Annotated in this window: 53 protein-coding genes (1 of these 53 running past the window's edge); 22 read left to right on the top strand and 31 right to left on the bottom strand. The window is 71.8% G+C overall.

Annotation, left to right across the window (positions count from 1 at the left end; genetic code table 11):
• From ACZ49B_RS06025 to ACZ49B_RS06015, 3 genes are all read right to left on the bottom strand, one after another.
• Window positions 1-213 carry the 5' end (the start) of an ABC transporter substrate-binding protein gene (locus ACZ49B_RS06025; RefSeq protein WP_468300867.1) on the bottom strand. It extends 1,071 nt beyond the left edge of the window, so 213 of the gene's 1,284 nt are visible here — the first part of the coding sequence; it begins with the start codon at window positions 211-213; its stop codon lies beyond the left edge, outside the window.
• Window positions 214-509: 296 nt separating this feature from the next.
• Window positions 510-1,127 (bottom strand): SMI1/KNR4 family protein, encoded by a 618-nt coding sequence (locus ACZ49B_RS06020; RefSeq protein WP_468300865.1) that lies wholly within the window; start codon window positions 1,125-1,127, stop codon window positions 510-512.
• Window positions 1,128-1,163: 36 nt separating this feature from the next.
• On the bottom strand, window positions 1,164-1,556 hold the full coding sequence (locus ACZ49B_RS06015; protein WP_468300863.1) for a DUF192 domain-containing protein: 393 nt from the start codon (window positions 1,554-1,556) through the stop codon (window positions 1,164-1,166).
• 62 nt (window positions 1,557-1,618) lie between these two features.
• Between ACZ49B_RS06015 and ACZ49B_RS06010 the strand changes: the two genes are divergently transcribed.
• A complete protein-coding gene (locus tag ACZ49B_RS06010; protein WP_468300861.1) occupies window positions 1,619-2,482 on the top strand; it encodes a prepilin peptidase in 864 nt (287 codons plus the stop codon).
• Between the two features lie 131 nt (window positions 2,483-2,613).
• On the opposite strand, the gene mgrA is transcribed toward ACZ49B_RS06010, so the two are convergent.
• A complete protein-coding gene (gene mgrA, locus ACZ49B_RS06005; RefSeq protein WP_468300859.1) occupies window positions 2,614-3,651 on the bottom strand; it encodes an L-glyceraldehyde 3-phosphate reductase in 1,038 nt (345 codons plus the stop codon).
• Between the two features lie 129 nt (window positions 3,652-3,780).
• On the opposite strand from mgrA, the gene ACZ49B_RS06000 reads away from it, so the two are divergent.
• From ACZ49B_RS06000 to ACZ49B_RS05980, 5 genes are all read left to right on the top strand, one after another.
• Window positions 3,781-4,542 (top strand): isoprenyl transferase, encoded by a 762-nt coding sequence (locus ACZ49B_RS06000; protein ID WP_468300857.1) that lies wholly within the window; start codon window positions 3,781-3,783, stop codon window positions 4,540-4,542.
• 384 nt (window positions 4,543-4,926) lie between these two features.
• Window positions 4,927-6,243: a PhoH family protein gene (locus ACZ49B_RS05995; RefSeq protein ID WP_468300855.1), complete on the top strand. Its 1,317-nt coding sequence runs from the start codon at window positions 4,927-4,929 to the stop codon at window positions 6,241-6,243.
• A gap of 424 nt (window positions 6,244-6,667) precedes the next feature.
• The gene (locus tag ACZ49B_RS05990; RefSeq protein WP_468300853.1) at window positions 6,668-7,366 is read left to right on the top strand and encodes an aggregation-promoting factor C-terminal-like domain-containing protein; all 699 of its coding nucleotides are present in this window, start codon (window positions 6,668-6,670) and stop codon (window positions 7,364-7,366) included.
• A 108-nt stretch (window positions 7,367-7,474) separates the two neighbouring features.
• Window positions 7,475-8,866, top strand: a complete 1,392-nt coding sequence (locus tag ACZ49B_RS05985) for an AI-2E family transporter (RefSeq protein WP_468300851.1) — start codon at window positions 7,475-7,477, stop codon at window positions 8,864-8,866.
• A 154-nt stretch (window positions 8,867-9,020) separates the two neighbouring features.
• A complete protein-coding gene (locus ACZ49B_RS05980; protein WP_468300849.1) occupies window positions 9,021-9,539 on the top strand; it encodes a hypothetical protein in 519 nt (172 codons plus the stop codon).
• Window positions 9,540-9,616: 77 nt separating this feature from the next.
• Here the strand turns inward: ACZ49B_RS05980 and ACZ49B_RS05975 are convergent, their stop codons facing one another.
• Together ACZ49B_RS05975 and ACZ49B_RS05970 are read right to left on the bottom strand one after the other, a co-directional pair.
• Window positions 9,617-10,156, bottom strand: a complete 540-nt coding sequence (locus ACZ49B_RS05975) for an alkyl hydroperoxide reductase (protein WP_468300847.1) — start codon at window positions 10,154-10,156, stop codon at window positions 9,617-9,619.
• A 3-nt stretch (window positions 10,157-10,159) separates the two neighbouring features.
• Window positions 10,160-10,714, bottom strand: a complete 555-nt coding sequence (locus ACZ49B_RS05970; RefSeq protein WP_468300846.1) for a peroxiredoxin — start codon at window positions 10,712-10,714, stop codon at window positions 10,160-10,162.
• A gap of 136 nt (window positions 10,715-10,850) precedes the next feature.
• Here ACZ49B_RS05970 and ACZ49B_RS05965 point away from each other — a divergent pair, with 136 nt between their 5' ends.
• Complete coding sequence (locus ACZ49B_RS05965; protein WP_468300844.1) at window positions 10,851-11,798, top strand: hydrogen peroxide-inducible genes activator; 948 nt, start codon at window positions 10,851-10,853, stop codon at window positions 11,796-11,798.
• A 47-nt stretch (window positions 11,799-11,845) separates the two neighbouring features.
• Here ACZ49B_RS05965 and ACZ49B_RS05960 read toward each other — a convergent pair whose 3' ends face one another.
• From ACZ49B_RS05960 to ACZ49B_RS05935, 6 genes are all read right to left on the bottom strand, one after another.
• Entirely contained in the window at window positions 11,846-14,188 is a 2,343-nt protein-coding gene (locus ACZ49B_RS05960; RefSeq protein WP_468300842.1) for an ABC transporter permease, read from the bottom strand.
• Window positions 14,185-14,871, bottom strand: a complete 687-nt coding sequence (locus ACZ49B_RS05955; protein WP_468300840.1) for an ABC transporter ATP-binding protein — start codon at window positions 14,869-14,871, stop codon at window positions 14,185-14,187. Before ACZ49B_RS05955 ends, ACZ49B_RS05960 begins: the two co-directional genes overlap by 4 nt.
• On the bottom strand, window positions 14,868-15,392 hold the full coding sequence (locus ACZ49B_RS05950; RefSeq protein WP_468300838.1) for a PadR family transcriptional regulator: 525 nt from the start codon (window positions 15,390-15,392) through the stop codon (window positions 14,868-14,870). The genes ACZ49B_RS05955 and ACZ49B_RS05950 overlap by 4 nt, the downstream gene beginning before the upstream one ends.
• 97 nt (window positions 15,393-15,489) lie before the next feature.
• Window positions 15,490-16,809 carry a serine hydrolase domain-containing protein gene (locus ACZ49B_RS05945; protein WP_468300836.1) on the bottom strand — a complete coding sequence of 440 codons (1,320 nt, stop codon included), beginning with the start codon at window positions 16,807-16,809 and terminating at the stop codon, window positions 15,490-15,492.
• Between the two features lie 145 nt (window positions 16,810-16,954).
• Window positions 16,955-17,245, bottom strand: coding sequence for a type II toxin-antitoxin system antitoxin (locus ACZ49B_RS05940; RefSeq protein ID WP_468300834.1), 291 nt, complete (start codon window positions 17,243-17,245; stop codon window positions 16,955-16,957).
• On the bottom strand, window positions 17,242-18,153 hold the full coding sequence (locus tag ACZ49B_RS05935; protein WP_468300832.1) for an SPFH domain-containing protein: 912 nt from the start codon (window positions 18,151-18,153) through the stop codon (window positions 17,242-17,244). The genes ACZ49B_RS05940 and ACZ49B_RS05935 overlap by 4 nt, the downstream gene beginning before the upstream one ends.
• Before the next feature lie 230 nt (window positions 18,154-18,383).
• On the opposite strand from ACZ49B_RS05935, the gene ACZ49B_RS05930 reads away from it, so the two are divergent.
• Window positions 18,384-20,630, top strand: a complete 2,247-nt coding sequence (locus ACZ49B_RS05930) for a transglycosylase domain-containing protein (protein WP_468300830.1) — start codon at window positions 18,384-18,386, stop codon at window positions 20,628-20,630.
• A 69-nt stretch (window positions 20,631-20,699) separates the two neighbouring features.
• Here ACZ49B_RS05930 and ACZ49B_RS05925 read toward each other — a convergent pair whose 3' ends face one another.
• The 4 genes from ACZ49B_RS05925 to ACZ49B_RS05910 form a co-directional block, all read right to left on the bottom strand.
• A complete protein-coding gene (locus ACZ49B_RS05925) occupies window positions 20,700-22,160 on the bottom strand; it encodes a catalase (RefSeq protein WP_468300828.1) in 1,461 nt (486 codons plus the stop codon).
• Between the two features lie 60 nt (window positions 22,161-22,220).
• A complete protein-coding gene (locus ACZ49B_RS05920) occupies window positions 22,221-24,281 on the bottom strand; it encodes a SpoIIE family protein phosphatase (protein WP_468301544.1) in 2,061 nt (686 codons plus the stop codon).
• Window positions 24,282-25,079: 798 nt separating this feature from the next.
• Entirely contained in the window at window positions 25,080-25,775 is a 696-nt protein-coding gene (gene fomD, locus ACZ49B_RS05915; protein WP_468300827.1) for a cytidylyl-2-hydroxypropylphosphonate hydrolase, read from the bottom strand.
• A 103-nt stretch (window positions 25,776-25,878) separates the two neighbouring features.
• Window positions 25,879-27,282 carry a class II fumarate hydratase gene (locus ACZ49B_RS05910; RefSeq protein ID WP_468300825.1) on the bottom strand — a complete coding sequence of 468 codons (1,404 nt, stop codon included), beginning with the start codon at window positions 27,280-27,282 and terminating at the stop codon, window positions 25,879-25,881.
• Between the two features lie 105 nt (window positions 27,283-27,387).
• On the opposite strand from ACZ49B_RS05910, the gene ACZ49B_RS05905 reads away from it, so the two are divergent.
• Window positions 27,388-28,917: a ricin-type beta-trefoil lectin domain protein gene (locus ACZ49B_RS05905; protein ID WP_468300823.1), complete on the top strand. Its 1,530-nt coding sequence runs from the start codon at window positions 27,388-27,390 to the stop codon at window positions 28,915-28,917.
• A gap of 77 nt (window positions 28,918-28,994) precedes the next feature.
• Here ACZ49B_RS05905 and ACZ49B_RS05900 read toward each other — a convergent pair whose 3' ends face one another.
• Entirely contained in the window at window positions 28,995-29,768 is a 774-nt protein-coding gene (locus tag ACZ49B_RS05900) for a glycerophosphodiester phosphodiesterase (protein WP_468300821.1), read from the bottom strand.
• Window positions 29,769-29,821: 53 nt separating this feature from the next.
• On the opposite strand from ACZ49B_RS05900, the gene ACZ49B_RS05895 reads away from it, so the two are divergent.
• Window positions 29,822-30,211 (top strand): hypothetical protein, encoded by a 390-nt coding sequence (locus ACZ49B_RS05895; protein ID WP_468300819.1) that lies wholly within the window; start codon window positions 29,822-29,824, stop codon window positions 30,209-30,211.
• Here ACZ49B_RS05895 and ACZ49B_RS05890 read toward each other — a convergent pair.
• Window positions 30,174-30,800, bottom strand: coding sequence for a hypothetical protein (locus ACZ49B_RS05890; RefSeq protein ID WP_468300818.1), 627 nt, complete (start codon window positions 30,798-30,800; stop codon window positions 30,174-30,176). The genes ACZ49B_RS05895 and ACZ49B_RS05890 overlap by 38 nt on opposite strands.
• 137 nt (window positions 30,801-30,937) lie before the next feature.
• The gene (locus ACZ49B_RS05885) at window positions 30,938-32,602 is read right to left on the bottom strand and encodes a fumarate hydratase (protein WP_468300816.1); all 1,665 of its coding nucleotides are present in this window, start codon (window positions 32,600-32,602) and stop codon (window positions 30,938-30,940) included.
• Between the two features lie 150 nt (window positions 32,603-32,752).
• On the opposite strand from ACZ49B_RS05885, the gene ACZ49B_RS05880 reads away from it, so the two are divergent.
• A complete protein-coding gene (locus tag ACZ49B_RS05880; RefSeq protein WP_468300815.1) occupies window positions 32,753-33,448 on the top strand; it encodes a DUF1707 SHOCT-like domain-containing protein in 696 nt (231 codons plus the stop codon).
• Window positions 33,449-33,474: 26 nt separating this feature from the next.
• On the opposite strand, the gene ACZ49B_RS05875 is transcribed toward ACZ49B_RS05880, so the two are convergent.
• Window positions 33,475-33,912, bottom strand: coding sequence for a hypothetical protein (locus ACZ49B_RS05875; protein WP_468300813.1), 438 nt, complete (start codon window positions 33,910-33,912; stop codon window positions 33,475-33,477).
• 273 nt (window positions 33,913-34,185) lie between these two features.
• On the opposite strand from ACZ49B_RS05875, the gene ACZ49B_RS05870 reads away from it, so the two are divergent.
• Window positions 34,186-34,584 carry a WhiB family transcriptional regulator gene (locus ACZ49B_RS05870; protein WP_376192998.1) on the top strand — a complete coding sequence of 133 codons (399 nt, stop codon included), beginning with the start codon at window positions 34,186-34,188 and terminating at the stop codon, window positions 34,582-34,584.
• Between the two features lie 104 nt (window positions 34,585-34,688).
• Here ACZ49B_RS05870 and glpX read toward each other — a convergent pair whose 3' ends face one another.
• Complete coding sequence (glpX, locus tag ACZ49B_RS05865) at window positions 34,689-35,720, bottom strand: class II fructose-bisphosphatase (protein ID WP_383505050.1); 1,032 nt, start codon at window positions 35,718-35,720, stop codon at window positions 34,689-34,691.
• A gap of 211 nt (window positions 35,721-35,931) precedes the next feature.
• Here glpX and ACZ49B_RS05860 point away from each other — a divergent pair, with 211 nt between their 5' ends.
• Window positions 35,932-36,456 carry a DUF4245 domain-containing protein gene (locus ACZ49B_RS05860; RefSeq protein ID WP_468301541.1) on the top strand — a complete coding sequence of 175 codons (525 nt, stop codon included), beginning with the start codon at window positions 35,932-35,934 and terminating at the stop codon, window positions 36,454-36,456.
• 122 nt (window positions 36,457-36,578) lie between these two features.
• Here ACZ49B_RS05860 and ACZ49B_RS05855 read toward each other — a convergent pair whose 3' ends face one another.
• The 4 genes from ACZ49B_RS05855 to ACZ49B_RS05840 all read right to left on the bottom strand — a co-directional run bounded on the left by ACZ49B_RS05855 (window position 36,579) and on the right by ACZ49B_RS05840 (window position 40,353).
• Entirely contained in the window at window positions 36,579-37,169 is a 591-nt protein-coding gene (locus ACZ49B_RS05855) for a malonic semialdehyde reductase (protein WP_266625946.1), read from the bottom strand.
• Between the two features lie 125 nt (window positions 37,170-37,294).
• Window positions 37,295-37,540, bottom strand: a complete 246-nt coding sequence (locus ACZ49B_RS05850) for an exodeoxyribonuclease VII small subunit (protein ID WP_030291008.1) — start codon at window positions 37,538-37,540, stop codon at window positions 37,295-37,297.
• Window positions 37,541-37,595: 55 nt separating this feature from the next.
• Window positions 37,596-38,879 carry an exodeoxyribonuclease VII large subunit gene (gene xseA / locus ACZ49B_RS05845; protein ID WP_468300810.1) on the bottom strand — a complete coding sequence of 428 codons (1,284 nt, stop codon included), beginning with the start codon at window positions 38,877-38,879 and terminating at the stop codon, window positions 37,596-37,598.
• Between the two features lie 97 nt (window positions 38,880-38,976).
• On the bottom strand, window positions 38,977-40,353 hold the full coding sequence (locus tag ACZ49B_RS05840; RefSeq protein ID WP_468301538.1) for an APC family permease: 1,377 nt from the start codon (window positions 40,351-40,353) through the stop codon (window positions 38,977-38,979).
• 86 nt (window positions 40,354-40,439) lie between these two features.
• Here ACZ49B_RS05840 and ACZ49B_RS05835 point away from each other — a divergent pair, with 86 nt between their 5' ends.
• Window positions 40,440-41,444 carry a 4-hydroxy-3-methylbut-2-enyl diphosphate reductase gene (locus ACZ49B_RS05835; RefSeq protein WP_468300808.1) on the top strand — a complete coding sequence of 335 codons (1,005 nt, stop codon included), beginning with the start codon at window positions 40,440-40,442 and terminating at the stop codon, window positions 41,442-41,444.
• A gap of 26 nt (window positions 41,445-41,470) precedes the next feature.
• Entirely contained in the window at window positions 41,471-42,217 is a 747-nt protein-coding gene (gene ppgK, locus ACZ49B_RS05830; RefSeq protein WP_468300806.1) for a polyphosphate--glucose phosphotransferase, read from the top strand.
• Window positions 42,218-42,226: 9 nt separating this feature from the next.
• Here ppgK and ACZ49B_RS05825 read toward each other — a convergent pair whose 3' ends face one another.
• Window positions 42,227-42,736, bottom strand: a complete 510-nt coding sequence (locus tag ACZ49B_RS05825) for a DUF6542 domain-containing protein (RefSeq protein WP_468300804.1) — start codon at window positions 42,734-42,736, stop codon at window positions 42,227-42,229.
• Window positions 42,737-42,895: 159 nt separating this feature from the next.
• Here ACZ49B_RS05825 and ychF point away from each other — a divergent pair, with 159 nt between their 5' ends.
• Window positions 42,896-43,984 carry a redox-regulated ATPase YchF gene (ychF, locus tag ACZ49B_RS05820; RefSeq protein WP_468300802.1) on the top strand — a complete coding sequence of 363 codons (1,089 nt, stop codon included), beginning with the start codon at window positions 42,896-42,898 and terminating at the stop codon, window positions 43,982-43,984.
• Between the two features lie 30 nt (window positions 43,985-44,014).
• On the opposite strand, the gene ACZ49B_RS05815 is transcribed toward ychF, so the two are convergent.
• Window positions 44,015-44,269 (bottom strand): type II toxin-antitoxin system RelE family toxin, encoded by a 255-nt coding sequence (locus ACZ49B_RS05815; protein WP_468301535.1) that lies wholly within the window; start codon window positions 44,267-44,269, stop codon window positions 44,015-44,017.
• Between the two features lie 165 nt (window positions 44,270-44,434).
• On the opposite strand from ACZ49B_RS05815, the gene ACZ49B_RS05810 reads away from it, so the two are divergent.
• Together ACZ49B_RS05810 and ACZ49B_RS05805 are read left to right on the top strand one after the other, a co-directional pair.
• Window positions 44,435-47,677 carry a M36 family metallopeptidase gene (locus tag ACZ49B_RS05810; RefSeq protein ID WP_468300801.1) on the top strand — a complete coding sequence of 1,081 codons (3,243 nt, stop codon included), beginning with the start codon at window positions 44,435-44,437 and terminating at the stop codon, window positions 47,675-47,677.
• Window positions 47,670-48,074: a hypothetical protein gene (locus ACZ49B_RS05805; RefSeq protein WP_468300799.1), complete on the top strand. Its 405-nt coding sequence runs from the start codon at window positions 47,670-47,672 to the stop codon at window positions 48,072-48,074. Before ACZ49B_RS05810 ends, ACZ49B_RS05805 begins: the two co-directional genes overlap by 8 nt.
• A 66-nt stretch (window positions 48,075-48,140) precedes the next feature.
• Here the strand turns inward: ACZ49B_RS05805 and ACZ49B_RS05800 are convergent, their stop codons facing one another.
• The 3 genes from ACZ49B_RS05800 to ACZ49B_RS05790 all read right to left on the bottom strand — a co-directional run bounded on the left by ACZ49B_RS05800 (window position 48,141) and on the right by ACZ49B_RS05790 (window position 49,701).
• Window positions 48,141-48,323, bottom strand: coding sequence for a hypothetical protein (locus ACZ49B_RS05800; RefSeq protein WP_468300797.1), 183 nt, complete (start codon window positions 48,321-48,323; stop codon window positions 48,141-48,143).
• 107 nt (window positions 48,324-48,430) lie between these two features.
• On the bottom strand, window positions 48,431-49,135 hold the full coding sequence (locus tag ACZ49B_RS05795) for a zf-HC2 domain-containing protein (protein WP_468300796.1): 705 nt from the start codon (window positions 49,133-49,135) through the stop codon (window positions 48,431-48,433).
• Window positions 49,132-49,701: an RNA polymerase sigma factor gene (locus ACZ49B_RS05790; RefSeq protein ID WP_468300794.1), complete on the bottom strand. Its 570-nt coding sequence runs from the start codon at window positions 49,699-49,701 to the stop codon at window positions 49,132-49,134. Before ACZ49B_RS05790 ends, ACZ49B_RS05795 begins: the two co-directional genes overlap by 4 nt.
• Window positions 49,702-49,841: 140 nt before the next feature.
• Between ACZ49B_RS05790 and ACZ49B_RS05785 the strand changes: the two genes are divergently transcribed.
• Window positions 49,842-50,288, top strand: coding sequence for a cupredoxin domain-containing protein (locus ACZ49B_RS05785; RefSeq protein ID WP_468300792.1), 447 nt, complete (start codon window positions 49,842-49,844; stop codon window positions 50,286-50,288).
• 73 nt (window positions 50,289-50,361) lie between these two features.
• A complete protein-coding gene (locus tag ACZ49B_RS05780; protein WP_468300790.1) occupies window positions 50,362-52,548 on the top strand; it encodes a DEAD/DEAH box helicase in 2,187 nt (728 codons plus the stop codon).
• A gap of 110 nt (window positions 52,549-52,658) precedes the next feature.
• Here ACZ49B_RS05780 and ACZ49B_RS05775 read toward each other — a convergent pair whose 3' ends face one another.
• Window positions 52,659-53,666, bottom strand: coding sequence for an SMP-30/gluconolactonase/LRE family protein (locus tag ACZ49B_RS05775; protein ID WP_468300788.1), 1,008 nt, complete (start codon window positions 53,664-53,666; stop codon window positions 52,659-52,661).
• Window positions 53,667-53,745: 79 nt separating this feature from the next.
• Here ACZ49B_RS05775 and ACZ49B_RS05770 point away from each other — a divergent pair, with 79 nt between their 5' ends.
• Both ACZ49B_RS05770 and ACZ49B_RS05765 read left to right on the top strand, forming a co-directional pair.
• The gene (locus tag ACZ49B_RS05770) at window positions 53,746-54,183 is read left to right on the top strand and encodes a MarR family winged helix-turn-helix transcriptional regulator (protein ID WP_468300786.1); all 438 of its coding nucleotides are present in this window, start codon (window positions 53,746-53,748) and stop codon (window positions 54,181-54,183) included.
• A gap of 205 nt (window positions 54,184-54,388) precedes the next feature.
• Entirely contained in the window at window positions 54,389-55,420 is a 1,032-nt protein-coding gene (locus tag ACZ49B_RS05765) for an alpha/beta hydrolase (RefSeq protein ID WP_468300784.1), read from the top strand.
• Window positions 55,421-55,580 lie beyond the last annotated feature (160 nt).

Raw genomic sequence — 55,580 nt, 5'->3', positions numbered from 1 at the left:
CTTGATGCCGGGGTTGGCGTCGGTGAAATCGGCCGTGACCTTGTCCCAGAAGGCCTTGGAACTGGTGGCCGGGTTGTCGCCGTATTCCGCGGCGACCAGGCGCAGCGTGCCGCTGTCACCTGCATCGTTGCCTGAACCGCCGCATCCGGCCAGCGGGATCAGCAGACCGAGCACGACCGCGGTCGCGCCCGTGCCGAAGATTCTTCGTCGCACGGGTGTATTCCCCTGAATTTCTTTTGAGTCCCGTTACTACTTATGAGTTGCTCCGGGCCGGGGTGTCCGTCCGTGGCCCGTTGGCCGGAATTCTCTCCTGCGGAAGGGCGGTTGATTCCATTGGGTCGGAACTTGTGGTCAATGCTCCAAGTGCGGGTTTTCCGACTGGTGTTTTCCGATATGTGATCAACAAATCGGACGCGCGTAGACATGCCGAAAGGCCCGATTCCGGCCCATTGGGGCCGTGGAGCGGGTCGGGGGTGCGGATCAGGTCAGCGGGCCGGCGTGGCCGGGGCTCAGTCGGCGAACTCGCCCGCGTACGGGTCGGGCTCGCCCGTCTCCGGGTTGCGGCCCTCCTGCCAGCGGCGCTGGGCCTTGCGCCAGTGCACGAAGCTGAGGTGCCCGCCGTCCCAGAAGGTGATGCTGACCGGGCTCACGTCGAACTCGTCGGAGCAGAGCCGGTACAGGAACTCGGCCATGCCGTACGGATGGACGGCGAAGGCGTCGGCGGTGTGCCGGCCGACCACCAGGACGGGCCAGCGGTCCGGATCGGGGTCGGTGGTGAGCCAGCAGAGGATGTCGGAGCCGCCGGTGACGCCCCACGCGATGATCGCCTCGGGGTCCACGTCGAAGGCGGCCCGGCCGCCCTCCGCCTCCCACAGCTGGCGGGCGTTGTCGGTCTCCTCGGCCATCTCGGCGGGGTCCCACTGGAGCCCGGGCTTGGGGAGGGGGAGGAGGATGCTGGCCTCGCCGTTGATGGAGCCGGCGCCGAAGCGGCCCATGAAGGCGATGAAATCGGCCGGGAACCGGGTGCGCCAGACCGCCTCGGCGGCCGGCCAGTCGATGTCCTCGTCGGCGCCGTGCGTCGCCGGCATGATCTGCTCCAGCGCCTTGATCCGCGCGTTCTCCGTCATGCCGCTCCCCTGAGACCCCAGCTCAACCGCCCCAACCTACCGCCGGGGCCGCGCGGGGCCTAGCGGCGGTTGAGACGGATCCGGTCCCTCGACGTGGAGCTGGGAGCCGACCCGCAGGCCCCAGGCGGCCATCGCGCCGGCCTCGGCCTCCAGTACGTGCCGGGAGCGGAGCCGGGGGAGCCCGAGCCGGCCGGGGGGCATGGTGGTCAGGGCGATGACGCGCAGGCGGCGGTCGAGGTACGCCACGTCGATCGCGAACCGCATCCGGAACGTGTGCACGCTCCCGGCCGGGGTGAGGAGCAGGGCGGCGCCGGGTATGCCGTCGCGGCCGAGGAGGCCGCGGGTGCGGGCCCGGTAGGACGCCGCGATCTCCAGGGGCACCGGGTCCCGGTCCGGCCCGAGGCGGAGCAGGCCGTTGCTGGTGGTCATGGCGGTCAGGGTAGGGCCCCCGGGCCCATGCAGGTGCGGGCGTCTGCGCCTACCGTCGGCGGATGGGCCTGTTCGTGATCACCTTCGCCGCAGCGGCCTACGGCGTGGCTACGGGGCTGCTGCTGCCGCGGGCCGCGTACCGCCTGGCGGTCGAGCCGGACGAGCCTTGGCGGGATCGCTGCCCCGAGGGGCACCCGCTCCGGGGTTGGCTGGGCCTGCCTCGCTGCCGGGGGCGCCGCCCCCGGGCCCCTGCGCCTCGAACGCCGGCGGGGCCGGAGCGTGCCGGCGAAGCGAAGCCCGGGTGCGGCGCCGTTGCCGGGTGCCGGACCCCGGACCCCCGCGCCTCGCAGGCCGGCGGGGCCGGACGTGCGCCGTCGCACCGGTACGGGGTTTCCGTCGCGTGGAGCGGCGGCTTGGCCGGAGTGGTGTGCGGGGTGGTGGGTGGAGCCGTCGGGGGGCGGCCCGAAGGGATGGTGTTCGTCGGGGTGGTGCCCCTGCTGATCCTGCTCGGGATCGTGGATCTGGCGGTGCAGCGGCTGCCCGACGTGCTCACCCTGCCCCTGGCCGGCGCCACCGCCCTCGGACTCGGGGGAGCCGCGCTGCTGCCCGGCGCCGGGGGGGCCTGGAGCGGGGCCCTGCTCGGTGGCGCCGCGCTCGCAGGGGCGTACCTCGTGCTGTTCCTGATCAACCCCGCCGGCATGGGCTTCGGCGACGTCAAGCTGGCGCTCGCGCTCGGGGTCATCCTTGGGTGGTACGGCTGGGGGGTATGGGCCGCCGGGGCGTTCCTCGGGTTCCTCTACGGCGCCCTGTACGGGCTGGCCCTTGTGCTGCGGGGCCCCGGAGGCCGCCGGACGGCGTTCCCCTTCGGCCCCTTCATGGCCGCCGGAGCACTCACCGGAGTGCTGCTGGGCGGTTTCGGAGCGTAATCATCTTGCGCCAATGCACGCATCACGCTTTACGAAGGGTTATGGTGGAACCCCCCCCTCGGGCCGGTCCGTATCCCCCCCACGGACCGGCCCGTTTTTTGTTTCCCGCGCGGTCCCACTAAAAGCGCAGGTCAGCCGCGCTGCGCCCAGATGTTGGTGCCGGGGGTGGACACGGCGAAGGAGTCGATCTCCTTCAGCTCCTGCTCCGAGAGCGGCGCAGCGCCCAGAGCCGCCACGTTCTGCTCCAGCTGGGACACGCTCGAAGCGCCGATCAGCGCCGAGGTCATCCGCTCGTCCCGGAGCACCCAGTTCAGCGCCAGCTGCGCCAGCGACTGCCCGCGGCGGGCCGCGATCTCGTTCAGGCCCGCCAGGCGGCGGACCACGTCCTGCGACAGCAGGTCCGGGTTCAGGGACTTGCCCGCGGCGGCACGCGAGTCCTCCGGGATGCCCTTCAGGTACTTGCCGGTCAGCAGCCCCTGCGCGAGCGGCGCGAAGGAGATGCAGCCCATGCCGGCCTCCTCCAGGGTGTCCAGCAGGCCGTCCTCCTCCGTCCAGCGGTTGATCATGGAGTACGAGGGCTGGTGGATGAGGGGGCGCACGCCCATGTCGCGGAGGATCCGCGCCGCCTCGGCCGTCTGCTCGGCCGTGTACGAGGACACGCCCACGTACAGCGCCTTGCCCTGCTGGACCGCGGACGCGAGCGCGCCCATGGTCTCCTCCAGCGGGGTCTCCGGGTCGAAGCGGTGCGAGTAGAAGATGTCGACGTAGTCCACGCCCATCCGCTTCAGCGACGCGTCGAGCGAGCTCATCAGGTACTTCCGGCTGCCCCACTCCCCGTACGGGCCCTCGTGCATGAAGTAGCCGGCCTTGGTGGAGAGGATCAGCTGGTCGCGGTAGGACGCGAAGTCCTGCGCGAAGATCTTGCCGAAGTTGAGCTCGGCCGAGCCGGGGGGCGGGCCGTAGTTGTTCGCCAGGTCGAAGTGGGTGACGCCGAGGTCGAAGGCCCGGCGCAGGATCGCCCGCTGGGACTCGAGGGACTTGTCGTCACCGAAGTTGTGCCAGAGGCCGAGGGAGATGGCGGGAAGCTTGAGGCCGCTGTGGCCGGTGCGCCGGTACTCCATGGAGTCGTAGCGCGAGGGCTCTGCCCGATAGGGATTGTTATCAGTCACGTTGTCCTCCCTATCACGGACTTGTGACAGACCGAGTTGGGACCCCGGTCCCGCCGCGCAGTAATGTGGCGGCCTCGGGGGAAGGACCGCATTTCGCACGGGGGCATTGCACGGAGGGGCTGGAAGATCGTGAAGCTGCGCGACCTGGTGTACAGGCTCTACGCACGCCGGGTGGAAGGTCGCCTCGACCATGACGCGTCGCCCAAGCACATCGGCGTGATCCTGGACGGGAACCGGCGCTGGGCGAAGGCGTCCGGAGGCACGACGGAGCAGGGCCACCAGGCGGGGGCCGACAAGATCTCCGAGATGCTGGGCTGGTGCACCGAGACCGACGTCGAGGTCGTCACCCTGTGGATGCTGTCCACGGACAACCTGGACCGGCCGGAGGTCGAGCTCCGCCCGCTGCTCAACATCATCGAGAACACGGTCCGGGGACTGGCCGGGGACGGCCGCTGGCGCGTCCACCACGTCGGCAACCTCGACATCCTGCCCTCGCAGACGCAGTCGGTGCTGAAGGAGGCCGAGCAGGCCACCCACGACGTCGACGGGATACTCGTCAACGTCGCCGTCGGCTACGGCGGCCGCCAGGAGATCGCCGACGCGGTCCGCTCCCTGCTGCTCGAGCACGCGGAGAAGGGCACCTCGTTCGAGGAGCTCGCCGAGATCCTCGACATCGACCACATCGCCGAGCACCTCTACACGCGCGGCCAGCCCGACCCCGACCTGGTCATCCGCACCAGCGGCGAGCAGCGGCTGTCCGGATTCATGCTGTGGCAGAGCGCGCACTCCGAGTACTACTTCTGCGAAGTGTTCTGGCCGGCCTTCCGCAAGGTCGACTTCCTGCGGGCGCTGCGCGACTACGCCGCCCGCCACCGGCGCTACGGCGCCTGACACCCCCTCGGCACGGCACTTTTCGGCACCTCTCGCGGCGCGCCCCGGACCTCCGGTGGCGCGCCGTCGCCGTACTCCCGGGGGTCCCCCCGGCCCCCGCCGTCCTCCCTGCAAGGCCTTCACCAGGGATTCACCGAGCGTCCGTCATATGCCATGGCATGGCCGGGCCTGATCGGGGAATATCCCTTTCAGGTCGATGCCCGATCCACGGGTGTCGAGTCTCAGCGGACGGCATGGGGTCGTCCGCCCGGGAGGCCCTTTGCGCCAGGACGCACGTGCGGTTCGCACGGACGAATGGGAGGGCCGGAAATCGGCCCCGGCATGGGTGCCGATGACCGGTCCGGTCTTCATGGCCCGACCTCTTCCGAGGGGGTACGTCCTTCCGTGGTGACCAGCACAAAGCGCCGCCTGCCCGACAGGCGGACCTACGTCCTCGACACCAGCGTCCTGCTGGCAGACCCCAACGCGATCACCCGCTTCGACGAGCACGAGGTCGTGCTCCCGATCGTGGTGATCACCGAGCTGGAGGCAAAGAGGCACCATCCCGAACTCGGCTACTTCGCCCGTCAGGCCCTGCGCCTGCTCGACGACTTCCGGGTTCGCTACGGTCGCCTCGACGCACCCATCCCGCTGGGCGATCTGGGCGGCAGCCTGCGTGTCGAGCTCAACCACTCCGACCCCGGTGTCCTGCCGGCCGGCTTCCGGTTGGGGGACAACGACTCGCGGATCCTCGCGGTCGCCCGCAATCTCCAGGCCGAGGGCTACGACGTCACGGTCGTCTCGAAGGATCTCCCGCTGCGCATCAAAGCCTCCTCCGTGGGGCTGCTCGCCGAGGAGTACCGGGCGGAGCTCGCGATCACCGACGCCGGCTGGACCGGCATGAGTGAGCTCGCGCTGTCCGGGGAGCAGGTGGACCTGCTCTACTCCGAGGAGCGGCTGTACGTACCGGAGGCCGCCGAACTGCCCGTGCACACCGGGCTGGTCCTGCAGTCCGAGCGCGGCAAGGCCCTGGGCCGGGTCACCCCGGACGGCAACGTACGGCTCGTACGGGGCGACCGCGAGGCCTTCGGGCTGCACGGCCGCAGCGCCGAGCAGCGCATCGCCCTGGACCTGCTGCTCGACCCGGAGATCGGGATCCTCTCCATGGGCGGCCGGGCCGGCACCGGAAAGTCGGCGCTGGCGCTCTGCGCGGGCCTGGAGGCCGTGCTGGAGCGGAGGCAGCATCAGAAGGTGATGGTCTTCCGGCCGCTGTACGCGGTGGGCGGCCAGGACCTCGGGTACCTGCCCGGGGACGCCTCCGAGAAGATGAGCCCCTGGGCGCAGGCGGTCTTCGACACCCTCTCGGCGGTGGCCGGGCGCGAGGTCATCGAGGAGGTGCTGAACCGGGGGATGCTGGAGGTCCTGCCGCTCACGCACATCCGCGGGCGCTCGCTGCACGACGCCTTCGTGATCGTGGACGAGGCGCAGTCGCTCGAGCGGAACGTCCTGCTGACCGTTCTGTCCCGGATCGGCGCGAATTCGAGGGTTGTTCTGACCCACGACGTCGCCCAGCGGGACAACCTGCGGGTGGGCCGGTACGACGGCGTGGTGGCGGTCGTTGAGAAGCTGAAGGGGCATCCCCTCTTCGCGCACGTCACGCTCACCCGCTCCGAGCGCTCCCCGATCGCCGCACTGGTCACCGAGATGCTCGAGTCCCTGTAGGAGCGAAGGGGGTAAAACCCCCATAGCGGGAAAGAGAGTTGGCGCCGCCCGGCAAAGGCCCGAGAGCCTAGCCGGGCGGCGTCGTGCTGCACAGCCCTTTGAGGAAACCGACGGCAACATGCCAGGTGTGACCTTTCCCACGCAACGGAGAATTGCCTTGCGGTGTCGGGGTCCGGCAGAGTCTGTTTTCCGTCAGGCCCCGCATACGGCACACCTGTATCTCCCGTTACTTCGACGGGAGGTGCAAGCAGCACCACAACTCCACAGTCGTTCGCCGTATGCCGCCCGAGCACCACGCGGCAACCCCCGTAAGGGAGTTGCCCACGGGCCCGCGCCTCCAGTGATCGCAGCACCACGGAGGCCAGTGTCGAGGGGCACTATTGCGCCCGCCCGGTCACTGCGGACGCTGCTGGAAGGACACCGTGTGAGCCGGATCTCGGTCCGGGGGTTCGCTGTGGCTTCGGCCACCGCAGTCACCACCGTCGGCGCAGTCGTGGGCGTTGCCGCTGGCGACCCCGCCTCGAACGATCTCGAGACCACCGCGTCCGGGGCGACCCTCCTCGCCGACATCCCGGTCGGCGATCAGGCACAGGTCCAGAACGCGTCCCTGACGCAGCAGGCCGATGCCATCGCCCAGGGCGCCGACACCGATGCCAAGCGCGTCGCCGAGGAAGCCGCCCGCATCCAGGCCGCCGAGGACGCCAAGTCCAAGAAGGCCGAGGCGCAGAAGGCCGCCGACGAGAAGGCGAAGAAGGAACGCGACGAGAAGGAGCAGGTCGCCAGCCGCTCCGCGAGCCGCAGCGCCGGAGACTTCGCCGTCCAGAGCTCCTACACGGTCGCCCAGGTCAAGGAAATCGCCCGCCAGATCGTCCCGGCCGGGCAGTTCCAGTGCTTCTCGAACATCATCAACCAGGAATCGACCTGGAACTACAAGGCCGTGAACTCGTCCTCGGGCGCGTACGGTCTGGTCCAGGCGCTCCCGGGTTCGAAGATGTCCTCGGTCGCCGACGACTGGCGCACCAACCCGGCCACCCAGATCCAGTGGGGCCTGAACTACATGAACGAGCGCTACCACAGCCCGTGCAGCGCCTGGAGCTTCCACCAGGCCAACGGCTGGTACTAGTACCGGCCACCCGCTCAACCTCGAGGAGCCCCGCACCGTCCTACGGTGCGGGGCTCCTCGCGTGTACGGTCTTTCGAGGTGTGTCCACGGGCGGGGGAAGGGAAGATCATGGCGAAGAGGGCAGGCTGGCTCGGCCGGCTCGGGAACAGGCTGAGCCGCATGGAGGCGCGGCTCCAGGAGCGGCGTGCCGAGGTCGAGGCGGAGACCATCGGCACCGCTCAGGTTCCGGCCGCCGTTCCGGGCGCCGCCCGTACGGGCGCGAGCGCGGGGGCTCCGGCAGCCCCCGCGCCCACCCCGGAGCCCGGCTCTCCCGTCGAGCAGCCCGGCCACCCGCACCCGGCCGCCCTGCGCGGGCGTCCCGACCCGGTGAGCGTGGTCCCGTGGGGCATGCGCGTCGCCGCCGAGGTCAGCTGGCGGCTGCTGCTGCTCGCCGGGATGCTCTGGGTCGTGATGAAGGTGATCAGCGAAGTCCGCCTGGTCGTCCTCGCCTTCGCCGCCGCCCTGCTCGTCACCGCGCTGCTCCAGCCCTTCGTGGTCCGGCTGCGGCGCCTCGGCCTGCCGCGCGGGCTGGCCACCGCCGTCACCGCGATCCTCGGGTTCGTGGTCATCGGGCTGGTCGGCTGGTTCGTGGTCTGGCAGGTCATGGAGAACCTCGACGACCTCTCCGCCCGCGTCCGCGACGGCATCAACGAGCTCAAACTCTGGGCACTGGACAGTCCGTTCCACGTGACCGAGAAGCAGATCAACGACATCGCGAAGAACCTCAGCGAGACCATCGGCACCAACACCGAGCAGATCACCTCCGCCGGCCTCCAGGGCGTGACGGTGCTCGTCGAGGTGCTCACGGGCATCCTGCTCGCGATGTTCTCGACGCTGTTCCTGCTCTACGACGGCAAGCGCATCTGGACCTGGGTGCAGGGCCTGGTCCCGGCCGCCGCCCGCCCCGGTGTCGCGGGCGCCGGTCCGCGCGCCTGGCGCACGCTGACGGCGTACGTCCGCGGCACGGTGCTCGTCGCGCTCATCGACGCCATCTTCATCGGCCTCGGCATCTACTTCCTCAAGGTGCCGATGGCGGTGCCGCTGGCCGTCTTCATCTTCCTGTTCGCCTTCATCCCGCTCGTCGGCGCGGTGGTCTCGGGCGCCCTCGCGGTGGTCGTCGCCCTGGTGACCCAGGGGCCCTGGACCGCGCTGATGGTGCTGGCCGTGGTGCTGGCCGTGCAGCAGATCGAGGGGCACGTGCTCCAGCCCTTCATCTTGGGCCGGGCGGTACGGGTGCACCCGCTCGCGGTGGTGCTGTCGGTGGCCGCGGGCGGCATGATCGCGGGCATCGGCGGAGCGGTGGTCGCGGTCCCGCTGGTCGCCGTCACCAACACGGTGGTCGTCTACCTGCGGGCCTACTCCCGCGACCAGCTCCTGCACGGCGCCGCGGCGATCGGCCCCGGTCCGCACGGCTCGACGGCGTTCGAGCAGGCCGCGCGGGAGGCCGGGCGTGATCAGTGAGCCCGAGCTCGAGGGGGAGTGGGACTCCGGCCGGCCGGCCACGCCGGCGCAGGAGCCCGACGCCCCGCGCGAGCGCGTACGGGGGGCTCGTACGGCCTGGTTATGGGCCCTCGGCGGGGCCGTACTGGCCTCGGCCGTCTGGGCGGGGGTCCTGGTGGCGCAGGATCGTTTCGCCAATACGCCGCGCATCTCGTACCGGCACGTCGAGGACCTGTGCGAGGCGGGGCGCCTGGCCGCGCTCGCCAAGACCGAGGTGGAGCCGGGCCGCGGCTTCCCGACCCACGGCGAGCATCCCGGGCTGGACTGGTCGTACTGCAGCTACAACGGGGACTACGTCGACGGTCAGGTCTCCTATCAGGTGCAGGCGATGACCGAGCTGCACAAGAAGACCGACCCCGAGGCGGAGTTCGGCACGGGACCCAGGGCCGGCTGGGGCATGTTCGACGGCGGCCCCGGCACGGTGGAGCAGGTCCCCGGGCTCGGCGAACGGGCGGAGTTCCACGACGGAGGCGGCGGCAGCGGACCCCGGCTCCAAGTGCTCGACGGCGGGACGGTGTTCACGCTGCAAGTCCAGTGGTTCGGGCCCGATGCCCGCTTCGAGCCGGACGGGGACGCGATCAAGTCGGCGATGATCGAGGACATGCGCGCCCTGATGACGGCCCTGCGCAAGTGAACGGCCGGCGCACGTGAACGACAGGGCCCCCGCTGCCGGGAACGGCTGCGGGGGCCCTGGGCCTCGTACGAGGAGAACTACTCGGCGGCGAGGGCGGCCTCGGCGTCGAGGGTGACCGCGACGGCCTGGATCACCGAGGCGATCTTGAAGGCCTCCTGGATCGTCTCGCGGTCGACGCCGGCCTTGCGCAGGACCTGCTCGTGCGAGTCCAGGCACTGGCCGCAGCCGTTGATCGCGGAGACGGCGAGCGACCACAGCTCGAAGTCGACCTTCTCCACGCCCGGGTTGCCGATGACGTTCATCCGCAGGCCCGCGCGCAGCGTGCCGTACTCCGGGTCGGAGAGCAGGTGCCGCGTGCGGTAGAAGACGTTGTTCATCGCCATGATCGCGGCGGCGGACTTGGCGGCGGTGTACGCCTCCGGCGACAGGGCCGCCTTCGCCTCCGGCTCCAGCTCACGCAGGACGCGCGGGGAGCGGGCGGCGATCGCGCAGGACAGGACCGTGCCCCACAGCTGCTGCTGCGAGAGGGTGTCCTGGTTGCCGATGACCGAGCCGAGGTTCAGCTTCAGGTCCTTGGCGAAGTCCGGTATGGCGGACTTGAGGGAGTCGAGGGACATCCGTCACTCACCGGCCAGCAGCGCGCCGGCGTCCAGGGTGCCCTCGCCCTTGTTCCAGTTGCAGGGGCAGAGCTCGTCGGTCTGCAGGGCGTCGAGGACCCGCAGGACCTCCTTGGGGTTACGGCCCACGGAACCGGCGGTCACCATGGTGAACTGGATCTCGTTGTTCTGGTCGACGATGAACACGGCGCGCTGCGCGAAGCCGTCCTCGCCCTGCACGCCGCAGGCCTGCATGAGCTCGTGCTTCGAGTCGGCCAGCATCGGGAAGGGCAGGTCACGCAGGTCGGCGTGGTCCTTGCGCCAGGCGTGGTGGACGAACTCGGAGTCGCCGGAGACGCCGAGGATCTGGGCGTCGCGGTCCTGGAACTCCTCGTTCAGCTTGCCGAACGCGGCGATCTCGGTCGGGCAGACGAAGGTGAAGTCCTTCGGCCAGAAGAACACCACGCGCCACTTGCCCTCGTAGGACTTGTGGTCGATCTGGGCGAACTCGCTGCCGGCCTCGAGCGAGACGCAAGCGGTCAGATCGTAGGTGGGGAACTTGTCACCGACAGTGAGCACGTGCTCTCCTTGCAGAAATGGAAATAGCCCTTTTTGGGGGTTTTCCGAGGGGGTTGGACGGATCTCACATGCTGGCACAGCAGGATTGATTACGGAAATAGCTAGACTCGAGCGTGGTGATCGGAGGTGCCTATCAGTGGCTGTAGGTAATAGGGGAGCGAAGCAGGCGACGCTCGCCCAGCTGCGCGCGTTCGCGGCCGTCGCCGAGCACCTGCACTTCCGGGACGCCGCCGCGGCCATCGGAATGAGCCAGCCGGCGCTCTCCGGCGCCGTGTCCGCGCTGGAGGAGGCCCTCGGCGTGCAGCTGCTGGAGCGCACCACCCGCAAGGTGCTGCTCTCCCCGGCGGGCGAGCGGATCGCGGCCCGGGCCCGGGCGGTCCTCGACGCCATGGGCGGGCTGCTGGAGGAGGCCGAGGCGGTACGGGCCCCCTTCACCGGGATCCTGCGGCTCGGGGTGATCCCGACGGTGGCCCCCTACCTGCTGCCGACCGTCCTCGGGCTGTTCCACCGGCGCTACCCGCGGATGGACCTCCAGGTGCACGAGGAGCAGACCTCCTCGCTGCTGGACGGACTGGCCGGCGGACGGCTCGACCTGCTGCTGCTCGCGGTCCCGCTCGGCGTCCCCGGGGTCACCGAACTGCCCGTCTTCGACGAGGACTTCGTCCTCCTCGCGCCCCGGGAGCACTCGCTCGCCGGGCGCAGGGACATCCCGCGCGAGGAACTGCGGGGCCTGCAGCTGCTGTTGCTCGACGAGGGGCACTGCCTGCGCGACCAGGCCCTGGACATCTGCCGCGAGGCGGGCCGGACCGACGGGGCGGACGTCACCACGACCGCCGCCGGGCTCTCCACCCTCGTACAACTGGTCGCCGGGGGACTGGGGGTGACGCTGTTGCCGCGTACCGCGCTGCGGCTGGAGACCGCCCGCAACGAGTACCTGGCCACCGGGTACTTCGCCGAGCCCGCGCCGTCGCGGCGGATCGCGCTCGCGATGCGCACGGGGACGGCCCGCCAGGAGGAGTTCCGGGCCGTCGCGAGCGCCCTGCGCGAAGCCGTACGCCCGCTCCCGGTGTGGCCCGCCGAGTAGGGCGGACCGGGCCGGGAGCGGGCGTACGGGCCTGCGCGCGCCCGGCGTCACTCCGTACGCAGGCCGTCCGGGCGCATCAGCCGCAGCAGCGGCGGCAGGCTGAGGAGGGTGACCGCCAGGGCCACCCCGGCGCCGATGCCGGCCATCGTCGCGACCGAGGACCAGTCGATCCGGACCGGCACGTTGCTCATCCGCATCAGCACCGCGCCGAGCGAAAGGCCGACGGCGGTGGCCAGGGCCAGGCCGAGGGCGATCGGCAGGGCCGTCTGCCACAGCACCGACAGGCTCAGCGTGGAGCGCTTGGTGCCGAAGGCGACCAGGGCGGACAGCACCTTCTTGCGCTCGCGCAGCTGCTCCAGCTGGGAGACCAGCAGGCTGGCGCCGATCAGCACCAGCACCAGGGTGGCGCCGATGAACAGGCCGGTGCGGATCGAGCTGAACTCGGTGGTCGTCCGGGCCGCCTGCAGGGTCATGGCGGTGGCCAGCGGGTCGGCCTTGTAGGCAGCGGTCCGGGCCCGCTCCAGCGCGTCCGGCACCTTCGGGTCCAGCTGGACGTACACCTCGGCCGTTCCGCGGCCGCTCAGGTTCTCGGGAGCGGCCGCCGGGGTGACCAGCAGGCCGGTGCGCAGGCTGCCGTTCGGGTCCTTGCGGGCCTGCGCCGTCCGCGCGCCGGCGGGCACCGTCCAGGTGCTCGGCTCGGGGCCCTCGCGGTCGTAGAGGTTCCCGGTGAACAGCTTTTCGCCCGGCGCGGGGGTCACGGGACGGGGCGCGGGGTCGGCGCCGGTCAGGACGAACGCGTCGCCGTCCGTGCAGGAGGGCAGCTGCCCGACCTCGCGCAGCGCCTCGCACGTCCCGATCGTGAGATCGATGGGATCGCCCTGCGCCTTCGGCGTTCGGGAGGCGGAAACGGACGTCAGCGCAACGGCCTTGAGGATGCCCTTGGTGCCGGTCACCGCCTTGCCGAGGGCGTCGACGTGATCCTCGGTTCCGGAGCGGGTGAGGATGGACATCGAGGCCCGGGAGGGGTCCTGGCCGGTGTCGCGGGTGTAGTCGCCCTCGACGCCCGCGAAGAGCATCTGCAGGGCGATGGCCCCGGCCACCGCGACCGCGATCCCGTTGACCAGCCGGGCGGCGCTCCCGCTGGTGAGCTGGAGCCGGCGCACGGCCAGCTGCCAGGAGACCCCTCCGGCGCCGCCGAGCCGGCCCACGACCCGCTCCAGCAGCCAGGGCAGCAGGGCGGTGATGCCGACCAGGAGCAGCACCACACCTCCGGAGACCTGCCATTGGTTGAACCGTCCGTGGGTGTTGCCGCGGCCCGCCATCGGGGTCAGCAGGCCGAGACCGGCCAGCGGCAGCAGCAGCCGCCACCAGATCCGGCGCCTGCGCGGGGTGGCCGTACGGACCACGCCGAGCGGCTCGATGACCACGCCGCGCAGGGCGAACAGGGTCACGGCGACGGCGGCGGCCGGGACGCACACCGCGACGAGCGCGGCCAGCGCCGGGCGCGGGTCGAGGTCGGCGGGGAAGACGCTGCGCCCCTGGAGGCTCAGTTGCGGCGCGAGCTGCCGGGCGAGCAGGAAGAAGCCGGTACCGAGCACGAGGCCGATCAGTGCACCGGCGAGCGCCTCGCCCGCAGCGATCCGGCGGACCGTCCGGCCGTCGGCTCCGACCAGGCGCAGGGCCGCGAGCCTGCGGTCGCGGCGGTCCCCGCCGAAGCGGACGGCGGCCGCGATGAACACGGCGACCGGCGTCAGCAGGGCGACGAACACCAGCACCACGAGGAGGGCGAGGACGGGGTCGAGCGGCGGGTCCTCGACGGCGTTCCCGAACGTGGTGATCCGCTCGACGTACGAGCCGTGCGCCTGCGCGGCGAGCCGGTCGGTGCCGGCGTAGTAGTAGAGGTCGCCGGGGCCGACCAGGCCCGCGTCGCCGATGATGGAGACGATCTTCCCGTCGAGGCGCTCGCGGAGCAGCTCGCCCCCGTCGGTCTTCATCAGCCGGTCGAGGGCCGGGGAGACGGCCAGTTCGCCCGGGCCGGGGTACTTCTCCAGACCGGGCGGCAGCGGGGCGTCCGGGCCCTCCGGCTGGACGAGGCGCCCGTCGATGTCGTCCGAGTGGTACGACATGTTCCCGCGGGCGATCAGCAGGGTGTCGCGCCCCGGCTGCTCGGCGGTCTGCGAGGTGATCGTCTCGCGCGCGGCGCCGCGCTGGTCGCGGGCGGCCAGGGCACTCGGCACGGCGGTGGTGACCAGCAGCAGCGCGACGCCGAGGCCCACGCCCATGCCGGTGAGGAGGGTGCGGGTCCAGCCCTCGCGGCCGCCGGTGAAGGCGAACCGGGCGCCCATGACGAGGTCCTCGACCCAGGAGCTGCGGGTGCCGGGCGCCCTCATACGATGCGCTCCATGTCGCGCGACCTGCCGTCGCGTACGACGATCTCGCGGTCGGAGTACGCGGCCACGCGGGCCTCGTGGGTGACGAGGACGACGGCGGTGTTCGCGGACCGGGCGGCCTCGGTCAGCAGCTGCATGACGAGCTCGCCGTTGAGGGAGTCGAGGGCGCCGGTGGGCTCGTCGGCGAAGATCACCCGGGGTCCGGTGACCAGGGCACGGGCCACGGCGATGCGCTGGCCCTGACCGCCGCTGACTTCGCCGGGGCGCTTGTGGCCGAGGTCCTCGACCTGGAGCCGCTCCATCCACTGCAGGGCGGTCCGCTCGGCCTCCTTCCGCTTGGCGCCGGCGAGGCGGAGCGGGAGGGCGACGTTCTCCACGCAGCTCAGTTCGGGGACGAGCTGGCCGAACTGGAACACGAAGCCGAACTCGCTGCGGCGCAGGGCGCTGCGCTCGGCGTCGTTCATGGCGGACAGCTCGCGCCCGGCGTACGTGATGGTGCCGGAGTCGGGTGTGACGATCCCGGCGAGGCAGTGCAGCAGGGTCGACTTGCCGGAGCCGGAGGGCCCCATGACGGCGACGATCTCGCCCGGGTGGATGGAGAACTCCGCGCCGTCGAGGGCCTTGGTGGGCCCGTAAGCCTTGCGCAGGTCCGTGGCGCAGAGCAGGGTGCCGGCCGGGGTCATCGGCGTACCTCCCGGGCGAGCTGGTCGAGGCGGGCGGCGGCGAGTTCCAGCCACCGCAGGTCGGCTTCCAGGTGGAACAGGGCGTGGTCGCAGACGAGCTGGTCGGCGAAGTCGCCCTTGCGCTTGCGCTGGGTCAGGATGCGCATGAGCCGCAGGTGCTCGGCCCGCTGCGTGTCCAGCAGGTCGGCGGCGCTGCGGCCGGTGAGCAGGGCGAGGACGATTTTGGTGTAGAGCGTCGACTGGAGGTAGGGCTCGGGCTTCTCCGGCTGGGCGAGCCAGCTGTCGACGTCGGTGATGCCGGCGTCGGTGATGGCGTACCGCTTGCGGTCGGGCCCGCCGCCGCTCTCTATCCCCTCGACCTCGACGAGGCCGTTCTTCAGGAGGCGGGACATGGTCGAGTAGACCTGCCCGTAGGCGAGGGGGCGGTCCTGGCCGAATCTCTCGTCGAAGGCGCGCTTGAGGTCGTAACCATGGCGTGGGCCGGCCTCGAGGAGGCCGAGGAGCGTGTGACCGATGGACATGCAGAGGACTATACATGCGGTGTATACGCACGGTGTATACCCGCGGTGTAGAGGTGACTTTCGGCCTGCCCGGAAGGCGTCGGAAGGGCCCGAAGACCTAGCCGGTGGGGAGGGCGAGCCCGGTGTAGATCTGGTTGAGGACGGTGGGCAGCAGGGCCTGGGCCGTCATGCGGCCGTCGGGGGACAGGGTCAGGTTCGTCCAGATCACGAGCGTGACGTCGTTGTCCGGGTCATGGCCCATGAAGGAGTTGAATCCCGGCAGTTCACCGCCGTGGTAGTACATCGCGGCGTTCGGGGCGAAGCGCTGGTAGGCGATGCCGTAGCCGTACTTCTGGCCGTCGGGGGCCGCCGGGTCCTCGGCCTGCGGGCCGGCCAGCCACTGCTGCTGGGCTGCGGGGTCCAGGACCTTGCCCGTCACCAGCGCCTTGGTCCAGGTGGCCAGGTCGTCCGCGGTGGAGACGGCTCCTCCGGCGGCGTGGGCGTACGAGGGGTTCTGGTGGGTGTAGTCCAGGGGCGCGAGCTTCCCCGCCTCTGCCGCCTCGCGCATCGCTGCGGGGTAGGGCTTGTCCTCCAGCGCGTACGCGGTCCCGCCGTACATGTACCCGTGCGCGTAGGGCTCGGGGAGCGACAGGTCGTGGATGCCGGGGAGTGAGGTCCCCTTCAGCCCGAGCGGGGTGAACAGCCGGTCCTGGAACTGCCGGTCCAGGGGGCGGCCGCCGGCCTTCTCGGCGACGAGGCCCAGCAGGACGTAGTTGGTGTTGGAGTACTCGTAGGACGCGCCGGGCGCGAAGTTCGGCGGCCGGCGGAACGCGATGGCCAGGACGTCCTGCGGGGTGTAGGCCTTCGCGGGGTCGGCGTCCAGGGCGGCCGCGAGCTCGGGGGCGTTGGTGTAGTTGTAGAGCCCGCTGCGCATCTTCAGCAGCTCGGCGATGGTGATCTTCCCGCCGCCCGGCACCCCCGGGACGTAGGCGGAGACCGGGTCGCTCAGCCGGAGCTTGCCGTCCTGGGCGAGGAGCGCGATCAGCGCCGCCGTCATGGTCTTGGTATTGGACGCGATCCGGAAGTGGACGCCGGTGTCGGGCGGCTCGGCCGTGCCCCGTTGCGTGGTGCCGACGGTCGCGCGGAAGGTCCCCTGCGGGGTGCGGAGCAGGACCACCGCGCCGGGCACCATGAGCTTCTTCGCCGCGCGGTCCACGGCTGCCTGGAAGGCGGCCGGATCGATCGGTTTCAGGGCCGACGGAGCGGGGGTGGGGTCGGCGCTCGCCGTGGCGGCGGGCACGGCCGACGTGTCCTCGAGCGCCGGAGCGGGCGTCGCACCGGCGGGGAGGGCGCCGGTCGCGATCAGCAGGGCCACGCAGGCTGCCGGCGGAGCCGTACGGCGGGCAGGGCGCGAGGTTCCGTCTCGGGAGGTCCTCATGCGTCCATTGTGGGCAGGGCCGCCCGTTCCGGCAGGTCGGGCAGACCCCGGTGGGCGCGCCGGCGGGGGCCGGCGGGGTGGGCCGGCGGGTCTCCGGCCCGTAGGCCGGAGACACCCGACCGGGGTGTGCCCGGGGAGACTGCCGTCAGGAATCGGGCGCGCTGCGGGGGCGTCCGCGCGGCCGGATCGGGGCGGCGCCGCCCGGCAGGCGGCCCGTCTCCGACAGCGCGCGCCGCAGCAGGAACTCGATCTGCGCGTTGGCGCTGCGCAGTTCCTCGCCCGCCCAGCGCGCGAGGGCGTCGTACACCTGCGGGTCGAGGCGCAGCAGCACCTGCTTGCGCGCCTGCCGCCCCGCGCGCGCGGCCCGCTCCGGGCCCTGGCCCTCGCCGGGGCCCTGTCCCGGTTCCGGTTCCTGCGGCTCGCCGGCGGGGCTCACTGGTAGAGCGTGCCCGCGTTGACCACCGGCTGGGCCGCCCGGTCGCCGCACAGGACCACCATCAGGTTCGAGACCATGGCGGCCTTGCGCTCCGGGTCCAGGTCCACGATGTCCTGCTCCGCCAGCCGGGTCAGGGCCAGTTCGACCATGCCCACCGCTCCTTCCACGATCTGCTTGCGGGCCGCCACGACCGCCCCCGCCTGCTGGCGCTGGAGCATCGCGGAAGCGATCTCCGGAGCGTACGCGAGATGCGTGAACCGGGACTCGATGATCCGGACGCCGGCCGCCTCCACCCGCGCGTGCAGTTCGAGCGCGAGCTTCTCCGTGATCTCCTCGGCGTTGCCGCGCAGCGAGAGCCCGCCCTCCTCGTGCGAGTCGTACGGGTACTCGATCGCGATGTGCCGGACCGCCGCCTCGGTCTGGGTCTCGACGAACTGCGTGAAGTCGTCCACCTCGAACGTCGCCCGCGCGGTGTCCTCCACCCGCCACACCACGACGGCCGCCAGCTCGATCGGGTTGCCGTACGCGTCGTTGACCTTCAGGACGGCCGTCTCGTGGTTGCGGACCCGGGTGGAGATCGTCTCCCGCGAGGTCAGCGGGTTGACCCAGCGGAGGCCGTCCGTACGGATCGTCCCCCGGTACCGGCCGAACAGCTGGACCACGCGGGCCTCGCCCGGCGCCACCGTGTTCAGCCCGCTCATCGAGATGACCGCGACGAGGATCAGCAGGACGCCCAGCGGTATCAGGGACGCGTGCATCACCGTGCCGTCGGCGGTCGCGCCGAGGGCGATCAGGCCGGCGCCGGCCACCGCGCCCAACAACCCCAGTATCAGGGCCAGTCCGCCCCCCAGGCTGCGCGCCGTGAACTCCCGTACGTCTCCAGCGGTTGCCGCCGTGTTCGTCATCATCTGCCCCGTTTCGCTTGGCCGCGGCCGGTCGGACCGCTTAGCAAAGTGATATCACTTTTTCGGGCTGCCGCAACCCTATGGGCTTGCCGCGCGTCGGTTCCCTTGATGTGGGTGCTGATTCTCACGTCCGAATTGACCGAAATTGGCCATGGTTGGCCAACCTTTGTCACAACCTGCGGTGTTAGCTTTCTGAGCTGACGTCGGGGGGGAAATCGAGCGGAGCGGGAGCGATGGGCCGAGCAGAAGCGCGTAAGGCGCAGCAGCGCAGTACGCGGCGGGCGCCGCGCGGGCGAGCCACCGGGAAAAACGGGCGCGCCGACAAGGGGACCGGCATACGCCGCTTCTTCACGTGGAAGAAGATCCTGGGGACGTTCTTCGGGCTGATCCTGCTCGGCATGGGTGCACTCGTCGCCCTCTACTTCTACGTGGACGAGCCCGACCCCAACGCCGACGCCCTCAAGCAGAGCAACGTCTACAAGTACGCGGACGGCACGATCATGGCGCGCGACGGCGCGATGAACCGCGAGATCGTGCCGATCAGCCGGGTCCCCAAGGACGTCAAGACGGGCTTCATCGCCATCGAGAACAAGTCCTTCTACAAGGACAGCGGCGTCGACTTCCTCGGCATCGGGCGAGGCCTGTTCAACACGGTCACCGGCAAGGGCAAGGCCGGCGGTTCGACGATCACCCAGCAGTACGTCAAGAACTTCTACCTGAACCAGGACCAGACGGCGACCCGCAAGCTCAAGGAGCTCGTGATCTCGCTCAAGGTCGACCGGCACATGCAGAAGGACGAGATCCTCGCGGGGTACCTGAACACCAGTTACTTCGGGCGCGGCGCGTACGGCATCCAGGCCGCCGCCCAGGCGTACTACGGCGTCGACGTCGACAAGCTGACCCTGGAGCAGGGCGCGTACCTCGCGGCCGTCCTCCAGGCGCCCAGCGACTACGACCTGGCGACCGCGGGCCCGAACGGCACGCGGCTGGTCAAGATCCGCTTCAACGGTGTGCTCGACAACATGGTCGAGATGGGCGAGCTGGACCCCGCCAAGCGCAAGGACCTCCAGCTCCCGATGCCGATCAAGCCCAAGGCGGCCCCCGGCCTGGAGGGCCAGAAGGGCTACCTGAAGCAGGCCGCGGACGCGGAACTGCGCCGGCAGACCAACAAGATGAGCACCCAGGAGCTGCAGGCCGGCGGCTGGGAGATCACCCTCAACATCGACCCCAAGAAGCAGGCCGCACTGGAGAAGGCCGTCCAGGACGAGCTGGAGTCCAAGCTCGACCGCAAGGACCGGCCCGTCGACGCGAGCGTGCAGGCCGGCGCCACCTCGGTGGACCCGAAGACCGGCGCGGTCGTCGCGATGTACGGCGGCACCGGCCTCGGCGACCATTGGGCGAGCAACGCCCTGCGCCAGGACTTCCAGCCCGGCTCGACCTTCAAGCCGATCGTGCTGGCCTCCGCACTGGAGAACAAGTCCACGACGCACGACGGCAAGCCGATCACCCCGAACGCGCTCTACGACGGCACCAGCAAGCGCCCGGTCGTCGGCAGCGACACCCCGTTCGCGCCGCAGAACCAGGACAACGCGAACTACGGCGACCCGTTCCTCACGGTCCAGGCCGCCACCAACTCCTCCGTGAACTCGGTGTACGCCCAGATGATCGTGGACGTGGGCCCGCCGAAGGTGAAGGAGACGGCGCTGCAGCTCGGCATGAAGGACCGCGACGGCTGGCCGGAGGACAAGCCGGCCATGTCGCTCGGCACCATGAGCGCCACCACCCTGGAGATGGCCGGCGTCTACGCCACCTTCGACAACCACGGCAAGAAGATCACCCCGACGATCATCAAGAGCGCCAAGCACGCCACGCGCGAGTTCAAGCCCGTCGAGTCCGTGGGCAGCCAGGCCATCAGCCGCGAGACCGCCGACACGGTGACCAAGGTGCTCACCGGCGTGGTCAACGACGGCTCCGGCAAGGCCGTCAAGAGCTCCGCCTACGAGGCCGCGGGCAAGACCGGTACCACCGAGTCCAACGTGGCCGCCTGGTTCACCGCGTACACGCCGGAGCTCGTCACCGTCGTCGCGATGTTCGGCGAGGAGCCCGGAACGGCCAAGCAGGTCACCCTGACCGGTACCGCGGGCGGTGGCCGAGCGGGTGGTTCCAGCTTCCCGGCCGAGATCTGGAAGGCGTACACGCTGGCTGCGCTCAAGGGCGTGAACACCGGCGAGTTCGACCTCTCCGAGGCCAAGATGGGCGCCTCGCAGGCGCCGAGCCGCAGCAGCTCCCCGTCGTCGAGCTCCTCGGCCTCCACCTCGCCGTCGGCCCCCGTCTCGCCGTCGCAGAACTCCCCGGACCCCGGCAAGAGCTCGCCGAACCCGACCAAGAGCACGACCAAGAGCCCGGACCCGACCAAGAGTCCGGACCCGACGAAGAGTCCGGACCCGACGAAGAGCCCGCCGCCGATCACGCTCCCGTAGCGCGCACCGCCGATTCCGGCACACCGCCGCCCCGCAGCCCTCATGCTGCGGGGCGGCGGTGTTTTCGCTTCAGCTCCGGACCGCCGCGGCGATCCGGTCGCCGAGCGCCTTGTCGACGTTGCGCCAGTACTGCACCGCACGGGCCAGCACCGGGGCGCTCACCCCGTCCTTCAGATGGCCGCTGACGTTCGCCACGAGCCGGTCGCGGGCCGCATCGTCCAGCACCTGCCGCACCAGCGTGCCCGGCTGGCCCCAGTCGTCGTCCTCGCGGTGCAGCGCGTACGCCTCCCGCACCATCTCGCCCGCCGCGGCCCAGCCGGCCGGCTCGCCGAAGCGGTCGGTGCCGGCCGCCGGGCCGCCGTACGAGTTCGGCGCGTACGGGCGCGCCGCGGCCGAGGGCTCGAAGCGCATCGCGCCGTCCTTCGCGTACGAGGAGACCTGCGCGCGGGGCCGGTTCGGCGGGAGCTGGGCGTAGTTCGCCCCGATCCGGTAGCGGTGGGTGTCGGGGTACGAGAACAGCCGGCCCAGCAGCATCTTGTCCGGCGACGGGCCGATGCCCGGCACCAGGTTGGAGGGCTCGAAGGCGGCCTGCTCGATGTGGACGAAATAGTCCTCCGGGTTCCGGTCCAGGGTCATCCGGCCGACCTCGATCAGCGGGTGGTCGCCGTGCGGCCACACCTTCGTCAGGTCGAACGGGTTGAACCGGTAGTCCGCGGCGTCCTCGAACGGCATGACCTGGATCTTCAGCGTCCAGCTCGGCGGTTCGGAGCCCGCGATCGACTCGAACAGATCGCGGCGGTGGGCGTCCGGGTCCTCGCCCGCGATCCGGTCGGCGTCGGCCTGGGTGAGGAACTCGATGCCCTGGTCCGTTCTCAGGTGGTACTTCACCCAGAACTTCGCGCCGCCGCCGTTGACCCACAGGTAGGTGTGCGAGCCGTAGCCGTTCATGTGCCGGTACGACCTCGGGATGCCCCGGTCGCCCATCAGCCACGTCACCATGTGCGCGGACTCGGGGGACAGGGTCCAGAAGTCCCACTGCATGTCGTGGTCGCGCAGCCCGTTGTCGGGGCGGCGCTTCTGGGAGCGGATGAAGTCCTGGAACTTGCTCGGGTCGCGCACGAAGAAGACCGGCGTGTTGTTGCCGACCAGGTCGTAATTGCCTTCGTTCGTATAGAACTTCAGGGCGAATCCGCGCGGGTCCCGCCAGGTGTCGGGGGAGCCCTGCTCACCGGCGACCGTCGAGAACCGGGCCAGCATCTCGGTCCGGCGGCCCGGCTGGAACAGGTCGGCCTTGGTGAACTGGCTGACGTCGTTCGTCACTTGGAAGACGCCGTACGCACCCGCCCCCTTGGCGTGCACCACCCGCTCGGGGACCCGTTCCCGGTTGAACTGCGCCATCTTCTCGACCAGGTAGTGGTCCTGGAGCAGGATCGGGCCGTCGGGGCCCACGGTGAGCGAGTGCTCGTCGCTCTCCACCGGGATCCCGGCGTTGTTCGTCGTGTACGGGATCTTCTGCGGATCCTGGGTCACGTGGGTCCTCCCGCGGGGTCGGCCGGTTCCCCCCTGGCTCCCCCCCTCGCGCCTACCCAGTCAACGCCGATCATTCGCCCCCGGCAACGGGAGCTCGAACCAGACCACCTTTCCGCTGCTCAGCCGGGTGGCACCCCAACGGCGGGCCATCCGGTTGACCAGGAACAGCCCGCGGCCGCCCTCGTCGGTGTCCCGCGCCCGGCGCTGGCGCGGCAGCTGCGGGGAGTCGTCGCCGACCTCGCAGCGCAGTACGTCCGTGCGCAGCAGGCGCAACGTCACGGGCCGCTCCGCGTACCGGACGGCGTTGGTGACCACCTCGCTGACCAGCAGCTCGAGGGAGTCCTGGAGCTCTTCCAGGCCCCACCGGGTCAGCGCGCGCCGGGCGAACCGGCGGGCCCGGCCCGGCGCGGTCTCCTCCGGGTCCAGGAACCAGTACGCCACGTCACTGGGCGCGATCCCGTCGAAGCGGGCCGCGAGCAGCGCGATGTCGTCGTCCCGGTCGCCCGGGCCGAGCATGTCCAGCACGTCGTCGCACAGGGCCTCCAGCGGCGGCGGATGGTCCAGGCCGGTCAGCTGGGCCGTGGTGGCGAGCCGCTCGCGGAGCTGCTCGATGCCGGTCCAGACGTCGCGCAGCCGGGACTCCACCAGGCCGTCGGTGTAGAGCAGCAGGGTGGCCCCGGCGGGGGCGTCCAGCTCCACGGCCTCGAAGTCCACGCCGCCGACGCCGATCGGGGCGCCGGGGGGCACCCGGAGCACTTCGGCGCGGCCGCCGAGGTGCAGGAGCACCGGCGGCGGGTGGCCGGCGTTGGCGATGGTGATCCGGTGCGAGACCGGGTCGTAGACCGCGTACAGGCAGGTCGCCATCCGGTCGGAGCCGAGGCGCTGCGCCTGCTCGTCCAGGTGGTGCAGGACCTCGGCGGGCGGCAGGTCCAGCTGGGCCAGGGTCTGGGCGGTGGTGCGGAGCTGGCCCATGATCGCGGCGGAGGTCATGGAGTGGCCCATGACGTCGCCGACGACGAGTGCGACCCGGCTGCCGGGCAGCGGTATGGCGTCGTACCAGTCGCCGCCGACCCGGGCCGTCTCGGCGGCGGGCAGGTAGCGCGAGGCGAGCCGCACCCCGGTGGGCTGGGGGAGGCTGTCGGGGAGCATGGTGCGCTGGAGCTCGTCGGCGATGTAGGCCTCGCGGCCGTACAGGACCGCCTTGTCGATCCCGAGCGCGGTGTGCGTGGCCAGCTGCGCGGCGACCAGGAGGTCGTTCTGCTCGAACGCGGGCCGTTCCGGGCTGCGCAGGAACACCGCCGCGCCGATGACGCGGCGGCGGCCGCGCAGCGGCGCGAGGATGGCCCGCTGGCCGCGCGGTACGGGGTGCTCCGAGCCGAGCAGCTCCGACAGCGCGTCCTTGGCCCCGGCGGCGGACCCGAAGACGGGCCGTACGCCGCGCAGCACCTCGGCGAGCGCACCGCCGGTGCGGATCTCGCAGAGCTCGGCCGCGGGCAGGTCACCCTGCGGGCCCACCAACGGCAGCTGGCTGAAGTCGAGCTCGCCGACGGCCCCCGCGGCCCCCGCGGCCCCGGCCCCTTCGGCTCCCGTGAGATCGTCGATCGGCCGGAGCCGGTCGGTGCGGCGCAGCCTTAAAACGACCGCGCCGACGGGACGCTCGTCGCCGACCGGCAGGGGATCCCGCAGGTAGACGAGGATGGCGTCCGAGAAGGTCGGCACGGTGGCCCGGCACAGTCCGAGCACGATCTCGTCGAGGTCGATGCCGCGGGCGATCCGCCGCGTGGCGGCCCCGACGAAGCGCAGTCGGTCCCCCTCGCGCCGCGCCATCCCGCCGTCCGGCACGGGCACACCCCCGCCGAGGACAACGGCCATTGCGGAGCCCTGCCCTTCGTACGCCGCCCCGCCGGCGGCGGCGCCGGCCGCGCCGGCTCGCCCGTCGGCCGGGCCCTCGCCGCCTGCGGCGTCCTGCCCGGCGTCGTCGGCACCGGCTTCGCGCGCACGGCCCGCGGGTGCGTCCCCGGCGGCTGCGCCTGTGTCCGCCCCGGTTTCGCGGGGGCGGGTCGACGGGGCGGTCCCGTCCGGGGCCGGGTGCGTTTCGCGGGGGCGGGAGCCGCCCGGTATCCCGGGCGCCTGCCGGTCCTGGCCGTCGGCCGGGCGGTCCGGGTCGCCGACCCGGGGCTCGTGGGCCCGCCCGACGGGCAGGGCCGCGGAGGCCGGGTCCTCGTCGTGGGCGGCCGCCGCGTGCGCGGCGTTGCGTGCGGCTTCGCCGTCGCGCCGCCGGGATCCGCCCGCTGCGGTCTCGCGCGCGGCATTGCGGGCCGCCTCGCCGTCCCGGGCACGGCGGCCGGCCGAGCCCTGCGCCGCGGCGGCGCGCGAGCGGCCGCGGCCCGGCCGGGGCGTGCCGTCCTGCGGGGCGGGCACGCCTTCGCCGCGCGGGCGCGGGAGGTCCGAGCCCCGCCCGGCGGCCTCCGCGTGCGGGCGGACCGGATCGTCGCCGGCCGCGGCCGAACCGCGTACGGCCTCGGCGGCGGGGACGGGGGCCTTGCCGTGGCCCAGTTCCTCCGCCGCACCGCCGGAGGCGGCAGGCATGGCCGAGCCGCCCGGGGCCGGTGTCGCGGCGGCCGCGGCAGGCTGCGGGCCCTCCTGCGAGGTGGGGTACTCCGTCACGCGTGGAATTCCGTCCGTTTGCGCTCGATGTGCGCTGCACTCAACTCGGTCAGTCGCGGTATACCCGCTCAGCGGCGGGGACACCATCACCCCGCGGTACCGCGTCCCGCTCGTTACCTCTCGCCCTGCGTTGACCTCCGGTCAAGTCCCGCGTACGGCACGACATTTACGGATGTGCGGCCGAGCGCGCCTCCCGCGCGCGACCCGCGGAGGGAGATCTTACGTTTGAACCCCGGGGGCGCATCAAGGGTCTCATGAGGTCATATGCGCCGGAGTGCGGTCCCAGTCCTCGGGAAGGGCCGGAACTCCCCAGGCGGGATCCGGCCGCCAGTCCTGCCAGCCGTCGCAGAACGGAGCCCCCCACGCCCTGATCACGTCCACCGCGGCCCGCCCCGCGACCTGCACCTGACGGGCCTGTTCCGCGTCCATCAGGCCGGACCGCTGGGCCTGCGCGAACTCGTCCTCGTCCCGCCACTTCCACGTGCGGTCCGGGTAGACGGAGATGTCCAGGAAGTGGTCCACGGAGTCGATCCCGCCGGACCACCGGGTCCGCGGCTCCTCGAGGTTCACGTACCAGCTCTTGAACCGCCAGCCGTGCTCCCAGAACAGCCACACCGACCACGGGTCCCCGGGCCGGGCCAGCTTCAGCACGCCGGCGCCGAACCAGCGCGACCGTACGGTGGTGCGCGGCGCGGTGTACCGGGTGGCGAGCGGCTCCTCGTGGACGGGGCTGCCGTCGGCCAGCACCGGCTTGACGCATTCGGTGCCGGGGGCCATCCACACCGCCAGCAGGTCGTCGGTGTCCTGCACCACGGTCACCGGGCGACAGATGTGGACCGCGCCCTTCAGGCCCGGGGCGTGGTCGCGGTAGCGCCAGAGGATCTGCTCCCCGGGCCGCCAGCGGGTGCCCTGCGCGTCGCCGCCCCCGCGGCCTCCGGTACCTGTCATGCGCAGATCTTAGGGCGGGGGCCCCTGCGCCCGCTGCGGTGCAGGTCACGGAGGTGCGCGGCGACGGGAAACGACCGAATCCGGCCCCCTTCCGGAAACGTTTTCAGGGCCGGGTCATCCGCAGGACGTCGAGCGCCTCGTCCAGCTGCTCCAGCGTCAGGTCGCCGCGGTCGACGTAGCCGGACTCGAGCACGACCTCCCTGATCGTCTTCCGCTCCGCGAGGGCCCTCTTGGCGACCTTGGCCGCCTCCTCGTAGCCGATGTACCGGTTCAGCGGGGTCACCACGGAGGGGGAGGACTCGGCGAACTCCCTGGCCCGCGCCTCGTTGGCGGTGATCCCGTCGACCGTGCGGTCGGCGAGCAGGCGGCTCGCGTTGCCCAGCAGCCGGATCGATTCCAGGAGGTTCTTCGCCATCACCGGGAGCATCACATTGAGCTCGAAGTTGCCCGCCGCGCCCGCCACGGCGACGGTCGTGTCGTTCCCCGTCACCTGCGCGGCGACCATGAGCACGGCCTCCGGGACCACCGGATTGACCTTCCCCGGCATGATCGAGGAGCCCGGCTGGAGATCGGGGAGATTGATTTCGGCCAATCCTGTCCGCGGTCCCGAGGCCATCCAGCGCAGATCGTTGGAGACCTTGGTCAGCGAGACGGCGATCGTACGGAGCATCCCCGAGGTCTCCACCAGCGCGTCCCGCGCCCCCTGGGCCTCGAAGTGGTTGCGGGCCTCGGTCAGCGGCAGTCCGGTCGCGGCGGCCACCTCGGCGATCACGGCGGCCGAGAACCCGGGCGGCGTGTTGATCCCGGTGCCCACCGCGGTCCCGCCCAGCGGCAACTCGGCCAGCCGGGGCAGCGCCGACTGCAGCCGCTCGACGCCGTAGCGCACCTGGGCGGCGTACCCGCCGAACTCCTGGCCCAGCGTCACCGGGGTGGCGTCCATCAGATGCGTGCGGCCCGCCTTGACCACCTCGGCGAACTCGGCGGCCTTGCGCTCCAGGGCGGCGGCGAGGTGCTCCAGGGCCGGGATCAGCTCGCGGGTGACGGCGGCGGTCGCGGCGATGTGGATGGACGACGGGAACACGTCGTTGGAGCTCTGCGAGGCATTGACGTGGTCGTTGGGGTGGACCTCGCGGCCGAGCCGCTCGCCGGCCAGGGTGGCGATGACCTCGTTGGTGTTCATGTTGGACGAGGTCCCGGAGCCGGTCTGGAACACGTCGACCGGGAAGTGCTCGTCCCAGCGCCCCTGCGCCACCTCGGCGGCGGCGGACCGGATCGCGTCGGCGATGCCCTCGTCCACCACCCCCAGCTTCGCGTTCACCGTGGCGGCCGCGGCCTTGATCAGGGCGAGGGCCTCGATGTGGGCGCGCTCCAGACGCTGCCCGGAGACGGGGAAGTTCTCCACCGCGCGCTGGGTCTGAGCGCGCCATTTGGCGTGCGCGGGCACCCGTACCTCGCCCATCGAGTCGTGCTCGATCCGGTAGGCGTCCTGGTTCTGATCGTCGGTCATGTTCGTTGCCTCCTCAAAAAGTTGAGCAATTGTCTTGTTCGAAGTGTTCCCAAGTCCCCTACCGGCCAGTAAATACCGTGGGTAACACCGACAGGGGAGACGTTCATGACACGTGTACGTACGAGACCCGGGCTCAGATCTACCTTCGCCGCCGCCGCGGCGATCGCGGCCGCCCTCGGGGGCGTCACCGCCATCACCCCCATGGCCCAGGCGGCGACCACCCCCGCAGCGGCCGCCACCCCGCTCTCGCCCGAACTGGAGGCCGTCCGCGCGGCGGAGGCCGTAAAGATCTACGGTGACGCGGCGATCCGCCCGCTGAACGAGCGCAAGACCGGCCTGATCTCGCTCGGCGACAGCGAGATTTCGGGCGAGGGCGTGGGCAACTACGACCCGGCGACCAACACCCCGAACAACCAGTGCCACCGCTCGCCGGACTCCGCGATCCACCGCACCGGCATCCCGGCCGACCTGACCTTCAACGTCGCGTGCTCCGGCGGCTACACCGGCAACATCCGGATCGGCGGCAGCAAGCAGTACGCCGACGAGCTGGTGCAGAGCGACAGCCTGGCCGTCAAGGCGCGCAACACGAAGATCAAGATGGTGCTGCTCGTCGCCGGCGCCAACGACGACCTCCAGTTCGGCCCGGTCATGACCGACTGCGTGACCCGCTGGGTGCTCAGCCAGGGCACCTGCGAGCCCAAGTACGGCCCCGGCTGGCAGGCGCGCGTCGACGGCCTGAAGCCCAAGGTCGAGTCCACCGTCGCCGACCTCAAGACGGTCATGCGCGACGCGGGCTACGCCGACTCCGACTACAAGCTGGTCGTGATGGGCTACCCCAGCCCCATCGGCCCCGACTTCTACGACAACCCGAACTTCCCCGGCAAGCTCCCCGGAGGCTGCGCCGGCTACGACTCCGACGCCTCCTGGGGCCGCAACTACGCGGTGCCCACCTTCGAGAAGGGCATGCGCGCGGCCGCCCTGGCCTCGGGCGCCACGTACCTGGACAACTCGCGGCTCTTCCAGGGCCACGAGGTGTGCATGGAGGACGCCTGGGCCCGCGGCCTCTACCTGGACCTCGGAGACCACTTCCCCTGGGACGAGAACACCGCCCGCCAGTCCTTCCACCCCAACTACCGCGGCCACGGAGCCTTCGCGGCCTGCCTGACCCAGCTCTACGACTCCGGCCTGCGCGAGGCCTCCTGCGCCGACCCGGCGAGCACCGGCACCCCGGTCCTGCAGACCGGTGCCTGGGACGACCTGTACAAGCCGCTGAAGAACGAGGCGACCGGCAACTGCCTCGACTCCAACGGCGGCGCCAGCGCCAACGACACCAAGGTCATCGGCTGGGACTGCCACGGCGGCCGGAACCAGGGCTGGTGGTACGACTCCGCGAAGAAGTCCGTCCACATCGAGCTCACCCACGACCGCTGCCTGGACGCCCCGGGCGCCAACTACGGCGCCGGCACGGGCCTGATCCTCTGGAACTGCCACGGCGGCGCGAACCAGCAGTGGGTCCGCGACGGCGCCACCCTGCGCCCCGCGGCCGCCCCGGGCATGTGCCTGACCGTGGCCGCCGCCCACGACCAGCTGCGCCTGCAGACCTGCAACGGCTCGGCGAACCAGCGCTTCGTGTAACCCCGCCCCTGCACACGACCCGAACCCCCCACACCCGGCCGGCGCACCCCGGCCGGGTGGCTGTACGCCGGGGCCGGTCACAGGCCGTTCAGGTACTCCCGTACCTCGCGGGGCCGGTTGGTGATCAGCGTGTCCACGCCGAGGCGCAGGCACAGCTCCACGTCCTCGGGCTCGTCGACCGTCCAGACCCGCACCCGCAGCCCCTTGGCCTTCAGCCGCGCCACCAGCCCCGGATCCTTGCGCAGCAGGTCGATACCGGGCCCCGCGTGCCCCGCGAACGGCGGCCGCGCCGGCCGCAGCCGCCGCTCGATCAGGTAGACGGCGGGCAGGCCGGGAGCCAGCCGGTGCAGCCGGGTCAGGGCGTTGCGGGAGAAGCTCATCACCTCGACGCGGCCTTCGGAGCCGTCTGCCAGCCCGTGGTCCTTCAGGACCCGTACGAGCTCGGCCTCCAGGCGGCCGCCGGCACGGGTGGGGTGCTTGGTCTCGACGGCCAGCCCGACGGGCCGGTCGGCGGCCAGCGCCTCCTTGAGCAGGTCCTCGAAGAGCAGCACCTGCGCCCCGCGGTGCTCCTCGCCCTTCCAGCCGCCGAAGTCGAGCGCGGACAGCTCCTCGTACGTCATGGCGGAGACCACCCCGCGCCCGTCCGAGGTCCGCTCCACCCGCCGGTCGTGCACGCACACGAGCCGCCCGTCGGCGCTCAGCCGCACGTCGCACTCCAGCGCGTCGGCGCCGTCGGCGATGGCCTGCCGGTAGGCGGCGAGGGTGTGCTCGGGGTGCTCGTGGGAGGCCCCCCGATGGGCGATGACCCGCACGTCGCGGGCGGTGACGGACTGCGCGTACTTCCGAATCATGGATCAGACGTTATCCGCATGCGCGGGACGCCCCGGTACTGCATCCTGCCCGGATGGCCGAACAGCAGGTGTACGCGACCTTTCACTGCGAGCCGTGCGAGGAGTGCGTCCAGGAGGACTGGCAGTTCATCCGGGACGGCGAGCTGTGCTGGGAGGGGTTCGGGCACTGTCCGCGGTACGAGGCCTACGCCTGCGACGGCGGCCGGGGCGTACCGCCGCCCGGGGTCCGGGAGCGCATCGTGGCCCGGGAGGGCACGGTCCACCTGCCGGTGGGTGGGCCGGACGGGGTGCCGATCGCGCTGCTGCGCCGGATGTACGGGCTGAGCATCGCCGAGGTCGTGGCTGCGCGGACGACGGGGTGGTGGGCCACACCCGTCGAGGCGCGGCTGCTGCAGGGGGTCGTGACTACGGCTTCGGCCGGGGGGCCAGAGGCGCAGGGGTGACCTTGAAGCCGCCCTTCGTGACCTCCGTGAAGGGGGCCGGGGCCATGCACGTGCCCACGCGGGGCTCCGACACCGAGCCGTCGGGCTTCACGTCGACGTTGGCGATGCCCCACGAGAAGCCCACCCGGTCGGGCCCGCCGCGTTCGCCGTCCTGGACGCTGATCCCGATCCGCCTGCCCTCCCAGCCGACGTTCGAGGACGTGACCACCGCGGTGACCGTGGCCGTCCTGCCGCCGGTGACCAGGCAGTCCACCTCCGCCTCGGCGACAGCGGTGAAGCCCGTGTCGGGCATGGCGTGGTAGACGGTGACCCGGCCGCGCGCGTCGACCGGCATGCCCTGCTCCCCGCCCGGCGCCGGGAAGGGCCTGCTCCACGGGGCGGCGTCGGCGTCGACCGTGAAGCGGATGTCGTGCTCCTTCGGGACGTACGGGTAGGACACCGTCCCGCCGCCGTGCACCGAGGCGAGCTTCGGCGCGGCCGGCGCGGCCGGCGCGGCCGGCGCCGCGGGGGCCGGAGCCGCGCCGATCAGGGCCGCCACCAGGGCGGCGGCGCATCCGGCCATGAGGAGGGCGCGCTTGCGGTTCTTCATCGTGAACTCCCGTTGACGGTGTGCCGTTTGGGCATGGCAACAGCCTCTCGCGGGGCCTCCGGCGATCCATCTGCCCGTCGGACGACATGCGTGAGGGCCCCTCCCCCGCACGGGGGAGGGGCCCTCAGGCCGTCGTACTACAGACCCGGGCCGCGCACCGGGATGTGGGTGAACGTCGGCTCCGGGGCCGGGTTCTGGAAGAAGTCGTTCCCCTTGTCGTCCACCACGATGAACGCCGGGAAGTCCTCGACCTCGATCTTCCAGACCGCCTCCATGCCGAGCTCCTCGTACTCCAGGACCTCGACCTTCTTGATGCAGTCCTGGGCCAGGCGCGCCGCCGGGCCGCCGATCGAGCCGAGGTAGAAGCCGCCGTGCGTGCCGCACGCGTCCGTCACCTGCTGCGAGCGGTTGCCCTTGGCCAGCATGACCTTCGAGCCGCCCGCCGCCTGGAACTGCTCGACGTACGAGTCCATGCGGCCGGCGGTGGTCGGGCCGAAGGAGCCCGAGGCGTAACCCTCGGGGGTCTTCGCCGGGCCGGCGTAGTAGACCGGGTGGTCCTTCAGGTACTGCGGCATCTCCGCGCCCGAGTCCAGCAGCTCCTTGATCTTGGCGTGCGCGATGTCGCGCGCCACGACCAGCGGGCCCGTCAGGGAGAGCCTCGTCTTCACCGGGTACCGGGTGAGGGTGGCGAGGATGTCGGACATGGGCCGGGTCAGGTCGATCTTGACCACGTCCGCCGACTCGGACAGGTGCTCGTCCGTGGTGTCGGGGAGGAAGCGGGCCGGGTCGCGCTCCAGCTGCTCCAGGAAGACGCCCTCGGCGGTGATCTTCGCGGTGGCCTGGCGGTCCGCCGAGCAGGACACGGCGATCGCGACCGGGAGGGACGCACCGTGGCGGGGCAGGCGGACGACGCGGACGTCGTGGCAGAAGTACTTGCCGCCGAACTGCGCACCGATGCCGATCTTCTGGGTCAGCTCGAAGACCTGCTGCTCCAGCGCTTCGTCGCGGAAGCCGTGGCCCAGGGGGGAGCCCTCGCGCGGCAGCTCGTCGAGGTAGTGGGCCGAGGCGTACTTCGCCGTCTTGAGCGCGTGCTCCGCCGACGTGCCGCCGACGACGATCGCCAGGTGGTACGGCGGGCAGGCCGCGGTACCGAGCGAACGGATCTTCTCCTCCAGGAACTTCATCATGGAGGCCTCGTTGAGGACCGCCTTCGTCTCCTGGTAGAGGAAGGACTTGTTGGCCGAGCCGCCGCCCTTGGCCATGAAGAGGAACTTGTACGCGCCGCCGTCCGTCGCGTACAGCTCGATCTGCGCGGGCAGGTTCGAGCCGGTGTTCTTCTCCTCCCACATGGTGAGCGGGGCCATCTGCGAGTAGCGCAGGTTCAGGCGCGTGTACGCGTCGTAGATGCCGCGCGAGAGGGCCGCCTCGTCCGCGCCCTCCGTCAGCACGTTCTGGCCGCGCTTGCCCATCACGATCGCCGTGCCCGTGTCCTGGCACATCGGCAGGACGCCGGCCGCCGCGATGTTCGCGTTCTTGAGGAGGTCGAGCGCGACGAACTTGTCGTTCGCCGAGGCCTCCGGGTCGTCGATGATCCGGCGCAGCTGCGCGAGGTGCGCGGGGCGCAGGAAGTGCTGGATGTCGTGGATGGCCTCTTCGGCGAGCTTGCGCAGCGCCTCGGGCTCGACCTTGAGGAACGTACGGCCGTCGGCCTCGAAGGTCGAGACGCCCTCCGAGGTCACCAGCCGGTAGGGGGTGGTGTCCTCGCCCAGGGGCAGCAGGTCGGTGTACGCAAACTCTGGCATGACGGCAGTCATTCCTCACTCGGCAGACGGCGCTGGCGACCAATTGGCAGCGCGGCTATCCAGCGTAGGACCTCCGTCCCGGGCTGTGTCTGTGAGGTAAGGCTCACTGGCGACTATCGCGATCTATCGCGTATCGCTATGCTGGCTGGCGTGGACCTGGAAAAGAAGCCCGCCGCGCCTGCCGCCGCCCCCGGAGCCGCCCCCGCCGAGCTGCGGGCCTCCGACGCCGACCGCGACCGGATCGCGCACATCCTGGCCGACGCCCTCGCCGAGGGCCGGCTGACCGCCGAGGAGCACTCGGAGCGCCTGGACTCGCTGTACGCCGTGAAGACGGTCGGGGAGCTCGAGGTGCTCGTACGGGACCTGCCCGCGCCCGGCGCCGCGCCCGCTGCACCCTCGTACGCACAGGCCCCGGCGCGTCCGGCGCCGGCCGGCCAGGCCGAGGTGTCGGAGACCGTGGTCGCCGTGTGCAGCAGCGCCACCCGCAAGGGCCGCTGGCGGCCGGGCGCGCACACCCGCGTGGTCTCCGTCCTCGGCGACGTCAACGTCGACCTCACCGAGGCCGTCTTCGAGCAGCAGGTCACCGAGATCAACGTGACGAGCGTGCTGGGCAACGTCGAGATCCTGGTCCCGGAGAACGTGACGCTCCGCGGCTACGGCGGCGGGGTGCTCGGCAACTTCGAGGTGCACGGCGAGAGCCGCGCCGGGACCGCCGATCCGGATCCGAACGCGCCGGTGGTGATCGTCCGGGGCTTCGCGCTGCTGGGCAACATCGAGGCCCGGCGCAAGCTCGGCGCCCGCCTGGTCGACCTGGCCCTCAAGCTCCGCAAGCGCCTGGAGGGGTAGCCCCCGGGCCGGGAGTGCCGGTCGGGTCAGCGGTACCAGACGTCCGTGCCGCCTGCGCAGGCGCCGACGTAGATGCCGCCGTCGCTCGCGCGGAACAGCTGGCACTCCTTGAGCTCGAGGCGGCGCACGCTCGACGCGAAGCTGTACTCGCCGATGTTGACCTCGGTCCCGGCGCCGTTGGTGTTCCACACCTCTTCGTCGCGGGTGCCGCCGTCCGCGTACACGGCGTGGATCCGCACGGCCGCGCCCTTCTTGTCCGCCGAGGACGTGTCCTTCAGCCTGCCGTCCAGGTGCAGCCGGCCGTCGGACGTCGTCCAGAGGGTGCCGTGGGCCCAGGCCCCGGCGATGTCGCCGCCGGTGTGGGTGAGGTCCCAGCCGCCGCCGGCGGCGGCCGGGCCGGCCGTCAGCAGCAGGGCCGCCGGGATCGCGGCCAACGCCAGGGCCGCCTTCGTCTTCAGGTGCATCGTTCCTCCGTCGCCTCGTCCACGTCGTTCGGGACGAGGGAAACGTAGTCCGAGGGGCCCTTCCTTCTCGGCCCACCACGGGGTGATCCTCAGGGCCCGCCCCGGGTGTAGCCGGCGTACAACCAGGGGGGTAGGGGGTCGGGTGGTGCGTCGGGTTTCGGTCGAAGTTCCCCACCGTGGCGCGCTTGCGGCACGCAGTGCATAGGGCCGCGTACAGCGGGTAGGGACAGGTGCATCGTCTCTCGCTTGCGTATACGTCGTCAGGAGTAGACCGTGCAGCATCCGCCGCATCAGTCCCTGCAGGTAGCCGCCGTACAGAGCCTCCAGGCGCGTCCGGCCGCCGTACCGAAGCCGCGGGTGCCGGCGAGGGAAGAGGACGGCCCATGGCACGCGGAGGCGGTGTGCCGCCGGGACGAGGCGGGGCTGTTCTTCGCGCCCTCCAAGGAGCCGACCGCCGCGAGGCTCTCGCGCGAGGAGGCCGCCAAGCGCGTCTGCGCGCGCTGCCCGGTGATGGTCGCCTGCCGCGAGCACGCACTGCTCCAGCCCGAGCCGTACGGGGTCTGGGGCGGGCTCACCGCCGCCGAGCGGCGGGTGGTGCTGGCCCGCCGCCGGCGCCGGGCGGCGGAACTGCGCCAGGCCCCGGGAGCCGGGCCGATAGCCGCCGCGGGCTGAGGGCCCGTACGCACGCGAGCGAGAGGGGCGCTACCGCCGCACGCGGTAACGCCCCTCTCGCTGTGCCGGACGCCGAGACGGCTCGTCCGCTCCTGCTGCCGTTCCTACTTCGCGCGGTCGAAGTCGACCGCGCTGTACGCGCGCAGCTTCGACAGGCGGTGCGTCGAGTCGATCTGCCGGATCGTGCCCGACTTCGAGCGCATGACCAGCGAGGACGTGGTCGCGGTCTCCGAGCGGTAGTGGACGCCGCGCAGCAGCTCGCCGTCGGTGATGCCGGTGGCGACGAAGAAGACGTTCTCGCCGGACACCAGGTCGTTGGTGTGCAGGACCCGGTCCAGGTCGTGGCCCGCGTCGATGGCCTTCTGGCGCTCCGCCTCGTCCTTCGGCCACAGCTTGCCCTGGATCGTGCCGCCGAGGCACTTGATCGCGCAGGCCGAGATGATGCCCTCGGGGGTGCCGCCGATGCCCAGGAGCAGGTCCACGCCGGTGCCCTCGCGCACCGCCATGACCGAGCCCGCGACGTCGCCGTCCGAGATGAACTTGATCCGGGCGCCGGTCTCGCGGATCTCCTTGACGATGCCCTCGTGGCGGGGGCGGTCCAGGATGATCACCGTGACGTCCTCGACGGCCATGTTCTTGGCCTTGGCGACGCGCCGGATGTTCACCGAGACGGGTGCGTTGATGTCGACGAAGTCGGCGGCCTCGGGGCCGGTGACCAGCTTCTCCATGTAGAAGACCGCGGACGGGTCGAACATGGTGCCGCGGTCGGCGGCGGCGAGCACGGCGATGGCGTTCGGCATGCCCTTGGCGTTCAGGGTGGTGCCGTCGATCGGGTCGACGGCGATGTCGACCTCGGCACCGGTGCCGTCGCCGACCCGCTCGCCGTTGAACAGCATCGGGGCTTCGTCCTTCTCGCCCTCGCCGATGACGACGACGCCGTTCATCGAGACGGTGGAGATCAGGGTCCGCATCGCGTTGACCGCGGCGCCGTCGGCGCCGAGCTTGTCGCCGCGCCCGACCCACCGGCCGGCGGCCATCGCGGCAGCCTCGGTCACCCGGACGAGTTCCAGGGCGAGGTTGCGGTCGGGGGCCTCCGGAGAGACTTCGAGCTGGGGCGGCAGGTTGTGCTCGGTCATCGGAGCGCACCTTTCTGTACGGCGACGGCCGGAAGTGAGGGTGCTGGAACTCTATCGGTACGTCGACAAATTGAGCAGACCGGGTCACGTATGAGCGGAATATCGGTCAGACGATTGGCGTGAGCGGACATCTTGCGGACCCCCGCGGTCGCCGCGCCGACCCCGGCGGAGATCGCTCCCGGCCATGGGGGACGATGGGGGCGTGGCAGGTATGAAGGGCAAGCAGACGGTCTGGGACATGGTCCGGTCGCTGGCGGTGATCGGTGTCGTCGTCGCGGTGATCTACATCTTCGTCCCACATGACGAGAAGGCCGATCCGACACACGTGGTCGACTACCGGGTGGAGACGATCACCGCCCGGCGCGCCGCGCCGTACCCGGTGGCGGCCCCCGCGGGGCTCCCGGCGGAGTGGCGCGCGACCTCGGTGACGTTCGACCGCAAGGCCGCGAACGCCTGGCACCTGGGCTTCCTGGACCCGCAGGGGCAGTACGTCGCGGTCGAGCAGTCCAGCGACGCCTCGGCCAAGCGCCTGGCCGCCCTCACCCGGCAGGCGAAGGCCACCGGGCAGACGCAGCAGGTGGGCGACCTGGCCTGGGAGCGCTGGGAGGGCGAGAAGTACGACGCGCTCGTCCGGCAGGAGCAGGGCTACGTCACCGCGGTGACCGGCACGGCCTCGTTCGAGGAACTCGGCACGATGGCGGCGGCACTGGAGTTCAAGCAGGGCGCCGCCCAGTAGTCGGCCCGGTGGCCGGAAGCCCGGCCCGGCGGCCCGCCGTGCGGGCGCCGACATGCGGAAAGGCCGCTCCCCCGGAATCCCGGGAGAGCGGCCTTCTGCGTACCTGGTGCGCGTGTCCGGACTCAGACGGTGGTGATGACCTGGTCGAAGCTCAGGCGCGGGCCGCGGGCGTGCCACGCGTCCTCGCCCGGCTTGCCGATGTTGACGACCATCAGCGGGGTGTGGTCGCCGTCCAGGAACTCCTTCTGGACGCCGGCGAAGTCCAGGCCGCCCATCGGGCCCGCGGCCAGACCGGCGGCGCGGACGCCGACGATGAAGTACGCGGCCTGCATGGCGGCGTTCATCACGGCGGACTGCTCGCGGACCGGGCGCTCGCTGAAGAAGGCGTCCTTGGCCTGCGGGAAGTGCGGGAGCAGCTGCGGCAGCTCCTCGTGGAACTCGTTGTCCGCGGAGAGGATCGCGACCAGCGGCGCGGCGGCGGTCTTCGCCTGGTTGCCCTCCATCATCAGGTTCACCAGCCGCTCGCGGGCCTCGGGGGAGCGGACCAGCGTGATGCGCAGCGGCGTCGAGTTGAAGGCGGTGGGGCCGTACTTGACCAGGTCGTAGATCGCCTGGACCTGCTCCTCGGTCACCGGCTCGTCGGAGAACGAGTTGGCGGTGCGGGCCTCGCGGAACAGCAGGTCCTGAGCGGCGGAGTCAAGAACGAGAGACATCGGAAAGCCTTCTTCCATACGGAGGTGAAGCGATGTCCCGACTTTAAGCCAAAAGTTGTAGAACTTTCAACTAAATCGGCGTCGGGGTGACTCGGATCACGTTTGGCCTGGCGTCCGGCCCGGCCTCAGGCGTCCCGCTCGTCACTCCCGCCACCCCCGTCGGCCCCCGCTTCGCGGGCTGCCAGCGCCGAGTCGAGCCGGGCGCGGGCTCCTTCCAGCCAGTGCCGGCAGACCTTCGCGAGCTCCTCGCCGCGCTCCCAGAGCGCGAGCGAGTCCTCGAGGGAGGTGCCGCCGGCCTCCAGCTTGCGGACGACCTCGATGAGCTCGTCCCGGGCCTGCTCGTACCCCAACGAGGTATCGGTTTCAGTCATTCCCGTCCCACCTTGTGTGTTCAGTACATCGAATGTGCGGTGCGGGGCGCGCGGCTCATTCGCCGCGCCGCCCGGCGTCCGGTGCGTCCGGTGCGTCCGGTGCGTCCCGTGCGGGCTGTGCGTCCGGTGCGACCCGTGCGACCCGTACGGAGAACTCGCCCTCCGCCACCCGCGCGCGCAGCACCTCTTCCGCCGAGACGTCCTCCGGCGAGCGCACCACGTGCCCGTCCGCCCGCTGCAGCACGGCGTACCCGCGCTCCAGCGTCGCCGCCGGGGACAGCGCCACCACCCGGGCCAGGGTGTGCGCGAGCTCCGAATCCGCCCGGTCCAGCAGGTGCCCGAGGGTGCGCCGGGTGCGGCCCAGCAGGGCCTCCAGCTCGGCCTCGCGGGTCTCCACCATCCGCTGCGGATGGACGAAGACCGGCCGGGCGAGCGCGTGCGCGAGCCCCCGCTCCTCCCGGTCGAGCAGCCCGCGGACCGCCCGGAGCCCCCGGCCCTGCAGCTGGCGTACCCGCTCGAGCTCCTCGCCGACGTCCGGGACCACCTTCTTCGCGGCGTCCGTGGGCGTGGAGGCCCGCAGGTCCGCGACCAGGTCCAGGAGCGGGGAGTCCGGCTCGTGCCCGATCGCCGAGACCACCGGGGTACGGGCCGCCGCGACCGTCCGTACGACCTCCTCGTCGGAGAACGGCAGCAGGTCCTCCACACTGCCGCCGCCGCGGGCCACGATGATCACGTCGACCTCGTCCAGGGCGTCGAGCTCCTTGACCGCCCGGATCACCTGGGGCACCGCGTTCACCCCCTGGACGGCGACGTTGCGCACCTCGAAGCGGACCGCCGGCCAGCGCCGCCGGGCGTTCTCCAGTACGTCGCGCTCGGCCGCCGAGGCCCGCCCGACCACCAGCCCGATCAGCTGCGGCAGGAACGGCAGCGGCTTCTTGCGGTCCAGCGCGAACAGGCCCTCGGAGGCGAGCGACCGCTTGAGCTTCTCCAGCCGGGCGAGCAGCTCGCCGATCCCGACGGGCCGTATCTCGGTGGCCCGCAGCGACAGCTGCCCGCGCGGGGCGTACCACTCCGGCTTGGCCAGTACGACGACCCGCGCGCCCTCCGTCACCGCGTCCGCGACCTCGTCGAAGACCTGGCGGTAGCAGGTCACGCTGAGCGAGATGTCGTGCGACGGGTCGCGCAGCGTCAGGAAGACCACCCCCGCCCCCGGCCGCCGAGAGAGCTGCGTGATCTGCCCCTCCACCCACACCTGGCCGAGCCTGTCGATCCAGCCCCCGATGAGCCGGGACACCTGGCCGACCGGCAGCGGCGCGTCAGCCGACGTATTCAGACCCATGCACGAAGGCTAGCCGCCCGGGCTGACAGCGTCTCAGGGTCGGGTGAGGGTGTCGGGTTTCAGGGTCAGGGTCCGGGTCCTGTGGCCGTGTCGTGCTTCAGGGTCCGGTGACGGTGTCGCCGTCCGGCCGCCGGCCGCGTTGGGCGAAGAGCACCCCCAGACCCGCCATCAGCCACAGCGCCCCCACCACCTGCGCCGTCCAGGACGCCTCGACGATCACCGCCACGGTCACCGCCGCGCCGAGCACCGGGACCACCAGGTGCTTCCACCAGTTCGGAGCTCCGGCCCCGCGCCGCACCACGAACCAGCCGACCACCGAGGCGTGCAGCAGTGTGAACGCCACCAGCGCCCCGACGTCCACCACCGAGACCAGCTGGTCGAGCCCGTCGTCGCGCCGGGCCGCCGACACCGCCGCGATCAGCGTGATCGTCGCCGCCACCAGCAGGGCCGGCCGCGGAGTCCCGTCCGAGGTCCGCGCGAGCGCCCCCGGCAGCCTTCGCTCCCGGGCCATCGCGAACACCAGCCGGCCCGCCGCCGCCTGCCCGGCCAGTGCCGCGAAGGCCGCCCCGATCGCCTTGCTGACCGCGACCAGGTCGTGCAGCCAGTTCCCGACCGAGGACTCCACCGCGGTGTAGAACGCCGGCCCCTGCTGCGCCGGATCGGCCGCCAGCTGCGCCGAGGACACCGGCATCAGCAGCGCCGCCAGGTAGCTCTGCGCGACGAACAGCACCCCGGCCAGCGCCAGGCAGAACAGCACCGCGCGCGCCACCCGCGCCGAGCCGCCCGTCACCTCCTCCGCGAAGGAGGCGATCGCGTCGAAGCCGAGGTACGACAGGACCGCCACCGACACCGCGCCCAGCACGGCCGTCAGGGAGAAGCCCGCCGTACCGTCCCCGGTCAGCGGCGACAGCCAGCCGCGCTGCGCCCCGTCCCGGACCAGCACGCTCACCGCGGCCACCACGAACACCAGCAGCACCGCGATCTCCATGGCCAGCACGGCGAAGCCCACGCGCGCGGCCGCCCGTACGCCCCACAGGTTCAGCGCGGTGGTCACCAGCACGGCCAGTGCCGTCCACACCCACCGGGAGACCTCCGGGACCAGCGCGTTCATCGCGATCCCGGAGAAGAGGTACGCGACCGCCGGGATCAGCAGGTAGTCGAGCATCGCCATCCAGCCGGCGACCAGCCCGGGACCCTCGCCGAGCCCCTTGCGCGCGTACGTGAACACCGAGCCGGCCTGCGGGGCCACCTGGACCATCTGCGCGTACGAGAACGCCGTGAAGGCCATCGCGACCGTCGCGAAGACGTAGACGAGGGCGACGGCGCCGTGCGACTTCGCGTCCAGGGTGCCGAAGACCCCGACCGGGGCCATGGGGGCGATGAAGAGGAGCCCGTACACGACCAGGTCCCGGAATCCGAGGCTCCGCCGGAGGGCCGGCTGCGGCACCGTACTGGGCTCCGTAACGGACGCCATCATTCCTCCGAGGGGCCGTCGGTTCGCACGTTCGACCCAGTCTGTGCCGAATGGGCGACGCCCGGCCTCCTGGAGACCCCCGTACGATGGACCGCATGACTGCTGCCGCACCTGCTCCCGCTTCCCGACGCGTCCTGCTCGCCGCCCCGCGCGGCTACTGCGCGGGCGTGGACCGAGCCGTGATCGCCGTCGAGAAGGCCCTCGAGCAGTACGGTGCGCCGGTCTACGTCCGGCACGAGATCGTGCACAACAAGTACGTCGTCCAGACGCTGGAGAAGAAGGGCGCCATCTTCGTCGAGCGGACGGAAGAGGTGCCCGAGGGCTCCATCGTGATGTTCTCCGCGCACGGCGTGGCGCCGGTGGTGCACGAGGAGGCGGCGGCCGGCAAGCTCGCGACGATCGACGCGACCTGCCCGCTGGTCACCAAGGTGCACAAGGAAGCGATCCGGTACGCGAACGAGGACTTCGACATCCTCCTCATCGGCCACGAGGGCCACGAGGAGGTCATCGGCACCTCCGGCGAGGCCCCGGACCACATCACGATCGTGGACGGCCCGGACGACGTGGACAAGGTCGTCGTGCGCGACGAGTCGAAGGTCGTCTGGCTCTCGCAGACCACCCTGTCGGTCGACGAGACCATGGAGACGGTCGACGCGCTGAAGACCAAGTTCCCGCTGCTGGTCTCGCCGCCGAGCGACGACATCTGCTACGCCACCTCGAACCGCCAGGCCGCGGTCAAGGTGATGGGCGCCGACTCCGACCTGGTCATCGTCGTCGGCTCCAAGAACTCCTCGAACTCGATCCGGCTGGTCGAGGTCGCGCTCGACGCGGGCGCTCGCGCCGCGCACCTCGTCGACTTCGCGAGCGAGATCGACGAGGCCTGGCTGGAGGGCGTCACCACGATCGGCCTGACCTCGGGCGCCTCGGTTCCGGAGGTGCTGGTCGAGCAGGTGCTCGAGTGGCTCGCGGAGCGCGGCTTCGAGGACGTGGAGATCGTCAAGACCGCCGAGGAGTCGATCGTCTTCTCGCTGCCGAAGGAGCTGCGCCGCGACCTGCGCGCCGAAGCGGCCGCGCTGGTTGCCGAGAAGTAGCCCGCTTCGTTTCGTACGGTGAGTCCATGCAGATCTTCGGTGTGGACATCGGCGGTTCCGGGATCAAGGGCGCTCCCGCGGACCTGGACCGTGGCGAGCTGGCGCAGGAGCGACACAAGGTACTGACACCACAGCCGGCCACCCCCGACGGGGTGGCCGGCTGTGTCGTCGAGGTGGTGCGCCACTTCGACTGGGACGGCCCGGTGGGGGTGACGTTCCCGGGCGTCGTCACGGGGGGCGTCACCCGTACGGCGGCCAACATGGACAGCGCGTGGATCGGCGTCGACACGGCGACCCTGCTGTCGCAGCGGCTCGGGGGCCAGCCCGTCACGGTCCTCAACGACGCGGACGCGGCCGGGGTCGCGGAGATGACGTACGGCGCGGGCAAGGGCCGCGGCGGCACGGTGATCATGCTGACGCTGGGCACCGGCATCGGCAGCGCGCTGTTCACGGACGGCCGGCTGGTCCCGAACTCGGAGCTCGGCCACCTGGAGCTGAAGGGCCACGACGCGGAGAAGCGGGCCTCGGTCAAGGCCAAGGAGGACGGGGACCTCACCTGGGAGCGCTGGGCGCACCGGGTGCAGCGGTACCTGGAGCACGTGGAGATGCTCTTCTCCCCGGACCTCTTCATCATCGGCGGCGGCGTCAGCCGCAAGCCGGAGAAGTTCCTCCCGCTGATCCAGGACGTCCGGGCCGAGATCGTCCCGGCCAAGCTCCAGAACAACGCGGGCATCGTGGGCGCGGCGATGGCGGCGCAGGGATCGGGCGGTTAAGCGACACCCCTACTGGGCCGTACGGCGGGGGAGCCTCCGCCGGGAGATCAGCACGGCCTTCCGTACGACGACGATCAGCGCGGAGATCAGGGTCCCGCCGTACAGCCAGCCGGCGTGCAGCGACAGGGCGGACACCATGCCCATGAGCTCCGCGCCGAAGCCGCCGGAGCCGCCGGAGAGGGGCCAGACTCCGGCGGCGAAGGCGATCGGCGCGGAGATCGGCGCGGTGATCAGGTCGGCGGGGCGCACCCAGAGGGCGGTGGCGGCCGCGACGGGCAGGAAGAGCAGTCCGTACGCGAGCAGCGAGCCGCCGAAGAGCAGCCAGGCGATCCCGGCGGCCAGGGTCATCGCGACGCACGCGAACAGCCCGCCGCCGAGCCCGGTCAGCCGGGCGCGCGGCAGCCGCCGGGCCGGCGCGGGCCGCGGCCGGCCGCCCTGGGCGGGCACGGCGCCGATGGGCGGGGCCGGGCGCCGCGGCTGCTGCCGCTCCGGCTGCTGCTGTCGCTGCGGGTGATCCACCGAACGCGTCCTGTATTGCTCCACCCCACCAAGCTAGGCGGGCCGAGCGCGGTATCGGGGTGGGGACACGCGTACAACGACTGCCACTCAGCGGAAAGTAAACTGTCCGGTGGCCCACTCCCGGGCCGCCGCCCCCTCCAGCTACGGGAAGTCGCCAACGTGTCGCTCACGATCGGAATCGTCGGCCTGCCGAATGTCGGCAAGTCGACCCTGTTCAACGCCCTGACCAAGAACGACGTGCTGGCGGCCAACTACCCGTTCGCCACCATCGAGCCGAACGTCGGCGTCGTCGGCGTCCCGGACCCGCGCCTGGCCGTGCTCGCCGGGATCTTCGGCTCGCAGCGCGTCCTGCCGGCGACGGTCGACTTCGTCGACATCGCGGGCATCGTCCGCGGCGCCTCGGAGGGCGAGGGCCTGGGCAACAAGTTCCTCGCGAACATCCGTGAGTCGGACGCGATCTGCCAGGTCATCCGTGCCTTCAAGGACGAGAACGTCGTGCACGTCGACGGCAAGGTCTCGCCGAAGGACGACATCGAGACGATCAACACCGAGCTGATCCTCGCCGACCTCCAGTCCATCGAGAAGGCCGAGCCCCGCCTGACGAAGGAGTCCCGCCTCCAGAAGGAGAAGGTCGCGGTCCTCGCGGCCGTCGTCGAGGCCAAGAAGATCCTCGAAGCCGGCGACACCCTCTTCTCCAAGGGCATCACCAAGGGCACGGAGCAGGGCGACCTCCTCCACGAGCTGCACCTGCTGACCACGAAGCCGTTCCTCTACGTCTTCAACGTGGACGAGGACGAGCTGGTGGACGACGCCTTCAAGGCGGAGCAGAGCGCGCTGGTCGCCCCGGCGGAGGCGATCTTCCTGAACGCCAAGCTGGAGCAGGACCTCTCCGAGCTGGACGACGAGGAGGCCCTCGAGCTCCTCCAGTCGGTCGGCCAGGAAGAGCCCGGCCTGGCCACCCTCGGCCGCGTCGGCTTCGCCACCCTGGGCCTCCAGACGTACCTGACGGCCGGCCCGAAGGAAACCCGCGCCTGGACCATCAAGCAGGGCGCCACGGCCCCCGAGGCGGCCGGCGTGATCCACACCGACTTCCAGCGCGGCTTCATCAAGGCCGAGGTCATCTCCTTCGCGGACCTGGTCGCCTGCGGCTCGGTCGCCGAAGCCCGCGCCAAGGGCAAGGCCCGCATGGAGGGCAAGGACTACGTCATGCAGGACGGCGACGTGGTCGAGTTCCGCTTCAACGTCTGATCGTTTCGTTGCTGCGCGCCGGCTGACCCGTCAAGCGTGCGGTTCAGAAGGGGTCGGTTCCTCCGGGAGCCGGCCCCTTCGCCGTCCCCGTGCCGGGTTTCCCGACCTCGGGGCACCCCACACCACGAGCTCTCCGTTGTCGATCATGTAGACGGCGCGGTAGTCGCCGACCCGCAGTCGACGGCGTTCTGGCTGCGACACGAGCGCGGTGGTGTCGAAGCCGAGGCAGCCGCTGTGGAGGGCGGGCTCCCTCGCTCTGGCCGGGCGTGCCGGATGAACCCGCAGCGGCTCCCGGTGGCGGGCTTGTGGGTGCTTGCCCGCAAATGGGGGCGGGGGTGCGGGCGGGCGGAGAGCCTCGTTGACCGGTGGATCTTGGTGAGTAGGGTCACGGAGCGCGCGCGGTCTCGACAGCAGACCCGGGGGAGCGTGGGCGCTTGGGAGGCGCAGGCCGTGACCAGATCGCGATTCCGCACGGGGCTGTGGACCGCAGTGACCACCACGAGCCTGCTCCTGGCGCTGGCCCCGGGTGTGGCCGCCGCCGCGCCGTCGGGGGTCGACGACCCCGCCGATCCGACAGTACGGCGCGACCCCGCGACCGGGCACGCCCGGATGATCTTCAACTCCGGCGGGTATCTGACCCCGCCCTCCAAGCGGGCTCCCGAGCACGTCGCGCTCGCCTACGTGCGTGACCACCGGGGGGAGTTCGGGCTCACCGCCGGGCAGGCCGCGCAGCTCGTCGTCGTCTCCACGTACCCCACCAGGCACAACGGGGCTCAGCAGGTGACGATCGGTCAGAGCATCGACGGCATGCGCGTCCACGGCGGGCTCCTCACCGCCACCGTCGACAAGCTCGGCCGCCTCGTCCTCCTCGGCGGCGCCGTCGTGACCGCCGAGCCGGCCGGCCACGTCGAGCTGACCGCGAAGCAGGCCCTCGACCACGCGGCCGAGGCGCAGGGCGCCCGGGCCCAGCACGAGCTGACGGGCACGGACAACCGCGACAAGGGCAGGCAGAAGTTCAAGAACGTCTACGCGAAGAGGCTCACGAAGCCCAACGACGTGACCGCCGAGCTGGTGTGGTTCCCCACCGACTCCGGCCGCGAGCTCCGCCCGGCCTGGCTCACCGACATCGAGGTCTCCGGCACGTCCTGGTACCAGACGGTGGTCGACGCCGCCGACGGCCGGGTGCTCAGCCGCGAGAGCCGGTACCACCACGCCGGCCCCGAAGGGACCGTCTTCACGGCGCAGCACCCGGACGTCGCCGGCGCCGCCCGTACGGTCACGCCGTTCACCGGGCGCGACGGGTCCTGGGTGGCGGACCGGCTGACCCAGGGCAACAACGCCAACGCGTACCGGGACGAGGACGGCGACAACACGGTGCCGGACACCGGGAACGACGCGCTGCGCCCGCAGTCCCCGGCCAGCGGCGATCCCGCCTTCCAGCACTTCGACTACACGTTCGGCGACACGTGGCGCACCAACGCCACCGCGACGCAGGCCGACCTCGACGCGGACGTGAACCCCGTCGTCACGCAGCTCTTCTACTACGCCAACCTGATGCACGACTACCTCTACGGCCTGGGGTTCGACGAGGCGTCGCGGAACTTCCAGGTCGACAACTTCGGTCGCGGCGGCTCGGGCAACGACCCGGTGCTGGCCGAGGCGCAGGACGGCTGGGACTTCGGCTGCCTGGACAACAGCACGTCCCCGAACGCGATCCGGTGCACGAACAACGCCAATTTCGGCACCCCCGGGGACGGCGCCAGCCCGCGCATGCAGATGTACATGTGGCAGTCGCCGGGCCGGCCGTGGCGTGAAGGTTCGCTCGACGGCGACGTCATCGCGCACGAGTACGGCCACGGCGTGTCCAACCGTCTCGTCGGCGGGGGCCACCTCGGCGGCGGTGCCCAGACCGGAGCCCTCGGGGAGGGCTGGAGCGACACGATCTCCTTCCTCAAGTGGGGCGACGCGACGGTCGGCGAGTACGTCACCGGCAACACCGCCACCGGCATCCGCACGCAGGCGTACGACACGTCCACCGAGAAGTGGGGCACGTTCCGCCCGGCCCGCGGCGTGCACCGCAACGGTGAGATCTGGGCCGCGACGATGTACGACATCCGCGAGGCGAAGGGCGTCGCGTTCACCCAGCAGCTCGTCATCGACGGCATGAAGAACACCGTCTCCGCGCCGAGCTACCTCGACGCCCGCGACGGCATCCTGGCCGCGGACATGACCAACGACGCGGGTGCGAACCAGTGCCTGCTGTGGCGGGTCTTCGCCGGCCGCGGCATGGGTACGGGGGCCGCGTCGAGCGCGGACCAGAACACCGTGACGGCCGACGAGACCGTCCCCGCCGCCTGCCGGCCGACCGCGAACGCCGGCGGCGCGTACACGACGGGCGAGGGTACGGACGTCACGCTCAGCGCCGCCGGCTCCGCCAAGGGGACCGCGCCCTCGGCCGGCAACCTGACGACGTACGCGTGGGACCTCGACAACGACGGGCAGTACGACGACGCGACCGGGGCAGGCACCACCTTCAGCCAGGTGGGCCGGGACGGCGTCTTCACCGTCGGACTCCGGGTGACGGACGGCGCCGGCAACACGGACACCGGCTGGACGACGGTCACCGTCGAGAACGTCGCGCCGGCCGTGTCCCTGCAGTCGGTGCCCCCGGCCGGGGAGAACAGCCCGGTCACCCTGAGGGGCGGCATCGGCGACCCGGGCCGGCTCGACCCGCTGACCGCCACGGTCGACTGGGGCGACGGAGCGGGTCCGCAGGCGCTGGCCGGCGCGCTGGAGAGCGTACGTCCCGACGCGACGCTGGGCTTCTCCGCGGCGCACACCTACGGGGACGACGGGGTCTTCACGATCGAGGTCTGCGGCAGTGACGACGACACGAGCGCGTGCCGGTCGCTCGACGCGACGATCACCAACACCGACCCGACCGCGGCGATCTCGGCCGACGGACGGACGACGTACAACGGGCAGAAGGCCTTCATCGCCCACGCCGGTACGCCGGTCGCCGTGCAGGGCGCGTCGACCGACCCGGGAAGCGACGACCTGGACCTGGCCTGGCTGTGGGGGGACGGGGCCTCGGACCACCTGGTCTCGCTGGTGACCCCGCCGGCCTCCGACCCGGACCCGAGCCCCTCGGTCCGGCCGCGCAACGTGACGGCGACGAAGTCGCACGCCTACCCGGCCGCCTGCGTGTCCACGCTGACGTTCACCGGCCGGGACGACGAAGGCGGCGCCGTCTCCGACACGGCGTCCGTCGTCACCACCGGCAATGCGCTGCGGGCGCGCAACCAGGCGTACTGGACGGGCGCGTACGACGGTCGGGCTCCGAACCGGCTCACGGCGGCCCAGCGGACCTGCCTGCTGGGCGTGGCCTCGTTCATGAGCGCGGTGTACGGACCGCTGAGCGACGCCCAGGCGTACGCGATCCTGAGCTCGGGCTCCCCGCAGCCGAGGCCGCTCGTGTCCCAGCAGCTGCTCGCGGCCTGGCTCAACTTCGCGAACGGGTCGTACGACCTGGCCACGCCGGTGGACACCGACGGCGACCGGAAGACGGACTCGACCTTCGGCGCGGCGATGGCGGGCGCCGAGGCGGTCTACGACAACCCGGCGTCGACGCGGAACCAGCTGCTGACCCAGGTCGACGTCCTGCTGCGGTTCAACGTGCGTGACGGTGGCTGACCGGCGCCTGGTGTGCCTCGCCGCCCTCGCGCTCTTCACCGGGTGCGGGGGCGGCCGGGCGCACACGCCGGCGAGAGCGACGCACGACCCGGGCGGTACGGGCGCCACGGCAGCCGGCGCACCGACGCCGGCGCAGGGCCGCGTACTCACCGGGGCCGACGACGGCTTCACGGGGCGGCTCGAGGTCGGGCAGACGGCCCAGCTGCGGCTCCCCCTCCCGGAGGGCGGCCCGGAACCCACCGCCCAGGGCGATTCGGTCCTGCTGATCGGCATCGGCAACGTGACGGCCACGGGTCACCGCGCATGGGAACTGCGCGCGGTCCGCAAGGGCACCACCCACATCTCCGTCCCCCGCCCCGCCACCGCACCGGCCACGCTGACCTTCGTGGTCCCGTGAACCGCCCGGTCGGCCCCGGAACGCGCAAGGCGCGCCCGGGGGTGCCGGGCGCGCCGTGCGGGGCCGCTAGCGCAGGGACTCGGAGGAGCCTGACGGGCGGGGGCGGTCCTGGGGCATGTCCATGTCCATGTCCATGTCCTCGGACGTGCGGTCCGGGTCCTTCGCCTGGCTCTTGGCTTCCTGCATCTTCTGCTTGGCCTGCTCCTTGAGCTTGTTGGCCTTGTCCTGGGGCGGCTGCTTCTTGACCATGCCGGTTTCGCTCCTCGAAGAGGGTGAGGGGACGTCCACTGGGGACGTCCACCACCCTTGCACCGGGCGGTGACTCCCGCATGTCGGAGCGTTGCTCTCCGTGACCGTCAAGCGAAGTTGGCCTTCGCGAGGACCGTGCCGTCCGGGGTGAGGAGGCTGGCGCCCGCGAGGGTCGTGGGGTTCACGTCGGCCGCCGCGACCCAGTAGCCGTAGCCGCCCTGGAGCGAGAACGTGCCGAGGCGGGTCGTCGTGCCGTCCTTGTTGTCGAGTACGCAGCTGACCTCCGGCGTCGCCTTCTCCAGGTCCACCGACATGTACACCCAGCCCTGCTGGCCCGGATGGGCGAAGACCCGGCCCACCTCCCCGCCGTCCGCCATCAGCGGTGCCTGCAGCAGCTGGGCGTTCGCGTCGGCCGTCGGGGACACGGGCCCCGAGGCCGACTCGATCGCCGTGCCCGCCGCCCAGCCGGCGAAGCCGCACGCCACGGCCAGCGCCGCCGTCACCGCCGCGACCCGGGGCCGCAGCAGCCAGGGCCGGGCCGGCGCGGGCCGCGGGGAAGGCTGCGGGGGAGACGACTGCGCGGGCGGCCGGAGGCCGGCCGTGACGCGGCTCTCGAAGCCGACCGGGGGCTCGGTCCCCGGCAGCAGGCCGAGCAGCCCGTCGCCGATCAGGGCCAGCTGCTCGATGTGCACCCGGCAGCCGGGGCAGCGGTCCAGGTGGGCGACCGCACGGGCGCGCTCCCGGGCCGGAAGGACGTCCAACGCCAGCTCGGCGTCGAGCTCCCTCAGCTGCTCGCAGGTCATCTCGCTCATCGCCGGCTCTCCTCGGCCCCCAGGGTCCTGCGCAGCTTGTGCATGGCCGTCCGGATCCGGGTCTTGGCGGTCCCCAGCGGGATCCGCTCCATGTCGGCGACCTGCTGCGCGGTCATCCCGTAGATGCCCGCCATCACCAGGGCGCGCGCCTGCTCCCTCGGCAGGGCCGACACGGCCGTGCGTATCCCGGCCGACGTCTCGGCGGCGAGCGCCTGCTGCTCGGGGGTCTCCGTCACGATGTCGAGGAGGGCGTCCAGGTCCTCCGGGGCCACCGGGTTGGCCCGGCGGGACCGGACCGCGTCGATCGCCAGATGGTGCGCGATCGCCGTCAGCCAGGTCCGTACCGAACCGCGGCGCGCATCGTAGACCTGGGCGTGCCGCCACGCCCGCTCGAACGTCAGCTGCGCGATGTCCTCGGCGAGCTGCGCGTCTCCGACGACGGCGATGGCCACGCCGAAGACCGTGCGCTGGAAGCGGCGGACGAACGCGACGGCGATCTCCGGATCACCGGTCGCCAGACCCGACAGCAGTGCCTCGTCCGGCGCACGTCCGAGCGGGAGGCCCATTCTCTGCACATCACTGGATACGTTCGGCCTCCCCGAATGGATTGGTTCGGGTTCGCGCGGAAGCACCCCTCCATTCTCCTCCTCTCCCGGCCTCCGGCCCTGTCCGCAATCTCCCGGCGGTGGTCAGCCGTATCCCTGCCATGACAAGGACACGCACCACCCGGACCGCGCACGTGGGGCTGGGGCTGGCGGCCGGAGCGCTCGCGGGGCTGCTGGCCGCCTGCGGGGGCGGCGGCGACGGAGCCGGGAACGGCCCGGCGGCGCCCTCCGCCCCGCCCCCGCCCGCGTCCGCCGCGACGCAGGTCACGGCGGACCTCAGCGACTTCCACATCGCCCTGTCCCAGAAGACGTTCAAGGCAGGGGCCTACTCGTTCACCGTCAAGAACACCGGCCACCACGACCACGCCCTGGAGGTGGAAGGACCGGGCGGGGAGCAGCGCTCCCAGACCCTGGCGCCGGGGGCGAGCGGGACGTTCGACATCACCCTCAAGGACGGTACGTACGAGCTCTACTGCCCCGTCGACGGGCACAAGGACCTCGGGATGAAGACGGAGATCACCGTGGGCGGCGCCGTGAACGGCTACTGAGGGTCCGGTCGAACGGCGGTAGGTTGCGTGCATTCGCTACCCGGCGTGGCCGGGAGCAGTCGACGGGAGGGGCATGCGGCACAGGGCGGCCGAGGCGATCGGCGCGGGCGAGCGGCTGCACGCGGCGGCCGGCGCGCTGCTGGCCGACCACCGGCGGGCCGTCGAAGCCGTACGGGAGGCCTGGGCGCCGATCCACGCGGAGCTGGCCCGCCTCGAGCTGCGGCGGATCCCCGTCGACCGGCTGGCCCAGGTCACCGAGGGGCGGCTGCGCGTCGCCGCCATCGAGGCGGCCGGGTTCGACACCGTGCAGCAGGTCCTGGACGCCGGACGCCACCGCCTGCGGCAGATCCCCGGAGTCGGCCGGCAGACCGCGGACCAGGCGCTCGGCGCCGCGCGGCAACTCGCCGAGGCCGTCGGGGAGACCGTCGCCGTGCACCTCGACGTGGACCGCCCCGAACCCCGGACCACCGCACTCGTGACCGCCCTGCAGCTCCTCGTCGAGGCCGGGCCCGAAGCACGCCGGGCCGTCGCGGCGGCCCGGCAGCTGGACGCCGGGCTCGGGCCGCTGCTCGCCGAGGCCGGGCCCGCCGCAGGCCGGCTGCGGATGTGGTGCGCAGGACGGGAGCGGCGGAAGCGGGCCCTGGCCGCCGTCGGGGAGATCGGCAGGCTGACCGCGGAGGCCGCCCGGAGCGGGGTGCCCGTACTGCTCGGACAGGCCTCGGTCGACCTGCTGCGCGGCCCCGCCGACGAGGCGGCCGCCTGGGTCGACTTCGAGCTGCGCTCCGCCGAGTACCACGGGCTGCTCGCGGAGCTCACCGAGCGCGCCGGGAGCGGCGGCCCCGACCCGGCCGCCGCCCAGGGGTTCCTGCCCGAGGCGCTGGCCGAACGGATCCGCGCCCAGGACCTCGACGACACGCACCGCCGGGTCTCGCTGCGCGGCTACCAGTCCTTCGGCGCCCGCTTCGCCCTCGCCCAGCGGAGGGTGATCCTCGGCGACGAGATGGGGCTGGGCAAGACGATCCAGGCGCTCGCCGCCCTCGCGCACCTCGCCGCGCAGGGGCAGCGCCACTTCCTCGTGGTCTGCCCGGCCGGCGTCCTGATCAACTGGACCCGCGAGATCGAGGCGCGCAGCACCCTGCGCGCGGTCGCCCTGCACGGCCCCGGCCGGCACGACGCCTTCGCGGACTGGTGGGGGGAGGGCGGGGTGGCCGTGACGACGTTCCAGGCGCTGACCGGATTCCCCGAACTCGCCGCCGAGGAGCTGGGGATGCTCGTCGTGGACGAGGCCCACCACGTCAAGAACCCGCGCGCGCAGCGCTCGCTGGCCGTCGCCGCCTGGGCCGCCCGCTGTACGCACGTCCTCTTCCTGACCGGCACCCCGATGGAGAACCGGGTCTCCGAGTTCCGCAGTCTCGTACGGATCCTGCAGCCCGAGGCGGTCTCCGGGATCGGGGACGTCGACACGGTCGCCGGGTCCAAGGCGTTCCGCAAGGCGGTGGCGCCCGCGTACCTGCGGCGCAACCAGCGCGACGTACTCGCCGAGCTGCCCGCGCTCCAGTGGACCGACGAGTGGGAGGAGCTGAGCGCCGCGGACCGGGACGCCTACCGGGCGGCGGTGCGGGCCGGCAACTTCATGGCGATGCGCAGGGCCGCGTACGCGAAGCCGGAGAAGTCGGCGAAGCTGCAACGGCTGCGCGAGCTGGTGGCGGACGCCGCCGCCAACGGGCTGAAGGTCGTGGTGTTCTCCTCCTTCCGCGAGGTGCTCGGGGCGGTCGAGGACGCGCTCGGGCGCGGGCGGCCGGGAGACGGCGAACGTGACGGAGGCCGGCTCTTCGGGCCGATCTCCGGGAGCGTGCCGCCCGCGCGCCGCCAGCGGCTCGTCGACGGGTTCGGCGCGGCGGCCGGGCACGCCGTGCTGCTCGCGCAGATCGAGGCGGGCGGCATCGGGATCAACCTGCAGGCGGCGTCCGTGGTGATCCTCTGCGAGCCGCAGGTCAAGCCGACGATGGAGCAGCAGGCGGTGGCCCGCGCACACCGGATGGGCCAGGTGCGCGCCGTACGGGTGCACCGGCTGCTGGCGACGGACGGGGTGGACCAGCGGATGCTGGAGGTGCTGGAGCGCAAGGCGCGGCTCTTCGACGCGTACGCCCGGCGCAGCGTGGTGGCGGAGTCGGCGCCCGAGGCGGTCGACGTCTCGGACACCTCGCTGGCCCGGCGCATCGTCGAGGAGGAACAGGCCCGGCTCGGCGCCGCCGGCTGACGGCGCAGGCCCCGGCGGGCCGCCGGCCCGTCGCCCCCCCCCGGACGGAGTCCGGCGCAGCGCCGCGAAGCCGGTGAGGCCCGCCGGGGTCGAAGCGCGCGAGCGGTGCGTCAGAAGGCGACCGAGGCGATGGTGAAGGACGTCGGCGTACCCGGGCCCATCGGGCCGCCCTTGTCGAACTGGGAGCGGACCACGAGCGTGCGGCCCGGGGTGTGGCTCAGCGTGGTCGGGATCTGCAGCGACGCATCCGTGATCGTCCGGGTCAGCCGGGCGCGGGTGCCGTCGGGGCTCAGGCGCCACCGGGTCAGGGTGTTCGTGGTGTTGTGGGCCACCCGCAGGGTGCCGTCGGGGGCGAGGTCGAGACCGTCGGCGTGGGTGAGGTCGCCGCCCTGGAGGGCGACGCGGGACATCGCGCCCGTGCGCAGGTCGATGCGGTGGAGGTCGCCCGCGGTCATGTCCACGGCCAGCAGGAAGCGGCCCGCCGGATCCGAGACGATGCCGTTGAGGGCGAAGCTGCCCTCCGGGGACGGGGTCAGGTGCCCGCTCAGGTCGTACGCGGGCAGCAGCGCGCCCGAGCCGGCCGCCAACTGGGCCGGCGTGACGCGGTAGATCACCGAGCGGACGCTGTCCGTCAGGTAGGCGGTGCCGTCCGGGGTGATGGCCAGGTCGTTGACGAAGAGCCCGCCGGACCCGGCGACCTCGAAGTGGGCCAAGCGCCTGCGGGAGGCGGTGTCGTAGACGGAGACCCCGGAGGTGGAGTCGGTCACCCACAGGCGGCCGCGGGCGTCGACGCGCAGGCCGTTCGCCGTGTGGCGGCCGTCGGTGCCGGCGGGCAGGAACACCTCGGCGGTGCGCTGCCCAGGGCGGGCCCTGTAGACGGTGCCGTCCGCGTACGAGCCGACGTAGACGGTGTGGTCGCGGGGGTCGGTGGCTATGCCTTCGGGGTAGACCTTCTCGCCGGGGAGGGTGAAGGCCGTCGAGACACGGCTGTCGGAGATCGAGGCGGGGGCCGGGGCGGAGGCCGAGGAGGCCTGTGCCGCCTGCGCGGCCGGTATCGCGCCCAGGGTCAGCGCCGTGGTCAGGGTCAGGAGCGTGGCGGGCAGCAGCTTCTTCAGCACAGCGAGTGTCCTCTTCCGTGTAGGTGAACACGAAGATAGATTAGAGCTCTAATGCTTGCAAGGGCCTTATGATGCGGGGATGACCTCCATGCCTCCCGGGGAGCGCATCGGCTCGCACGTCAAGCGCGCCGAGCAGGCGCTCCTCGCGGCCAAGAACGCTGCGCTCAAGCCCGCCGCAGTAACGGTTCCGCAGTACGCCGCGCTGCTGTGGCTCTCCGAGAAGCCGGGCATCTCCGCGGCCGCGCTCGCCCGGCTCTGCGGGGTGACGCCGCCGACCATGAACACCGTGCTGAAGAACCTCCAGGAGCGCGGGCTCATCGAGCGCACCCCGCACGAGTGGCACCGCCACGTGCTCGAGACCCGGCTCACGGAGGAGGGCCGGGCGGCGATGGAGCTCGCCGACGCCGGCGCCGTACGGGTCGAGCGGGCGCTCGCCGCCGCGTTCTCGGCGGAGGAGCGGGAGCAGCTGATCAGTTTGCTGGGGCGGTGCGCGGAGACGCTCGACGCCCAGAGGTGAGCTCTGCTGTCGGGGCTTCGGACACGCCGCGTTCCGACCGTGTTCTTGCCGGGTTCGGGAACTGTCCGTGGGATTCGCACATCAGGACTAGGGGGAACCCCAGCCGTTCTGTCCCGACCTGGGGCAGCCATGACCGTTCGGAGCGAAGTTCGTGCACCAAGACCCGCCCCGGCGTTCCCGCCGGGCGATATGGACATCCGCCGTCGTGGCCTTCGCGCTGCTGCTCGGCGGCGGAGGCTTCGCCGCCTGGAAGCTCGAGTGGTTCTCCGGCAACGGTGACTCCGTGAGCTTCGGCAAGGCCCCCGCGTCCGCCGTCCCCGAGGCGGGCGAGCCGTCCCCGGGCGCGCCGTCGGCCTCTCCGACGCCGACCGGCGATCCGGACGTACTGCTGCCGACCGGCCCGAAGTCCGACTTCAAGCAGACCGCCAAGCTCGACGACGGCACGATCATCGCGAAGACCCGCCTCGCGGGTGCGAAGTCCGGCTTCGAGGGCGACGTCTGGGTGTGGACGCCCAAGGAGTACAACGAGGCGCAGTACGAGAAGAGCGCCTTCCCGGTGCTCATCGCGCTCCCCGGCGGCAACGGCTTCCCGAGCAATTACTGGTCCGACCGCAGCCTGGGCCTGCAGAAGGCCATCAGCGAGGGCGTCCAGGCCGGGACCAGCCTGCCGTTCATCGTGGTCATGCCGGTGCTGAACCCGGACAGCAAGTACTACTACGACGGCGCCGACATCCCGGGTCAGCCCAAGATGGGCACGTGGATCGCCGAGGACGTCCCGGCGTTCACCAGGGCCAACTTCCGTACGTACGGGTCCCGCGACGGCTGGGCCTTCATGGGCTCCTCCTCCGGCGCCTTCGTCGGAATGAAGACCGTCCTGCAGTACCCGGACCGCTTCAAGGCCGTGATCGCCAGCGGCGGCGAGATCGTTCCCGACTCCCCGCTGTGGAAGGGCCACCAGGCGGAGATGGACGCGAACAACCCCGAGAAGCTCGCGAAGAAGCTGATCGACGGCAACGGTCCCGAGGTCTACATCAACTTCCAGGTCGGCACCAAGGAGACCGGGAAGGAGCGGATGACCACGTTCCAGCAGCAGTACGGCAAGGGTCCCGTCAAGATGACCATCCGCGACATCCAGAACGGCGAGCACAACGGCTGGCACTACGTCCGGGGCATGAAGGAAGGCTCCCTGGAGTGGATCAGCAAGGTGCTCAAGGGCCCGAAGCCCGCCACCGGCTGACCCCGGGGCCGGGGGGGGGGGGGGGGGGGGGGGGTCGGGGGGGGGGGGGGGGGGGAGGGGGGGGGGGGGGGGGGGGGGGTGGCGGGGGGGGGTGTTTTTTTTTTTTCTTCCCCTTTGGGTCACACGCCTTGAGTCCTCCCCCCCCCCCTTCCCCTCCTCC

It is taken from the genome of Streptomyces sp. NPDC031132, assembly GCF_055570595.1.
The sequence above is the reverse complement of the archived record's forward strand: the minus strand, read 5'-3'. Positions and strand labels throughout refer to the sequence as shown.

Excerpts from the sequence above, each read along its gene's own strand:
- ACZ49B_RS06020 (WP_468300865.1), bottom strand. The coding sequence starts at position 1,127 with ATGACGGAGAACGCGCGGATCAAGGCGCTGGAGCAGATCATGCCGGCG.
- ACZ49B_RS06015 (WP_468300863.1), bottom strand. The coding sequence starts at position 1,556 with ATGACCACCAGCAACGGCCTGCTCCGCCTCGGGCCGGACCGGGACCCG.
- ACZ49B_RS06010 (WP_468300861.1), top strand. The coding sequence starts at position 1,619 with ATGGGCCTGTTCGTGATCACCTTCGCCGCAGCGGCCTACGGCGTGGCT.
- ACZ49B_RS05985 (WP_468300851.1), top strand. The coding sequence starts at position 7,475 with ATGGCGAAGAGGGCAGGCTGGCTCGGCCGGCTCGGGAACAGGCTGAGC.
- ACZ49B_RS05975 (WP_468300847.1), bottom strand. The coding sequence starts at position 10,156 with ATGTCCCTCGACTCCCTCAAGTCCGCCATACCGGACTTCGCCAAGGAC.
- ACZ49B_RS05960 (WP_468300842.1), bottom strand. The coding sequence starts at position 14,188 with ATGAGGGCGCCCGGCACCCGCAGCTCCTGGGTCGAGGACCTCGTCATG.
- ACZ49B_RS05955 (WP_468300840.1), bottom strand. The coding sequence starts at position 14,871 with ATGACCCCGGCCGGCACCCTGCTCTGCGCCACGGACCTGCGCAAGGCT.
- ACZ49B_RS05950 (WP_468300838.1), bottom strand. The coding sequence starts at position 15,392 with ATGTCCATCGGTCACACGCTCCTCGGCCTCCTCGAGGCCGGCCCACGC.
- ACZ49B_RS05945 (WP_468300836.1), bottom strand. The coding sequence starts at position 16,809 with ATGAGGACCTCCCGAGACGGAACCTCGCGCCCTGCCCGCCGTACGGCT.
- ACZ49B_RS05935 (WP_468300832.1), bottom strand. The coding sequence starts at position 18,153 with ATGATGACGAACACGGCGGCAACCGCTGGAGACGTACGGGAGTTCACG.
- ACZ49B_RS05930 (WP_468300830.1), top strand. The coding sequence starts at position 18,384 with ATGGGCCGAGCAGAAGCGCGTAAGGCGCAGCAGCGCAGTACGCGGCGG.
- fomD (WP_468300827.1), bottom strand. The coding sequence starts at position 25,775 with ATGACAGGTACCGGAGGCCGCGGGGGCGGCGACGCGCAGGGCACCCGC.
- ACZ49B_RS05910 (WP_468300825.1), bottom strand. The coding sequence starts at position 27,282 with ATGACCGACGATCAGAACCAGGACGCCTACCGGATCGAGCACGACTCG.
- ACZ49B_RS05905 (WP_468300823.1), top strand. The coding sequence starts at position 27,388 with ATGACACGTGTACGTACGAGACCCGGGCTCAGATCTACCTTCGCCGCC.
- ACZ49B_RS05900 (WP_468300821.1), bottom strand. The coding sequence starts at position 29,768 with ATGATTCGGAAGTACGCGCAGTCCGTCACCGCCCGCGACGTGCGGGTC.
- ACZ49B_RS05895 (WP_468300819.1), top strand. The coding sequence starts at position 29,822 with ATGGCCGAACAGCAGGTGTACGCGACCTTTCACTGCGAGCCGTGCGAG.
- ACZ49B_RS05890 (WP_468300818.1), bottom strand. The coding sequence starts at position 30,800 with ATGAAGAACCGCAAGCGCGCCCTCCTCATGGCCGGATGCGCCGCCGCC.
- ACZ49B_RS05885 (WP_468300816.1), bottom strand. The coding sequence starts at position 32,602 with ATGCCAGAGTTTGCGTACACCGACCTGCTGCCCCTGGGCGAGGACACC.
- ACZ49B_RS05875 (WP_468300813.1), bottom strand. The coding sequence starts at position 33,912 with ATGCACCTGAAGACGAAGGCGGCCCTGGCGTTGGCCGCGATCCCGGCG.
- glpX (WP_383505050.1), bottom strand. The coding sequence starts at position 35,720 with ATGACCGAGCACAACCTGCCGCCCCAGCTCGAAGTCTCTCCGGAGGCC.
- ACZ49B_RS05860 (WP_468301541.1), top strand. The coding sequence starts at position 35,932 with ATGAAGGGCAAGCAGACGGTCTGGGACATGGTCCGGTCGCTGGCGGTG.
- ACZ49B_RS05855 (WP_266625946.1), bottom strand. The coding sequence starts at position 37,169 with ATGTCTCTCGTTCTTGACTCCGCCGCTCAGGACCTGCTGTTCCGCGAG.
- ACZ49B_RS05850 (WP_030291008.1), bottom strand. The coding sequence starts at position 37,540 with ATGACTGAAACCGATACCTCGTTGGGGTACGAGCAGGCCCGGGACGAG.
- xseA (WP_468300810.1), bottom strand. The coding sequence starts at position 38,879 with ATGGGTCTGAATACGTCGGCTGACGCGCCGCTGCCGGTCGGCCAGGTG.
- ACZ49B_RS05840 (WP_468301538.1), bottom strand. The coding sequence starts at position 40,353 with ATGGCGTCCGTTACGGAGCCCAGTACGGTGCCGCAGCCGGCCCTCCGG.
- ACZ49B_RS05835 (WP_468300808.1), top strand. The coding sequence starts at position 40,440 with ATGGACCGCATGACTGCTGCCGCACCTGCTCCCGCTTCCCGACGCGTC.
- ppgK (WP_468300806.1), top strand. The coding sequence starts at position 41,471 with ATGCAGATCTTCGGTGTGGACATCGGCGGTTCCGGGATCAAGGGCGCT.
- ACZ49B_RS05800 (WP_468300797.1), bottom strand. The coding sequence starts at position 48,323 with ATGGTCAAGAAGCAGCCGCCCCAGGACAAGGCCAACAAGCTCAAGGAG.
- ACZ49B_RS05795 (WP_468300796.1), bottom strand. The coding sequence starts at position 49,135 with ATGAGCGAGATGACCTGCGAGCAGCTGAGGGAGCTCGACGCCGAGCTG.
- ACZ49B_RS05790 (WP_468300794.1), bottom strand. The coding sequence starts at position 49,701 with ATGGGCCTCCCGCTCGGACGTGCGCCGGACGAGGCACTGCTGTCGGGT.
- ACZ49B_RS05785 (WP_468300792.1), top strand. The coding sequence starts at position 49,842 with ATGACAAGGACACGCACCACCCGGACCGCGCACGTGGGGCTGGGGCTG.
- ACZ49B_RS05780 (WP_468300790.1), top strand. The coding sequence starts at position 50,362 with ATGCGGCACAGGGCGGCCGAGGCGATCGGCGCGGGCGAGCGGCTGCAC.
- ACZ49B_RS05770 (WP_468300786.1), top strand. The coding sequence starts at position 53,746 with ATGACCTCCATGCCTCCCGGGGAGCGCATCGGCTCGCACGTCAAGCGC.